Source organism: Chryseobacterium cucumeris (assembly GCF_001593385.1).
Classification (GTDB): domain Bacteria; phylum Bacteroidota; class Bacteroidia; order Flavobacteriales; family Weeksellaceae; genus Chryseobacterium; species Chryseobacterium cucumeris.
Genome location: NZ_LUVZ01000002.1, coordinates 115,343 through 166,054, shown reverse-complemented (window position 1 = coordinate 166,054; position 50,712 = coordinate 115,343). Strand labels below are relative to the sequence as shown.

Sequence of the window (50,712 nt, the reverse complement as noted above, 5' to 3'; positions counted from 1 at the left end):
CAAGTGCATATGAAAAATAACGTAAAATTAAAAACATACAAAAAACAAAATCAGAATAGGAAAATTCCTACTCTGATTTAAGTATATTTGAAATATTAAACTAGTCAACCTTTTTCAGGACTAGTCATATAATTGTTTTGTTGGAAAAACGCTAAGGCGCAAAATGACATTAAAAACTTTCTGTTGTAAGGCGCAAGGATTTTATCTCCGATAAAATTTCACACCACCACTGTCATTGCGAACCGCAGGTGAAGCAATCTCAATATTCTCCCGCAGATTAGGCGGATTAAGCAGATAAATATAAAAAAGATCTGTGAGATCTGTGGGAAAATAAAGAGTCTTAATTTGTTTTATATTTTTTTCTTTTTGTAGTAATTACGATTACCCCATCTTTGGCTTTTTCGCCATACTTTACTACAGCAGAAGTTCCTTTCAGAACATTCATTGTTTTTATCAGATTAGGATCCAGTGCATTTATTGCCTCAAAATTACTTATTTTCCCATCTACAATATACATAGGTTTATAGACTGCTCCGCTTGAAGGAGCTCCACCAATACGTATATTGCTATTATCTTTAGGTACCTTCCCAATAACTCCTGATAATTTTGATACAATTTCTTTATTTTCCTTTTCTTTGTCTTCTAATAAAGCACTGGCAGGCATTACTGCAACAGAACCAAGCAATTTTCTGTCTCTCTGAGTACTGAAAACAATTTCATGTTCATCTTCAGTCTTTAAGGTATCACAGGTCTTATTTTGCTGTGCGTTAGCACTTACAATCCCTCCTGTTGTCAGCATAAAGCCCACGGCAAACTTCACAAAAAGAGAATTAATATAAGAATAATGCAAATCCCTGTTGAGCTGTGATGGATTAAAAGCTCCACAGATTTCCTGCGAAGCATCAGCAAAAACATCTATAATCTCATCATCCGAGGCTCTTCTGAAATCTCGCACTGTTTTGGAACAGACCGCACAAAATCTTCCTTTTTCATCTGTTGTCATGGCATTCCAATTTTCATGACAAGGTTTGGGTATGGTTATTTTCATAGGATTCTTTTCTTATAAAGATGCATTAGTGAAAGAATAGGTTGGAATTGCTATTAATTTTTTAGAAAATAATACCGTACCACTTGCTGAAAATATCAGATTCTCTTTCATCTTACAAAACACATCAAGATAAAAACTTTATGCCCTTGCGGTTCTTCAACAAAAAAACCAAAACTTATTTCTGTGGAGTTTCACCACTCTCTTTCTTCTCTGATGTAGAGTTCTTTGCAGCTTTCACCAACTCATTGGTATCACTGTACAGCAATTCCCAGCCTGATACCTCTTTCATTACCGTAAGCAGATTAAGATAAGATTTCACTGTTTTCTCCAGATCTTTACGGATAGCACTCGCACTCGTCATTTGACGAAGATCGGCATTAGCTCCCGCCTGCTCTGCAAACACGATCTCAAAAGCATCCTGCTTAGCTTTCATCTCTGCAAAGGCTGCATCCAGAGAAAGAAGCGTGATCTTCTGTTTGTTTTCTGTCGTTTCTAATGCTTCTATAAGCTTCTTCATCTGAGCGGTTTGTGAAGAATAACTCAGCCTGTCCAGGTTCAGTCCAAAAGTTTTGAATACTCCGTAAAGATCCTCTGCCAGCTGATAGTTGGCAGCAGAAGGCAACTTACGATACCCGTTCAGGAAAGATTTCAGATTGGCATAGGCGGTATCTCTTTCGTGATCGGCAGTAGCTACGTCTTTCCCTTTTCCGCTGTAGACCTGCTTTGTATAGACCTTGTCGTATTCTGTATAGGAAGACGCCAAAGCGCCTACAAGAGGATGATTATTAATAACAGGGTATTTTCCGGATTGGACATTAGAAAGAATTCTCTGAGCTAAAGTCGCAAGATCTTTAGTGCTCAGCTGTGTGAGGGCAATTTTCATTTTTTTGTGTTTTTGGTTTTAAAAAATTAATAATCAAATATAGAAAAAAGTTGTTTTGTTACAAACATACTGGCAATAAACCTCCCAAGGTCTTGGGAGGTTTCCCCCAACTTGCAGGAGACTTCACAAGTTCTTGGGAAGTTTCAAACATGCTTGTTTTTGATAAACGGAGGATTTGGGAGGGGTGTTTTACTATTGTTTTAGAGTTCTGGAGCGGTTGGAAGATTGTAAACGAAGTGTTTTGAGGTTGGGTCTTTTGGGTTACGGAAAACCGTAAGGTTTTGAGAATGATGTCGTTTATATTTGGGGAAATTTCCGTAGAAATACGGAGATTAATGTAATGTTGGTTTTATATATTTAAAAATTAAAAGCTATAATCAAAATTCAAATTCACCATGCCACATGAACCTAAATTAACTGCTTACGTTTTACAACTTAAGCCTAAAACAGATCAAATTGAAAACTCAAATAGAAATTTGTTTAAAAATAAAATTAATGAAGCAGAAAATAATGATCTAGAAGACTCGTACATTTTCACAGAAATTTTTCGTCTATTAGTTAATAATTTGGACACTAATGAAATGTATGTTGATTCTCAAAGCAAGAAATGTATGACAGCTTATCAACATAATATTGAAAGCGAAAACGTAGATCCAAATCTTTTTGTGCATTCTGAAAGTTTTATAATAGAAGGTAAGATTGAAGGTGGAGCATATGGTAAAAAACGAAATAAAACAGAAACTAGCAATAGAAGTAATAAATCAGAAGTAAGTGAAAATGATGCCATTACTGACAATTTCTATTTCCTTTTACACTCTCCTCTCAATTCTAATAAATCTATTTTATTAATTCAATCTTATTCAGATGATAGTATTGATAGTGTTGTAAAAAAATTCTTTAATAGTTTTTTTAGCTATCCTTTATTATTCTCTAAAGCAACATCTAATAAATTTGTACCGAGAAGGATTATTAACGATTTTAGGGATGGAGCTACAATATCAAGCTTTACATACACAACTCATGTACCAAGTACAACTCTATTGGGATCAACAGTTAGAATGAACAATGAGTCTTTTAAAATTACTTTTAAAATTGAACCTATTGAAGAAAATATCTCCTATGATGAATTTGGATTGGCGGTAAGAACAATGGATAATGTAAATATTAGTAACATACCATTGCGAGAGTTCAACAACAGAAGAGGCAACTTAGCAGATTCATCAACAGGGAAAACAACCCCATTTGAGTTAAATTCATCATTTGACATTAAACCTCTTATTATTTTATCAAAATATATAATGATTGAGCATAATGAATCTGATTTTGAAAGAATAAGGGATTTTTGTTTGGACATATTGGAAGAAATGAAACAAGAAATATATCCACGCAATGCAGTTCGAGAACGTTAAACAACTACTTAAACCCCTAATTAAAAAAGGGCAAGAATGGCAATTTATTGATATTAATGGAAATGATAAAAAGCCTAAGTATTATTTTAGTGATGTACAATGGGTTATTATATTCACCTGCATTGGATCTCAATTTCAATTAACTAAAGGATTATCTGGCGATGTTGTAGGATATATTATGTCTGCATTTTCTATTTCTGTTTCTTTGTTTATGTCACTATTAGTAAGCATTTTTGATAAGTTTGAAAATACAGATTTATCTTTACGAAATACTACTGATGAAGATGAAATCAGATTAATTCATAAGAAAAATTTTTTCAAAAGATTTATATCAATTACAAGCTATCTTGTTATATTATCAATTTTCATAATTATTCTATGTAGTCTAACCTATTTTTTCAATACTAATAATGAAATTTCATACCATTATTTTACAGTTCAGTGGAACGAAATTGATGTGTTAACTACAGTAAGAAATATTTTAATATTATTATATAGATGCACCTTATATTATTTTTTATTGACTTATTTATTTTTAACATTATTTGTAGCAGGAAGTGCATATGAATACTATATATCAGAAATTGATAGAAGGAAAATTAAATAATTAACTCATAACAACTGCTTGTCTCAAAACATGTTTTGATTTTCAAAGGACACGAAATATAAAAGGCTTTAGCCAAAACTTAATTTTAAATTTCGGCTAAAGCCAATTCATATTATGCATAAAAGAAAACGGGCTTCCTTCGAACTATGCTCAGGATTATAGCCCGTTCCTATTGATATTGAGATTTCATTCCATTGCATTTCACTCAGAATGACAGTTTTCCTTATAAATATCAATTAAGATTCTACCACCATAGCTCCATCCTTCAAAATCAAATACTCCTGTCCCACTTCCTCAGAAATATTTTTCAAATCCTGCTCATCAAACACCTGAGGAATATAGCATTTCTCGTGGGCAAACAATCCGTAATGGATAGGCACCAGCTTTCTGGCGTGCAGAAGATGAGCCGCAGCAAAGGCTTCTTTCAGATTGAGGGAAGCGGGAACCGGGCTGTATTCTAATCCAATGATCTCGAAATTCACTACCACTCCGTTTACAGGTAAGAAAGCGTAATCTATATTGGGGTTTTCTTTTCCAAGCTTCCAGAATTGGTTGTGCCAGATAGTATCTCCTCCGTGAAAGATTTTAGTATCACCATCATCTACAATCCAGGAAGACTGTATTTCTCCTACGCCATCCATGGCAAATACAGGTTTGAAGGTGATGTTGTTTTCTGTGAAGGCTTCATCAATATCCAGAACGATCATTTCAACATCAGGTACAAGTTTTCTTACAATAGCTTCCAATCCTGCGTAGACGATCAGTTTTCCCTCTTTCTTTAAGCATTTTTGGATCACTCCTTTATCAAAATGGTCAAGGTGCATATGGGTAAACAGGATATAATCTGCCTGTACATGGTCTGAAAATTCTATGAGATTCTCTACAGCATCACCCAACACAGGTTTGTAATAAGAGAAATCTTCTACAGCATCTATTAAGATGGTTTTGTTATGTGAAGTGAGTTTTACACCTGCCCAGTTTAATTTTTGTATTTCCATATTCTTTTTTCAGCAAAGGAAGAAACTTACGGAAGGCCAGTCAATAAACAAAAGATAATTAATGAGGGTGTTTTGAGAATGGGAGCTGGGGGATGGAAGATGGAAGTTATTGAGGTGAAAGAACAACTATGTCACTTTTTTTATTTACAATAATTTTCCAATTAATTTTTAAAACCTACAGAAAATATGAAGACTGGAAATAACTTCCAGCTCCCTTCATCCAGCTTCCAGCTTCTTACAGAATACGCTTCCTGATCCGGCTTAAAGAAATAGGTGTAATGCCAATATAGGAGGCAAGGTATTTCAGAGGAATATTCTGAATATAATGAGGTTTGTTCTTCAGCAGGTATTCATAAAGGTCCTGCGGAGTGTTTTTCAGCAGAAGCATTTCCCTTTTCATTGCAGCGTTGAGCTTTCTGCTCAGATAATAGTTCTGTACGAAACGGCAGTGTGGATTGACAGCAAACAGGTTTTTCACCTCATCCAGGGTGATTTCCCAGGCCAGTCCTTTGTTGATGGACTCATAAACGGCATCAGAGCTTTTTTCTTCCACAGTAAAAATATCGCCGGGAAAGTAGAATTCTGCACAGATCTCGGTATCGATATCTGAGGTACTGTTGATGTAGTATTTACGGACAAGCCCATCTTCTACAAGATAGGCTTTGTTGTCAGTAAATATGTTTTTCTTTGAAAACTCAACTTCAGCAAACTTCTCCCATACAGGATCACTATCCTCTACGTTCAGGTGTGAAAACAGTTTTTTGTTGATGGTTGCCAATGTCGAATTTTTATATTACAATAAGTTTTCGTCTACAAGGTTCGGAAGGGTTACTTTTAAGTTTGGTTCTGCTTCCATCGCTCTTTTAATGGCAAAAACAGCGCCTTCATTTCTTGCCCAGCTTCTTCTTGAGATTCCGTTGTTTACATCCCAGAAAAGCATGGATTTTAATCTTCTGTCGGCATAATCACTTCCGTCAAGGAGCATTCCGAAACCTCCGTTGATTACTTCTCCCCAGCCTACTCCGCCACCATTGTGAATGGAAACCCAGGTAGCTCCACGGAAACTGTCCCCAATCACGTTGTGAATGGCCATATCTGCTGTAAATCTTGATCCGTCATAGATATTGGAAGTCTCTCTGTAAGGAGAATCTGTTCCTGAAACATCATGATGATCTCTACCCAATACAACGGGTCCTATTTCCCCATTTTTAATGGCTTTGTTGAAAGCTTCAGCAATTTTCATTCTTCCTTCTGCGTCTGCATAAAGGATTCTTGCCTGAGAACCTACTACCAGTTTATTTTCCTGCGCTCCCTTGATCCATTGGATATTGTCTTTCATCTGCTGCTGGATCTCTTCAGGAGAGTTCTTAACCATTTCCTCTAATACTGCACAGGCAATATCATCTGTCTTCTGAAGATCTTCCGGATTTCCACTGGAACATACCCAACGGAACGGCCCAAAACCATAATCAAAACACATAGGTCCCATGATATCCTGTACATAACTCGGATATTTGAATTCTTTTCCTAATGTCGGATTTTCTGCCATTACATCAGCTCCGGCTCTGGAAGCTTCCAGTAAGAAGGCATTTCCGTAATCGAAGAAATACGTTCCCTTTGCGGTATGTTTATTGATGGCCGCAGCGTGTCTTCTCAACGTTTCCTGAACTTTTTCTTTGAATAACTCAGGGTTTTCAGCCATCATGGTATTAGATTCTTCAAAACTTTGTCCTACAGGATAATAACCACCCGCCCATGGATTGTGAAGGGAAGTCTGATCTGATCCGATATCGATTCTTAAATCTTCCTGATCAAATTTCTCCCAAACCTCTACAATATTTCCAAGGTAAGCCAAAGACACTGTTTCTTTGTTCGCCTGTGCTTCTCTTACTCTTTTTACCAATGCATCAAGATCTTCATGAATCTCATTCACCCATTTCTGATCGTGACGGATTTTCGTGATCTTAGGATTCACTTCTGCACATACAGTAACGCAACCAGCAATGTTCCCTGCTTTGGGCTGAGCTCCACTCATTCCTCCTAATCCTGAAGTAACGAAAAGTCCTCCTTTCGGCTCTTTCTTGATTTTTCTGAAAGCATTTAACACAGTAATCGTCGTTCCGTGAACAATCCCCTGAGGGCCAATATACATATAACTTCCTGCCGTCATTTGCCCATACTGAGTAACACCTAATGCATTGAATTTCTCCCAATCATCCGGTTTGGAATAGTTCGGGATCATCATACCATTCGTTACAACCACTCTTGGTGCATCTTTGTGAGATGGGAATAATCCCATCGGATGTCCTGAATACATCACCAGAGTTTGTTCATTACTCATTTCAGACAGATATTTCATGGTCAGCAGGTACTGCGCCCAGTTGGAGAAAACCGCTCCGTTTCCACCATACGTAATCAGCTCGTGTGGATGCTGTGCTACTGCATAATCCAGGTTATTCTGAATCATCAGCATGATCGCTTTCGCCTGCTCAGATTTTCCGGGATAGTCTGTAATAGGTCTCGCCTTCATTTCATAATCCGGACGGAAACGGTACATATAAATCCTTCCGTAATCTTCAAGTTCCTGCTTGAATTCAGGAATCAGTTCTGCGTGAAACTTCGGATCGAAATAACGTAAAGCATTCTTCAATGCCAGTTTTTTCTCTTCTTCCCCTAAAATTTCTTTACGCTTCGGAGCATGGTTGATATTGGTCTCGTATGGTTTTGGTTGTGGCAGCTGATTCGGAATCCCCTGCTGTATCTGTTCTTGGAATGTCATATTGCTATTTAAAGGTCTATGTTTTTAAACAATGTTTGAAGTTTTAAAGATATTCAAAATAGGAAATATAGGCAAGAGGGGAAGGAAAGAATGGTTTAAGGTTTAAGCAAAGTTATGAAAGTTGTAAACCTGCCACCATTTGATATTAAATACTATATTTGAATAAATGCACCTCAATTCCCCTCCCTTGGAGGGGTGGATTTCAAAGTTAACAACTTTGAAAGACGGGGTGGTCAAAAACACAACAATGAAAGAAATTCTTACCGTCATCAACGGAATTCCTATCCGCAGGAATTTCGTTGAAAACCTGCCCTACAATCCCTATTTAAAAGCATTATCAAAAGAAAAACGTAAAGCCCGGATTTTGGGTGAAGTTATCTTCTGGAAGAAAGTCCGTGCAAAAAAATTCTATACCATTGATTTTGACAGACAAAGGATTATCGGAAATTATATCGTTGATTTTTATGTAAAAACGCTTGGCCTCATTATAGAAATAGACGGTTCAAGCCATGATGAAAAACAGATTTATGACGGGATAAGAGAAGAATATCTTGAATCTTTGGGGTTGTTGGTTTTCAGGATTAGTGATTTTGATGTGAGGAATAATCTGAGTCTGGTGATGAAGGAGTTGGAGGATTTTATTGTGCTGCATTATGGAACCACCCCGTCTTCAAAAATTTAAAGAATTTTCGAATCCACCCCTCCGAGGGAGGGGAATTACCCTTACCCATATTAGTCGTTATTCAGCATAAAAAAACCTTACTGAAATTCAATAAGGCTGGTTTTTGTATCGTTAAAATTTAAGTTAAAACATCATCGTTTTCTTCTTCATGGTCATCTTCATTATCACTGAGACTCCAGTAGTTGTTTTCTTCATCTTCCTCTCCTATTTCTTCCATTTCATCATCATCCTCAGCTCCAGGGATATCTAACCCTTTATCAATTTTATCTTCATCAAAGTCTTCATCCAGAATAGGATTTCCGTCGCCATCGAGCGAAATATGTTTTTCTCTCTTAAATATATCTTCATTAGGGCTATAATCCATCTGTTCTAACCTCTTGTTTTGCTCATTAATATTTTTCTCTGGTGCCATAGTATTTAAGATTTTAGGTTTATATCATCAGAACAAAAATAATTCCAAGTTATGATGATTGATGAGAATAAACGTCAGGATTTGCACAATTCGGCATTTTTTCATTTTTTGAAAAAGCGATAATATTTCCTGCAGCCAGTCTGGCCATTCCATTTCGGGCTTCTAAAGTCGCAGAACCGATATGCGGCAGAATACAGACACTTGAAAGTCCCAGAATAGGATCATCTGCAGACATTGGTTCCGGATTGGTAACATCCAGACCTGCTCCCCAGATTTTTTTGTCAACGAGTGCCTGATACAGATCTTTTTGATTGTGAAAACCTCCTCTGGCTGTATTGATGAAAATCGAGTCTGGCTTCATTTGTTCAAATATTGAATAATTAAACAATTCTTTCTGTTCAGGGGTAAAATTAGCGTGTACACTCAATACATCTGAGTTTCTGATCAATTCTTCAAAAGAAACATAAGCTGCCCTCAGCTCTTTTTCTGCTTCTTCATTCTGATGACGGTTGTGGTAAATGATGTTCATACCAAAAGCCTTTTTTGATTTGTCAGCCATTTCATACCCGATTCGGCCCAATCCAAAAATCCCCAGTGTTTTTCCATATAATTCCTGGCCCAGGGCGTGTAGAGGATCAAATGTTCCCCAGTTATCATCTTTTACTTTCTGAAAATTATAGCTTGCTCTTCTGGCAACAGACTGCATCAGTAAAAAAGCAACATCTGAAGTAGCCCTGCTCAAAACATCCGGAGTATTCCCTATCGGAATATTTCTTTGCGTAGCTTCTTTAATGTCAACGTGATCAAATCCTACAGAATATAAGGCAATGGCTTTGACATTCGGGCAGGCATCAAAAAAATTCTTATCATATTTGAAATCTCCGCCCACATTGAGTATGGTGTCAGTGTTTTTACAGTAATGAATCCATTCTTCGTAAGAAAGGGTTTCCTTTTCCGGAAATATAAGTTCCAGACCGGCCTCATTCAGCATTTCAATTCCTGTTTCGGGAATTCTTTTATTGATAAAAACTTTCATTGTACTGTTGTTTAATGATTTTAAATAAAAAAACCTCACTCTCAAAAAGTAAGGTTATTGAACTTTAATATTAAAAAAATTATTTCTTTTCATCTGAATGTTTGATTCAAAATCTATATATATTTCTGTGATCGTGATTGTATACTGAGGGTTTTAATTCCATCAATTTTCATTCCGAAACGGAGTTAAAAGATTTTAAATTTTGATTAAATCCAAATGATTTTTTTTGAAAAAACGAATAAAAGTGAGCTTCTACTGATAAGATGTTTCTCACAAAGAACTGGTGTTTGAGACCACTAAGTCTACCAAATCTATTCTACTGATTTGTATTTCCAAGCATCGGAACAAATTTATAAGCTCCGAATTCTTCTTTTTCAAATTCTGTAGGGCCTACTTTGGTAAATCTGTATAAAACCTGCTCATCCGTTGGACCTAATGGAATCACCATTATTCCTCCGACATTCAGTTGTTTTAAAAGTTCTGTAGGCAGTGTAGAAGCGCCACATGTAACGATAATTTTATCAAAAGGAGCAAAAGTAGGAAGTCCTGCAAAACCATCCCCAAAGCTTTGGAATTTTGGAAACAGATGAAGTTCTCTGAGTTTCTTTTTGGAAAAATCAAACAGGTCTTTCTGTCTTTCCACCGTATAGACATGAGCTTTCATCGCCATTAACACTGCGGTCTGGTATCCACATCCTGTTCCAATTTCCAACACTTTTTCACCCGGTTTTACCTTCAGTAATTCAGACTGTTCCGCTACCGTGGAAGGATGGGAAATGGTCTGATGAGCCAGAATAGGAAATGCTCTGTCTTCATAGGCAAAATCTTCAAAAATACTTTCGATAAAAAGGTGTCTCGGAACTTCACTCATCGCCGAAAGTACATTTTCATCCGAAATACCAATTCTGTTTCGAAGGTAATCTACTAAAATCTTTCTTTTTCCTTTATGTACAAACGAATCCTGCATTTGACAAAAGTAAGAAATTAGAAATTAGATTTCAGAAATTGAAGCAAAGAATTATCCACAAAAATAAAGCAATCATTTTTTGATTGCTTGGTTTTTATTTCTTAATTCCACTTTATCGGATAAGGTCCGTAAAAATCGCTAAAAGTATTGTCAGCACATTTTTTTCTCACAAAAAAGTTATAATTCAAGGTTTTACTTAATCCTACATAAATAGCTTTTTGACCTGCAAACACCAAATCTCCACTTGCAGGAGGAGCAGAACTTGTTGTCAAAACCGTTTCATATGCGGAAACCCCATCATTTTCCCAGGATACTGTAGCATCAAAACTAGAAGAATTCGCAGAAGAGGTTGTTTTTGAATAGGTTGCATACTCTGGCTTTACACAGGTAGTCGTAGTGCCAGCCAATACGGTAACAGGTCCTGCCCAATGGCTGCGCCCATTAGCTGTTCCACAATTTTTTCTCACATAAAGGTCATATTTATTATCTTTATAGAGAGGAAGGTTATAAAAATACTTGTTGGTGACCACTGTAGTTCCCTTTCCCAAAGTGAACCCCTGCTCCCCATACTGTATTTCAAAATATCCTTCTCCCTGGCTGATAAAGCTCCAGGAAAGCTTGTTATTTCCTTTTTCAAATATCAGATTTGTTGGTGTTCCGCATTGAGCCTGCGGATCATATGGGCTATCTCCTATACATCCTGCAGTACATAATCCAGAAAAGATTACAATCGAAATTATTCTCTTCATAGCTATTTTTCTGACCGTGAATTTAGTATAATTTCTTTAATGAATGAAGACGTTCATTCCTGACTATCACCAAGTGAAAAGTCATGTATTTTATAAATGTACATTCACTATCTTTACAAAAATTTAATACAGCTATGTTAAAAGCAGGTTTGGTAGGTGCCGGACACTTGGGAAAAATACATTTAAAACTTCTTAATCAGTCAGATAGATATGAATTTGTAGGTTTCCATGATAAAGATATTGAAAACGGAAAGAAATTAGAAGCCGAATTCGGATATAAATATTTTGAAAATTTTGATGAATTGCTTGAGCAGATTGACATGCTTGATATTGTCACTCCAACTGTTTATCATTATGATTATGCTTTAAAAGCTATTAAAAAAGGTCTTCATTTCTTTATTGAAAAGCCGGTAACCCAAACTCTTGAGCAGGCAGAAGAAATTCTTCGTTTGTGCCAGGAAAAAGGAATCAAAGCACAGGTAGGACACGTTGAGAGATACAACCCAGCGTTTATTGCTACCAAGGAATATATCAGTACTCCGATGTTTATTGAAATCCACAGGCTGGCAGAGTTTAATCCCCGTGGTACAGATGTTTCTGTGGTATTGGATCTTATGATTCACGATCTTGATATCTTATTAAGCATTGCGAAATCCAAAGTGAAAAATATCCACGCAAGTGGTGTTTGTGTAGTCAGCAAAACTCCGGATATTGCCAACGCAAGAATAGAGTTCGAGAACGGATGTGTGGCCAACCTTACGACTTCCAGAATTTCTATGAAGGCGATGAGAAAGAGCAGATTCTTCCAGAAAGATGCTTATATTTCCGTTGACTTCCTTGAGAAAAAGGCTGAAGTGATCAGAATGAAAGATGCTCCTGAAAACCCTACTCCATTTGATATGATCATTGAAAATGCAGAGGGAGAAAAGAACCAGATTCTGTTTGAATATCCGAATATCCAGCCTAACAATGCTATTCTGGACGAATTAAATTCTTTCGCTGATGCGATTACTGGCGACAAAAATGTAGAAGTTTCTCTTGAAGATGGAACTGAAGCATTGAAAGTAGCTTTAGAGATTATGAAACTGATCAGTTAACATGAAAATAAAGTCTGCACTATTTTTGGCAGCAATCACAATGCTATCTTGTCATCAAAAAAAAAATGGTTACGAGATAGATTGTGATGATCAAAAAAAGCAGGCACAAAATGATTTCAATTATAAAAATTATACCTGGACCAATTTCTCTGGCTTAGGCTATGATTATCTGGGTGAAAAGGAATTTATAGAGCTTCTGAATCAGAATCATATAAAAACAAAGCAAATTCCCATATCTTGTGTAAGATTTCCGAATGATCAGTATGAAAACTGCCGGGAAATCGAGATGAACAGACTTATTTTAAAAAGATTCGGAAAGAAATTTATAGACTCATTGCGCTTTACCGCAAAGCAACTGTTTATAAAAAATCGTCCCGATGAAATATTTTCATATGAAGAATGTGATGATATTTCGCGCTATCCTAACTCTACCGCAGACAATCAGTTTGAAAAACTACAAACTGATTATCTAAAAAAATTTCCTACTCCCCAAGGATATAAATCAAAAAAGGAAAAGTTTTATTCCTACACTTCAGCTTCTTTTATTATTACTAAAAACGGAAAAATTAAGGATTTATCAGTAAAAAGTGAATTTCAAAACAAAAAAAACAATATATTTGAAAAACAATTCAATAAACAATTGAAAGATTTTGTTTTACACACGCAATGGATTCCTGGCAGAATAAATGGTCTGAATGTAGATTCTTACTATGATGCCACCATTCATTATGACTAATTTCTAAAAAATTCCTATTATTTAAATCATTGAAACTACTATGAAAAGAGCCATTCTATTATCCGCACTTTTATTGTCTCAATTTGGGACATCACAATTACTGAAGACTTCAGGACAAAAAATCGTTAATGATAAAGGTGAAAATATTCAATTGAAAGGCCTTGGGCTCGGCGGTTGGATGCTACAGGAAGGATATATGCTGAAAACTGCTGATTTTGCAGGCCCTCAGTATAAGATTAAGGAGAAAATTGCAGAATTGATTGGTGAAGACGGAATGAATGAGTTCTACAAAGCTTACCTGAAAAATGGAATCACAAAGCAGGATATCGACTTTTTAGCCAAAGCAGGATTCAATTCTATAAGGTTGCCGATGCATTACAACCTTTACACCCTTCCTATTGAAAAAGAACCTGCAAAAGGAAAAGATACATGGCTGGATGAAGGTTTTAGAATGACTGACGACCTTCTTCAATGGTGCACCGATAATAAAATATACCTTATTCTGGATCTTCATGCTGCACCGGGAGGTCAGGGAAATGATGCGAACATCTCTGATAATGACAAATCCAAGCCTTCACTTTGGGCTAATGAAGAAAACCAGAGAAAAACGATTGCGCTTTGGAAAAAACTAGCTGAGCGGTATAAAGATAATCCATGGATTGGAGGGTATGACCTGATTAACGAACCCAACATCAATTTTACAGGTAAAAATCCGAATGGTACAGATGAAATGTCCAATGCTCCACTTTGGAAGCTTCAGAAAGACATCACTGCAGCTATTAGAGAAGTTGATAAAAAACATATTATTTTTATTGAAGGAAACGGATGGGGAAACAATTATAACGGGCTTCCTGCGATCTGGGATAATAATATGGCCTTCAGTTTTCATAAATACTGGAATTACAATGATGATCAAACCATTCAATTCGCGCTGGATCTCAGAGAGAAACACAATATGCCGATATGGCTTGGGGAAACTGGTGAGAATTCCAATGTATGGTTTACCGAGCTGATTCAGCTTTTGGGCAAGCATAATATAGGATACGCCTTCTGGCCGATGAAAAAGATTGATAATATCGCGGGAATTACCAATGTAAAAATCACGCCTGAATATGAAAAGCTGTTGGACTACTGGAAAAATGGAGGTGAAAAGCCTTCTAAAGAATATGCCAAAAAAGCTTTACTACAGATTGCCGACAATTATAAACTGAACAATACGGAAATTAAAAGAGATGTAATTGATGCGATGTTCAGACAGATTACAGATGCTTCTACAAAACCTTTCAGAAATCACCAGGCTCCGGGAAGAATATTTGCTTCAGAATATGATTTGGGAAGAATGGGGGCTGCGTATCTGGATAAGGATTTTATTAATCTCTGGGTAAGTGATCCGGCTAAAAGATCGGAATGGAACTCCGGACAGCAGATGAGAAATGACGGGGTAGATATATATAAATGTAATGATAAAGTTACCAATCAGTATTATGTAGGAAAAACAGAAACCGGAGAATGGCTTCAGTACACAGTTCAGTCCAAAGGAGACAAAAGTTATTCGATGGATATCAGATATTCTGCGGCCAACGATTCTAAAATAAGAATTGAAACGGCTTCAGGAAAAGTTTTAGCTACAGTATCATTGGCATCGACAGGTGGAAATGAAAACTGGAAAACGGTATCAGCAAAAAACATCAGCCTTCAGAAAGGGGAAAACAAGATCAGAATTGTCTTTGAAAATGATGGTGTTAATCTGAATTATTTTGAATTAAAATAGTAATAATTGTCTTAAATTGCAGCTCTCTTCCGGTCTTCAGAAGAGGGCTTTTTTAATGATCATATTATGAAAAAAACAGCATTCTTTTTTCTTCTGATTTCAGCATTTACCTTTGCCCAGACTTCTTTATTAGAACAGAAAATAAACTCAATCCTTAAGAACAAAAAAGCTACTGTGGGCGTTTCTGTCCTAGGTTTTGAAAATGGTTTTACATACAATAAAAACGCAGATAAAAAGCTGCCAATGCAAAGTGTATTCAAGTTTCACATTGCCGCAACGGTTCTGAATGCCATAGACCAGGGAAAGCTTTATCTGGATCAGAAAATTAAACTGGATCAGTCAAATTTACTCGAGAATACATGGTCGCCGCTTCGTGATCAATATGCCGGGAAGAATGCAGAAGTTCCGTTAAGTGAAGTGATTGAATATACGGTTGCCAAAAGTGATAACAACGGCTGTGATATTCTTCTCAGGTTATTGGGAGGAACCCGGACTGTTCAAAAATTCATAGATTCCAAGGGGGTACAAGGTTTTCAGATCAAATATAACGAAGAAGACATGCATAAAGACTGGAATGTTCAATATGAAAATTACAGTACTACAAAATCAGCAGTCGATATCCTTAAAAAATTCTATGACGGGAAAATACTTTCCAAAAAATCTACAGATTATCTGATGAAAGTACTATGGTCTACTTCCACAGGATTGAATAAAATGGTGGAACAACTTCCCAAAAACACTCCCGTGGCAAGAAAAACGGGAGCTTCCGGAAAAAATAAAGCAGGTTTGACAGGTGCGGAAAATGAAATAGGAATCATTACTTTACCGAATGGAAAACATTATGCATTAGCCGTATTTGTCAGTAATTCAACGGAAACGGATGCAGTCAACTGCAGGATGATTTCAGATATTTCCAGGGAGGTTTGGGAATATTTTAATAAGTAAAATTTTAAGCTTATTTTTAAAGCGATTTAACATGAAAAAAATAATAATAACAACGGCTCTGTTTGCTTTCACATTCTTTTACGCTCAGAAGAATCAGAATTATTTAGAGATCAGCTACGGAAGTGTATGCTGTGGCCCTGCCTCTGATAAACCTGTGATGAGCTTTCTGAAAGAATTTAAGAACAAAAGCCAGATCAAAAGCCTGGAAGTCCTGATCCAAAAAGGCATGGGAAGAGAAGGTGAATATACATTGTATGTTGGCACCGACTTTCTTACAAAGAATCAGAAAAAACGATTGATAAGAGGTTTAACGGCTACTGTTTCCAACCAGAATAACAGTAAAAAAAGCCAGAGTGTAGGGAATGTTACCTTTGACTCTACAGCTGTTGTCACACAATCGGATCTTACAGACGCAAAAAATTTAACTATCTATAAAAAATAAAGGAAAAATGATTAAAAACATTGTAGTTATCGGAGCGGGAACCATGGGGAATGGTATTGCACATACTTTCGCACAAAGCGGTTTTAAAGTAAATCTTGTAGATGTATCCCAGGAAGCTTTGGACAGAGGTTTAAAAACCATTACTACGAATCTTGACAGAATCATTGCAAAAGGAAACCTTACAGAGGAGCAAAAAGCTGAAACTTTAGGTAACATCACTACTTTTACAGCATTGAATGATGCTGCAGGTTCTGCAGATCTTATTGTAGAGGCAGCTACAGAAAACCTGGATCTTAAATTAAAGATCTTTGGTCAGATGGATGAACTGGCTCCTGCCAACTGTATCCTTGCAACTAATACTTCTTCTATTTCTATCACAAAAATTGCTGCGGCTACCAAAAGAGCTGATAAAGTAATCGGAATGCACTTTATGAATCCGGTTCCTATCATGAAACTGGTAGAAATTATCAAGGGATACTCTACTTCCAAAGAGACTTTTGATGCCATTTATGAAATGAGTAAAACTTTGGGTAAAGTTCCTGTAGAGGTAAATGATTATCCAGGTTTTGTGGCCAACAGAATTCTAATGCCAATGATCAATGAGTCTATCGAAACCCTTTATAACGGAGTGGCTGGTGTAGAAGAAATTGATACGGTAATGAAACTGGGAATGGCTCATCCGATGGGTCCGCTTCAGTTGGCAGACTTTATTGGTCTTGATGTATGCCTTGCCATTCTGAACGTAATGTATGACGGTTTCAAAAATCCTAAGTATGCTCCAAACCCATTGCTTGTGAATATGGTGACAGCCGGAAAACTTGGTGTAAAATCAGGAGAAGGGTTCTACGATTATTCTGAAAGCAAAAAAGCTGAAAAAGTTTCAAAAATGTTTTTGAAGTCATCTTAAATCAATAATTTTATTTATCTTTGAGAAAGTTAAAACATTAAAAAAATGAAATTACCAAAGTTTTTATTAGCAGATAATTCGGAATTTCCAGAGGATCTATTCGTAGTTCATACAGAATATCCAAGATTTATCCTAAACGTTGAGGAAGAAGAAGTTGAGTGGTTAGATGATCTTGAAGGTGATGATGAAGAAACGATGGCAGACGAGGCTACTAAAGTAGTAGAAGCAGCGTTCAAATGGTGCGACGAAGAGTTGGCTAAGTACGACGAAGAAGAGGAAGATTAATAACACTCTAAACATAAAAAAGGAACTCAATTGAGTTCCTTTTGTTTTTTATTCTGATTTTGTGAATTTCAATAGCAAAAGATTGTCTTTGTACAATTCTAAAGTATTTCCGGAAACCACATATTTGTTAGCTTTTCCCATCATATCCATAAAGTTCTGCTCTACTCCGATGTTGCTGCACATCATTTTCGTAGATCCCATCTGTCCCGCTGCAAAACTTCCTGTAGACGGATCTATTGTAGCTGTTCCGAAATAGTTGTTACATCCTGCATTTCCAGTGATCTTTTCTCCTTCAATATTCAATGTCGGAACTTTACCTTTTACCGTTTCAGCCAGTGTCCATTTTGTGCTGGCAAGAGCAGGCTGAGCTTTTCCTACTTTAGATGCAGACGGGCTTGTCATGGATCCACATGAAGCCAATACTGCCGCTGTACATATACTTAAAAAAAGATTTTTCATTTTTTTCTTTTTGAATTAACCCAAATTTACGGAAATTATATTATTTAAACGGGTTGCCGTGAATTTTATTATTCTTTAACATTTGATATTTTGAATATTTTTCAGAGCAAAAGATCTTATTATACAGTCATAAGTTGGAAAACGCAATGGCATAAATTTCTTAATATACAGTAGGTTTAAGACTCAAAGATTTTATCTCCGATAAAATTTTTCGGTGTCTTTGTCATTCCGAGCAAAGCAAGGAATCTATACTATAATTGGGTTATAAAATATATTGAGACTCCAAGAAATGATAAAGCCTGTGGATAATTTTTTTTATATACGATTTCTATTTTAACACTAATGACACTAATCTTTTCACTAATATCACTAATATGATTCAATAGGAACGGAATTTAGCTCAAGCCTAACAACAACGCAATAAAACAAAAAAACGGACTTAAACAAGTCCGTTTCTATTATGTTGAAATATGTATTTTCAATGATTAAGATCTCAACTCAGCGTTGAATTCTTTCTGGAAAGCTTTGACCAGAGAATCCATTACCTCTGTAATCTCTTTTTCTTCCAGTGTTTTTTCTTCGTTTAACAATTCGAAGCTCATTGCATAAGACTTCTTACCTTCAGGAAGATTTTTACCTTCATACACATCGAACAGATTAATGTTTTTAATGAATGGAGATTTGTTCTTCTTAGCCGTCTGATATAAATCCTGATAGTTTAACGTTTTATCAATCAATAAAGCTAAGTCTCTTCTGATTTTGTTGAACTTCGGAATATCTTTGAATTTCAATTCATTTTTAGAACGTAACTCCTGAGCAAATTCCAGTTCAATTTCTGCATAGAAACATTCCTGATCAATATCAAAGTCTTTCAATAAGGCAGGCGCTACTTTTCCGATTCTTACCAATGCTTTACCATCCGCTTCATATACCAATGCATCAGAGAATCTGTCATCAGTTAGAGCTACTTCTTTGTAATCTACAGCCAATCTTTCCAATAAAACTTTTACATACGCCTTAAGGTTATAGAAGCTTACCGCAGATTTTGGCTGAAGCCAGTTTTCTGCAACATCTCTTCCGGAAACCAGTAATGCCAGTTGTTTTCTTTCTTCGTATTTATCTTTTTTGTGATAAATTTTTCCTAATTCGAAGAACTTGATATCCTGATTTTTTCTGTTGATGTTATATACTGTATTCTGAAGAAGTCCTTCCAATAAAGACTTTCTCATGAATGCCAGATCACCGCTTAAAGGGTTCAATAGTTTTACAGCATCTGTTTCGTCTTTTACAGAAGTTAAAGAGTTGTTCATTACTTCATTGAAACCAAGGCCTTGTAAAGTTCTTGCCCAGCTGTTTTCCAGTTCGTCCTGATCGTTAGCGCTTAGCTTAACAGGAGTAAACGAAATCTTCTGTGGAGCATCAATTTTATTGTATCCATAGATTCTTAAAATCTCTTCAATCACGTCAATTTCTCTTGTTACATCTGCTCTGTACGCAGGAACGGAGATTTCGAAACCGTTTGGAATTTCATTTAAAACCTGAATTTCCAATGCTTTTAAGATTTCCTTTACTTTTTCTCTGTGGATTTTTGTTCCTAAAATCTGCTCAATTTTAGAGAATCTAAGGATCACGTAATTGTCCTCTATTTTCTTAGGATATTCTTCCAATAAGTCACCTACCAATTTACCTTCAGCAATTTCCTGAATCATTTTAATAGCGTGAGTGATGGCTGTTCTGGTAAGATTCGGGTCTACTCCTCTCTCAAATCTGAAAGAAGCATCTGTATTCAAGCTATGCGCTTTTGCTCCTTTTCTCACTGCAATCGGGTTGAAGTAAGCACTTTCAAGGAATATTGTTTTTGTAGTATCAGATACTCCTGAGTTTTCACCACCGAATACTCCGGCAATACACATCGGCTTATCTTTACCGTCTTTGATCATGATTTCAGAACCATTTAATGTTCTTTCAACACCATCTAAAGTCGTGAATTTCGTTCCCGGTTTTACTACACCTACTTTCACTTTTTTATCTGCAATTTTATCTGCATCAAACGCGTGAAGCGGCTGTCCGTATCCGTGAAGAATATAGTTGGTAATATCTACAACGTTATTGATCGGGCTTAATCCGATCGCTCTCAGTCTGTCTTTCAACCAGGACGGTGATTCTGCTACCTTTACGTCTTCAATCACAGCACCGATATATCTTGGACACAATTCTGCATCTTCAATTTCCAGTTTGAAATCATGAGTTCCTTCATTATTCAAAACTTCAGAAGCAACTTTATTAAATTGCGACTTCAATTGGTTCGTAGAAAGATAAGCGTGTAAATCTCTGGCAACACCATAGTGAGACATAGCATCTGTTCTGTTCGGTGTCAATCCGATTTCAAAAACCTCATCGTTGGTCAACTCAAAATAGTCTGCAAAGTTTTTCCCTACTTCATATTTTGTTTCATCCAGCACCATAATTCCTCCGTGATCTTCGCTAAGGCCTAGTTCGTCTTCTGCACAGATCATTCCCTGAGAAACCTCTCCTCTGATTTTTGCTTCTTTAATTTCAAAAAAGTTTCCTGTTTTATCATAGATTTTTGTTCCAACAACGGCTACAGGAACAGTCTGTCCTGCTTCAACATTCGGAGCTCCGCAAACAATGTTCAACACTTTTCCGTTTCCTACCTCTACTGTTGTCTTCTTCAGTTTGTCAGCATTAGGATGTTTTTCGCAGGTAAGTACTTTACCTACAACAATTCCTTCCAGGCTGCCTCTTACACTTTCAAATTTATCTATCCCTTCAACCTCAAGACCTATATCTGTAAGGAATTCACCGATTCTTTCAGTTTTTGATTCCGTTTTTACAAAGTCCTTCAGCCAGTTGTTTGATATTTTCATTTGTTAATCTATCTACTTATTTAATTCGTCAGATGTGTCCTATGGTTTCATCTGCTCTATTTTGAAACTTTTATTTGAAATCCCACCATTTTCATGGATGATTTTTCGAGCTACAAATGTCGTGTTTTTTTGAGAAATAGAGAAATTTAGAAGCGATTTTAAGATAATAAATTTTCGTTAATCTTTGTGCTGCTGATTCATGAAACTATTGGTCCAATGGTCTCACCAGCTTCTTCAGGCTATCAGAAAATAATACCAACCCTCCGGCCATCATGATAATATCCTTCAATACGAGACGTCCTGCTCCTGACAGATAGGGAAAACCATACTGGGGAGTTGCATAATCTCCCCCCAGATTCGGTACATATACTTCAGGAGTGGTGACCAGAAATGACAGGGTAACCAATGACATTAAAAATGTTAAAGCACCTCCAATTGTTCCAATTTTAGGAAACCAAATCCCCAGTAATACCATAACTCCTATTACAACGATCATTGTCCCTAAACCGTAGGAAAAGGCATATGTTCCGTTTTCCTGATGCCAGTCAATATTTTTCTGAACCACTTTTCCTTCAGGATTTTTATACAAAGTGTATTCTGCAACCCGTTTTTTATCTTCCTTAATAACTTTATGGTCTGCATTTTTGTAGAAAAAACTCATCAAAGGGCTGTTGGCAACGAAAGGAACAATTCCATCAGCTTCATAATGAAAGGCTTTCAAGCCTCCAATCCAAGCCATAACGATGAAAATTGAGATTCTAAGAAAATTGAAAAAGTACGTATCCCATTGTAATAATTGGTGATAAAGTCTGCTGTTTTTCATGTGATTTATTTTTCACCAAAGGTATTCACATGCACAGAGCGCCAACATAGACATTTCGGGACATTACATGGACATTTTTGCCACCACAGAAATTCCTACTTTTTCTCTGTAATTTTTAGGTGAGCAGCCAACGGATTTTTTAAAGTACCTGCTGAAATAAAATTCATCGGCAAATCCTAACTCTGAAGCAATTTCCTTGACAGACCGATAGGTTAAATGAAGCAGTTTCTTAGATTCAAGAATGATTCTCTCATTGATAAGCTGTGTGGGTGTTTTGGCAAATTCTTTTTTTACCGCTTTGCTTAATGTACTATTGGTAATGTTCAGTTTATCGCTGTAAAATGACAGTTCTTTTTCTGTTTTAAAATATGTTTCCAGCAGTTTCTGAAATTCTGCAGCATTTTTATTGGGAAGCTTTTCATTAGAAATTATGCTGTTTTCAATACTGCTTTTCTGTTTGCTTCCGATAGCAAGAATGAGCTGAATATAGGTCTTGATAATGGATTCAGAAAACGGATGCTTTTCACTTTCTTCTTTTTTGATATGATTAAAAAGCTCAAGAATATAATGATAACTCTCTTCCGAAAGCTCAACACTCGGATTCAGATAAATATTATTGAAAAGAAGTCCGTTACAAGCCACTTCTTTTTTATGATATTCTATACAGTAATAATCTCCGTGAAAGAAAAGCACGTGGATATTTTCATCAGATTCCGAAACCAGTTTCACCTTTTGATAAGGAGAAAGAAAGAGAATATTGTATCCGCTGTAAGAATAATTAATACCATCTACTGAGAAAACACCGGAACCTTTCCATAGAAACACGCTGTAATTTTCAGTTGTGAACTCTGCGGAAAAATCTGAGGTTTGGGAAGACTGTATTTTTATTTCCATGATGAGTTGATTTAAACACTAATGACGCTAATGATTCACAAATAACACTATTGATTTAATATTCTTTTGAATACGCCTTTCTCTTATTATACTTTTGCCTTGAAGCAAAAGTATACAAAAGTTCAAGACGGGAATCATCCGCTAAAAATTTGAATGTACTCCTAAAATTTCCAAACTCGCATGGATCATCTGGTTCTTCTTCGGTTCAATAGTATATCCCATGCTCAGACAATGGAAATTTTTTGGCAGATTACATTTAAATTTTCTTAACGCTCCTGATTCCTAAGTCGATTAGACCCTACAAAAAAAGCCGGAAAATTCCGGCTTTTTATTTGTATACTAAATCAATATTACAATCCGATTACCGGCATTGATAACATTAAGATATTTTCATTTTCTTCAAGACCATCAAGAGGTTCAATGATTCCTGGCCTGTTAGGCTGAGACATTTTCATGGTAATATCATCAGATCCTAAAATCGTAAGCATTTCTGTTAAGAATTTTGAGCTGAATCCGATATTGATATCTTCTCCGTTGTAGTCGCAAGGAATCTGCATGTCAGCTTTATTTGCATATTCAGTATCTTCTGCATGAAGGTGAAGAATATTTCCGGAAAGCTTGAATCTCACCTGGTTGGTAGATTTGTTAGACATGATAGACGCTCTTTTGATTGCTCCCAGCAACAGGTTTCTGTTGATGGTCAATACATTTGGATTTTCTTTTGGAATTACCGCTGTATAGTTTGGATATTTACCATCAATCAGTCTACAGATCCAGATATGCTTACCAAAAGTAAATTTAGCCATATTCTCATTGAAGTCGATGGTTACGTCTTCATTGGAACTTGCCAGGATATTTTTGAAAATGTTAAGAGGCTTTTTAGGCATGATAAACTCCATCGGTTCGGCATTCATCAGGTCTGCTCTTTTGTACACCACCAATCTGTGGGAGTCTGTAGAAACGAAATTGGTTTCATTTTCTCCAAACTGGAAAAGCACTCCTGTCATTACCGGACGAAGAGAGTCGTTACTTGTAGCAAATAGTGTGTTTGTCAAAGCTTCAGACAAAACTCCTGCCGGCATCGTTACACTTTGGGAAGCGTCGAATTCCGGTAATTCAGGATAGTCATCAGCATTGTCTAATGCTACTGCGAAATTATCTTTTTCATCTAAAATCTCAAGCTGGCTTCCGGTACCTTCGGCATTGTCTTTTACAACAAATGTCAGAGGCTGTTCACCATATGTCTTGATAAAATCCTGAAAAATTTTAGCAGGAACAGCAAATTTACCTGTATCATCAGACTTTACTTCCAGGGAAGTAACAAGAGTTGTCTCGCCGTCAGATGCTGTAATGGTAACATTATTTCCGTCTAATTCAAAAAGATAGTTTTCTAAAATCGGTCTCGATTGAGAGCTTGATATTACGCCACTTACAGTTTGCAAAGCCTTCTGCAGTTCACCACTTGAAATAATAAATTTCATAGATTTATAAAATAAGTTTCTACAAATATAATAAATACATACAACAAAGAAAAGAATAATATGGAGGAGTTTTTAACAAAGATCCTTAATTTGTTTTGAGCCTTGACATTATGCATATATTTCTTCGAAGAATCATTTTTTATCAAAATACAAAGGCTATCTTTGTCTGAAAAGTTCAGAATTATGGAAAAACCTCCTATTCATAAAAGTTTTCTCAATGCTTTCAGGGGTGTTTTGATGATGATAAAAACGGAAAGGAATTTCCAGATTGAGCTCATCGCATTTTTTGTCAATCTCTTCCTTATTTTTTATTTCAACCTGAGCAGCACAGACACCGCTTTGGTTCTTATTGCCTCATTCGCTGTTTTAAGTGCTGAAATTTTTAATACCGCTATTGAAAAGATCTGTGATATCATTCAACCTGATTTCGACAAAAGAATTGGCTTTATTAAGGACATTGCTGCCGGAGCTGTATTGCTGACAGCCATTGCATCTGTGATTGTCGGAGTCTTGGTGTATGGGAAATATGTTTTTAGTTAAAATTGGGGAATTGTTGACAAATATTGTTTGACCACCCCGTCAAAAATTCTTTGAATTTTTGACACCCCTCCGAAGGAGGGGAATATCACGTCTTCAGTTCAAAGGTTGTGAAGGCAAGTTTTTTCACTTTTTGTTATTTTACAGCGATGAAAATATCTACTTCGGCATCTGAAGGATTTTGTGCTTTTTCTCCATACACTTCAAAATCGGCGGTAAATGTTCTGTTCAAACCCATTTCCCAGATTTTTAACCATTCGTTGATAACCAACCCTTTTGAAAGGTCTCCTTTTGGGACAAATTTCAGATATTCTCCACCATCAAAAGAATAGCCAACCATTCCTTCCGGGATGTTATCAAGGTTTTCGACTTTACATCCGAGAACCGTTGTATAAGGTTTTGTATGGTCTTTTTCGTAATCTGTATAGATGGAATAAATGGTATTGTCTATTTTATTTGGAATTGAATTGACAATATTCTCGCTGATCATTTTCTCCCATAATACCGGAATATCTTTTCCTGCCTGTCCATTTTCATTGGTTGTTCTTACAGAGATCCCGATCACCTTAAAAGGTTCTATTTTTACGTTATTCATTTATTGATTTTTTGTTAGCACAAAGATAAAAACAGGTTGTGACAAGGGTATGTCAGGAGTTTTTTTAAGTTTGGGCTGAAGCCAATTTAATATTAGCGAAATCTGCGAGAGAACACTCAAGCTTAGATTCCTTGCTTTGCCCGGAATGACAAAGAGACTGTTGGAATTTCATAGGAGATAGTGAGATTACTTCACGTTGCTTGCAATGACTATTTCCCGACATAGATAAACCCTTCTTTTCCAGATTTAAAAACGGTTTCGATTCTTTTGTAATCATCCACTTCGTATTCATCTGCCTGAAGAATTTCTTCTTCTGTCACCTTAAAAAGTACTCCTTCTACCTGGTCATTATCATTCCCCGAAAATTCAAGTACAGGATGGTATTTCTGACCGCTTTTCCGAAGTACTTCAGGATCTGTAATTTCAAGCATACTTAATTTATAGCCTGATAAGATATCTTTTTCACCTTGTAAAATTCTTCCAAAAGTTTCAAGCTGTACCTGCTCTTTCTGCAGGGTTCCATAAGAAAATAAATTAGGCATTACAGATACTTTTCAATGATTGGAATTGCGATTTCGGCCATCATTCCATAGCCTTTTTCATTAGGATGCACACCGTCTGCAGAAAGCAGAATTTCTTTATCATCCAGGAAAGCAGAATAAAAATCTATATATCCCAATGAGTCTTCTGCTGCAATATTTTTCAAAATTTGATTGTAAACAACCACATCTTCATTGATTCTTTTCTTCCCGGAGCTGACTACTACTCCATCTATTTTTTGAGAGAAAGGAAGAATGCTTACAAGATAAATGGTATTGGAAAACTGCCTGGCATGTGCGACAGCTTCTTTGATATTGGTTTTAAATTTTTCAGGATCTACAATCTGTACTCCATCTTTTACCGCAAGATCATTGGCTCCATAGCTTAGAAAAACGATATTTCCATCAGCAGAATTTCTTGCAGCCAATTCATGAGGAATTCTTTTGAGCAATCCTTCTGTGGTTTCTCCTCCTATTCCGAGATTGAACAGGATCAGTTCATCTCCATTTCCTTCATGAAATTTCTGCAGGGCATATCTTTTCAGAATATCTACCCAGCCGCCAAAAACTCCGTCATATTCTCCGTAGGTAATGCTGTCACCGAAGAACAGCCCGTACATAATTTTCTTCATTGAACTTTATTGTTTCCTGTTTTGTTGAAGTAAAAGTATTAAGAAAAAATCGTTTAAGGGAAATAATTCTCCTCAATTTTGTGTGATTTTTAACGCAAAAGACGCTCATGGTTTAACTTTTTATGTTTTCGTTCGCAAGGGCGTTTCACTTAGCTATAGACCAATTTGTACCCTGGTTGAATAAACTTATTTGAACCATTAAGATTTTTGAAGGAATAAAGAATTATTAAGGCAACAGCTAAAGCTATTATGAAGCAGAATTTTCTATTCATCGGCGATGAATCTTAACTTTTCTTACAATCTTTATTCTTAATAGTTAAATTTTTGACGCAAAGGTTTTATTGTGAGTATGTTTATCCAAGGAAGCAAAGAATGAATCAACAAGTTGATTGGATGAAGCTGATATAACAAAATTACTTATTACTCATTACATCATTCTAATGTCAGCGTAATATTCGTATGTGATTCTATAATTTCCACCAGTATTTCAAAAAGCGTCTGCCCTTTCCCTTCAGTCAATTCATTTAATTTCTGCTGAATGAGCTCTGTGTTGAAGGGTTTTCCCTGCCTGATCTTGTTTTCATAGAATTCACGGGTAGCCTTAAAGCCTAAGTCTTCTTTTGACTTTTCTGCTTCTTTCCAGATGATTTCAATTTTTTCTTTGCCTTCAATCACTCCGAAACCTCCGTAGAGAATATCATCAAAGCCATCTAGTGTTCCTACTTTCCAATCTGTATCCTTCATGAGAACGTTGGAAGCTTCTTCGTAGAAACCTCCTAAAGACGAAAAATGACCGCCATGGATGACGATCATTTTTCTTGTATTATTATTTGAAGTATTCAACACCGTTTTTGAATATGTTGTGATAATTCGCGGTTGGTATATTCTTCATGAGACCGTCTGCAAAACGCTCCGGATGGCCCATTCTTCCATAGATCTTTCCACATGGGCTGGTAATTCCTTCAATTCCGAATAATGAATTATTAGGGTTGAATGGCATTCCGTGGGCAATGTTTCCATCAAGATCAATGTACTGAGTTGCAATCTGCCCGTTTTCATACAATTTCTTAATCTCTTCTTCTGAAGCCATGAAACGTCCTTCTCCGTGGGAAATCGGAATAGTGAAAGTTTGTCCTTTCATTCCTTTTAACCAAGGGCTTTCGTCATTCACTACTTTTACAGTAACCATCTGAGAGATATGTCTTCTGATAGCATTATGAGCTAATGTTGGAGAGTTTTCATCCAGATCTTTGATTCTTCCGTAAGGTAACAATCCTGATTTCACCAATGCCTGGAATCCGTTACAGATCCCGATAATCATTCCATCTCTGTCTAATAATTCGTGTACTGCATTTTTCATTTTTTCGTTTTTCAGAACGTTAACGATAAATTTTGCAGAACCATCCGGTTCATCACCCGCAGAGAAACCTCCTGAGAATGCCAGAATCTGAGATGTTCTGATCTCTTCTACCCATGCATCAATGCTTTCATCCAATAACTGGTGATTGATATTGATTAAAGGTAAACTGCTTACTACAGCGCCTTCTTTCTGGAATGCATTCAGCGTGTCATACTCACAGTTGGTTCCCGGGAATACCGGAGCAAAAACTTTAGGCTGTGCGATTCCGTGTTTTTTGATGATGATATTTCTTGGATGGATTGAGTTTGATTTTTCATCAATTTCAACCGTAATCTTTTCTTTTTCTACTGTCGGGAAAAGGTTCTCGAAAGTATTGGTATTAGCAGCTACAAGATCTGTGATGTTTGATTCAATACCATTGATTTTTACAGCACCTGAGTCTTTTACTTCTCCGATCAATTGAAGAGCTGCTGAGCTTAATTCTTCTTTAGCTTCAATGATTAAGCTACCGATATTTTTAGCTAATAAAACAGCTTCATCAGCATTGATTTCAGCTCCTAATCTGTTACCGAAGCTCATTTTTGCTAAAGCTACTGCCAAACCTCCTTCTTTTACTGTTTTCACAGAAACAATTTTTCCTGCTTTGATGTTTTCAAAAATGAATTCAAAAACTTCTTTTAAAGCATTATAGTTTGGAAGTCCGTTTTCCTGAGCAATATGATTGAAGAAATATAATTTGTTTCCTGCGTTTTTCAATTCAGGAGAAATGATATTTTCTTTGTCTCCGTTAGCACATGCAAAAGAAATCAGGGTTGGCGGAACATTCAGATCCTGATACGTTCCGCTCATGGAATCTTTTCCTCCGATCGCCGCAAGACCTAAATTGATTTGTGCATCGTAAGCTCCTAAAAGTGAAGCCAAAGGTTTACCCCATTTTTCAGGGTTCTGTCCCAATTTTTCAAAATATTCCTGGAAGCTTAGTCGGATGTTTTTATAATCGCCTCCCATCGCTACAATCTTCGCTACACTCTCTACTACGGCGTAAGATGATCCTAACAGGGAGTTTTGTTTTGAGATTTCAGCATCGAATCCCCAGCTTGCCAGAGAAACGGTTTTTATATCTTTTGCTCCTAAGATCGGCAGTGTCTGCACACTTCCTTCCATCAGGGTCTGCTGGTATTTTCCACCTAAAGGCATTGCTACTGTAGTGGCTCCAATTGAAGAGTCGAACATTTCCAATAGTCCTTTTTGGGAAGCTACGTTTTTATCTTTTAAGATGTTCAGGAAGTTTTCTGCTGTGAAAGCTTTTGTTTCTTCTTTTACTTCTTCAAGATGAGTGATCTTCACTTCCTGAGATTTTGAACATCCGTTGGTATCTAAGAAAGCTCTTGAAAGATCTACAATTTTATCTCCTTTCCAGAACATCTGCATTCTTCCGGAATCTGTTACTTTTGCTACTTCTACCGCAACAATGTTTTCTGCTTCACAGAATTTAATGAATTTTTCTTTATCCTGAGGATCAACTACCACTGCCATTCTTTCCTGAGATTCGGAAATAGCCAGCTCGGTTCCGTTTAATCCTTCATATTTTAATGGTAATACATCAAGGTTTACTTCTAAAGAGTCTGCAATTTCACCAATTGCCACAGAAACTCCTCCTGCTCCGAAGTCGTTTGATTTTTTGATCAGCTTTGTTACCTCAGGATTTCTGAATAATCTCTGAATTTTACGCTCTTCTACAGCATTTCCTTTCTGAACTTCAGAACTCATCGTGTGGATAGAAGTCTCGTCCTGCTCTTTCGAACTTCCGCTTGCTCCTCCTACTCCGTCACGGCCTGTTGCTCCTCCTAAGATAATGATTGAATCACCGTTTTCAGGCTTCTCACGTCTTACCCAATCTACAGGAACGGCTCCGGTTACGAAACCAACTTCCATTCTTTTAGCTTTATAGCCTTCGTCATAGATTTCAGAAACCATAGTAGTGGCAAGACCGATCTGGTTACCATAAGATGAATATCCGTTGGCAGCCTGTTTGGTAATGGTTTTCTGAGGGAGTTTCCCTGGTAAAGTTTTGTCAACAGATTCCAAAACGTCTGCAGCTCCCGTTAATCTCATCGCCTGGAAAACGAAAGATCTTCCGGATAATGGATCTCTGATTGCCCCTCCTAAACAAGTAGATGCTCCACCGAAAGGTTCAATTTCCGTAGGGTGATTGTGCGTTTCGTTTTTGAATAATAAATACCAAGGTTCTTTTTTACCGTCATATTCTGCTTCGATCTGAATGGTACATGCATTGATCTCATCAGAAATAACAAGGTTATCAAGATTCCCTGTTTTATGGAAATATTTACCGCATACTGTTGCCAGGTCCATTAAGGAAATTGGCTTCAGCTCACGGCCTAAGAATTTTCTTTTCTCGATATAATCATTGAAAATAGTTTCCAATGTGTGTTTGAACTGACCTTCAAACTGAATATCTGACAATTCTGTTTCGAATGTCGTGTGACGACAGTGGTCACTCCAATAGGTGTCTAATACTTTTAATTCTGTTTCCGTAGGATTTCTTTCTTCAGTTTTGAAGTATTCCTGAATGAATTTCAGGTCATCCAATCCTAATGCAAAACCGTGGCTGTTATAGAAGTTCTCAAGTTCTGCATCATTGAAATTGATGAAGTTTTCGTGGATGATTACTTTTGATGGGGTTTCCTCTGCAGGAATATCCAGAATAGATAAGTCCTTTTCCTGAGATTCCACTTTGTTGATCAAAAGGTCTTTGATTTTAACCAAATCCGCTTCAGAAACTCCTTCAAATTCGATCAGCTTACCACTTCTTACTTTTGATTTTTCATTTTCAGTCAGCAAAGCGATACACTGCTGTGCAGAATCTGCTCTCTGATCATACTGTCCCGGCAAAAATTCCATCCCGAAATGAATAGCCTTTGCAGGGTTTTCTGTATGTAAAATATCAGTAACAGGGTCTACGAAAGTGTTGTTTACCACTTTTTCAAATTCTCCGTCGTTCAGATTGAAAATATCATATACATTGTATACTTTCACACTTTGAACTGCCGGGACAACCGCTTTTACTTCATCAAAAATTTTTGGACTTTCAACATCGAAAATTCCTCTTTTTTCTACGAAAATTCTTTTGTTATTAGACATTAGATGTCAGATTTTTAATATTAGATTTATTTTTTATTTTCAAATTTATTTCTTGCTATCTCTATTGAACGATGCAATTTTTCAAGCAAAACTTTTTCTGAAGGTAAGATAAGTAAATATTCTGCTACTTTTATATTATCCCCTTCCAGATTCATGAGTTCTATATGTTCGGAATTTTTCCCGGAACAAAGGATTAAACCAATGGGAGGGTTTTCACCTTCTACTTTTTCATATTTATTAAGGTATGAGAGATAAAGCTCCATCTGCCCTTTATGGCTGGCTTCAAATTCACCTAATTTCAGTTCGATAACGACTAAAGATTTTAGTTTCCTATGATAGAAAAGCAAATCTAGGTAGTAGTCTCTATTATCTATTGTGATTCTTTTTTGTCTTGAAAGAAATGCAAAATCACTTCCCAACTCAGAAATGAATTTTTGAAGTTCCACGATAATGGCTTCTTCTAAATCTTTTTCAGAAAATGTATCTTTCAATTCCAAAAAATCAAGAAAATAGGGATCTTTAAAAACCAAATCAGGGTTTAAAATATTATTTTCAGACCATTTTTTCAGTTCTTTATCTATTATTTCCTCAGGCTTTTTGCTTATTGCTGTTCGTTCAAAAAGCAGAGAATTGATTTTCTCTCTTAAGACTCTGACACTCCAATTTTCAATTTTACAAACTTCAAGATAAAAGTTTCTTTTAGTATCTTGTGAAATAGGAATGAGAAGCAGAAAGTGAGTCCATGATAATTGTCGCATCGCTGATGCGACAATATTAAAATCACTAAAAACAGACGCAAACTGCATCATTTTTCGGATATTTTTTTCAGAAAATGAATTTCCAAATTCTAACGTAAGTTGTTGAGAGATTTGTACAATAACTTCTTTACCATACTCTGCTCTCTTATTATCTAAAACATCTTCATTTATTCTTTTTCCTATTTCCCAGTACAAAACCACCATTGCCGAGTTTACCTGAGCAGCGACCTGACTTCTTGTCTTGTCTACCAGCTCCTTAAGATCGGCCATTAATTGTTGATGATTTTGATTCTGTAACATTATTAAAAATTAGATGTCAGATTTTTAATATTAGATTTATTTTTCTTTTTTACTTTTTCTGAGTTAAAGTTTTTTTCTTTAAACCCATCTATATTGGAAATTTTTGAAAGAGATTTTCTCCCCAATCATTATTCTGTACAAATTTAAAGGAATAAGTCATATGTTCTTCAAATTTGAACTGCCGAATTTCCAATTTTATATTATTTATTGATAAATTTATTCGGATTATCCTTATGTTCTTTCTGAAAGTCTTCTGCATTTTTTATTTCTTCTTTCAGCCAGTTTTCAAAAGGAACTTTCTTTTCATTAAAATCCTCAATGGCATAAAATGTTTTACCATCTTCTGAAACCAGGAATTTGAAACGGTAAAGCATATCCAAATCTTTCTTCTTGTGATTATAGGTATTCACCTGATAATACGGAAAGTTTTCTTTTGGTCTTTCCACAATTTCAAAAAACAGATTCTTTTCTTTTTCAGACAGTTTATTATAAAAGTTCACATAATAAAGATCTGAAAGCTTTTTCTTCTGTTTTTCAAAGAACTGAAGGATATTCTTCTCCTTTTCATTGTACTGAAACGGATTTGGGTAGTATTTTCCGTCTATTTCAACATCATTTCCAGACTGTTTTGCAACTGGCTGAACAGTTTCTCCTTTGACATTCATCACACCCCATTTTCCGCCTACAATGGATCTGTGCTCGTCATTTGTTTTTTCCCAGTCGCAACCATCACAAAATGCAGCATATCCATAATTAAAGGGGGATGCAAAATCATGCTCAGCTTCAATAATGATCTTTCCGTTTCGGTCTGCAAATCCTACTTTACCATTTTTAACCAATCTTCTCAGTCCTTCAGAGAAATAATCTGCTCCATTGTCATAAAGGAAAGGCTGATACAGGAATTTCCCATTTCTGTCATACACATAGCCCCATGCATTTTTCTCCGGTTTTTCGCCTTCTTTGCTTCCATCAAAAAGAATGGTTTCTCCTTCTACAGGATCTCCATCTTTTAGGAATGAAAAGACTTTGAACTGTGCAGGAACAATTATTTTTCCTGCTTTATCTTTTACTCCTACTAATGAATCTTTGGATTTAAAATAATGTAAATCTTCTTTAGTCTGAGAAAAAGAAAGGATTGGTGTTAAAAGAATGGTTAATAGTAGTTTTTTCATATTACCTGGAGTGGGAAATAAAATATGCAGCCCAAAAGACTGCATATTGTTTTATACTTTAAGATCAGCTTCCAATCCTATTAAGTCTTTGTTTTGGTCTATAATCGGCTGTACCTCGTTCTTGACGAATTCTTCCGTCTGGATCGGCGCGAACCCGATAAAGTTTTTAGGATCTAAAACTTCTTTCAGTTTTGATTTGTCTAGTTTTAAAGAGTTATCATTCAGGATTCTTTCGATAAGGTCGTTTTCTTTTCCTTCCTCTTTCACTTTCTTGGAAGCTTCCATAGAGTGAACTCTGATCACCTCGTGGATTTCCTGACGGTCACCACCTGCTTTTACTTCTTCCATGATGATATATTCTGTCGCCATGAAAGGAAGCTCTTCCATAATGTGCTTGTTGATTCTGTTTGGATAAACAACGATTCCGTTCAGAATATTGTTCCAGATCAAAAGAATAGCATCCACGGCTAAAAACGCCTGAGGAATGGTTAATCTCTTATTCGCAGAGTCATCCAATGTTCTTTCAAACCATTGTGTAGAAGCTACCATTGCAGAACTTGTTGTCAGAGACATTACATATTTTGCCAATGCTCCGATTCTTTCGCTTCTCATTGGGTTACGCTTGTACGCCATTGCCGATGAACCGATCTGGTTTTTCTCGAATGGTTCTTCAATTTCCTTAAGGTTTTGAAGTAAACGTAAATCGTTTGTGAATTTATGTGCAGATTGTGCAATATTGCCTAATAAAGCAACCACTTTAGCATCAATTTTTCTATCGTAAGTCTGTCCGGAAACTCCGAAAACTTTATCGAAGCCGAATCTTTTTGAAAGTTCTTTATCTAGGTGTTTTACTTTGGAATAGTCTCCGTTGAACAATTCAAGGAAACTTGCAGCAGTTCCTGTAGTTCCTTTTACTCCTCTGAAACGAAGGGTTTCAAGGAAGAAATCCAGTTCTTCGATGTCAAGAACCAAACTCTGTAACCAAAGTGTAGCTCTTTTTCCAACTGTTGTCAGCTGAGCCGGCTGGAAGTGTGTAAACCCTAAAGTTGGAAGATCTTTATACTGAATAGCAAAGTCTGCTAAGTTCTTCATTACGTTAACCAACTTTTTCTTTAAGATTAAAAGTCCGTCACGGATTTGGATTAAGTCTGTATTGTCTCCTACAAAAGCCGAAGTAGCTCCCAGGTGGATAATTCCTTTTGCTGAAGGCGCCACATCCCCATAAGCGTGAACGTGAGCCATTACATCATGACGGAATTTTTTTTCATACTCTGCTGCTTTCTCATAATCGATGTTTTCAGCATTAGCTTTTAACTCAGCGATCTGCTCGTCTGTAATTTCAAGTCCAAGGTCTTTTTCGATTTCAGCAAGAGCTATCCAAAGCTTTCTCCAATTCTGGAATTTGTTATTGTGTGAGAAGTTAAATAACATTTCTTCACTGGAGTAGCGCTCTTCCAATGGATTTTTGTAGGAATTCATTCGTTCTTTTACTTTTTAGATGTACAAAAATACGGTTTTTCAGTGAGAGTTGAAAATCCAGTTTGGATGATTTTCATTCATTATTTTTACTTATACTTTTGCCTTGAAATCGAAGATTCGAAGTAGTCAAACAAAAGTATACAAAAGTTCAAGACGGGAATCATCCGCTAAAAATTGGAATGTACTCCTAAAATTTCCAAACTCGCATGGATCATCCGGTTCCGCTTCGGTTCCGAGCAAGTCCCATGCTCAGACAGTGGAAATTTTTTAACGGATTACATTGAAATTTTCTTAACGCTCCTGATTCCTAAGTCATACATTAGTACATACTACTTTTTAAATGACTGGCGGTTAATACCATGAATAAATAAGTGACATATACAAAAAAGAAGTAAAACAATAACTTGGGAAATATTTAATATGATTTTCATCTATACTTTTGTCTTGAAACAAAAGTATGCAAAAGTTCAAGACGGGAATCATCCGCTAAAAATTGGAATGTACTCCTAAAATTTCCAAACTCGCATGGATCATTCGGTTCTGCTTCGGTTCTGAACAAGTCCCATGCTCAGACAGTGGAAATTTTTTAACGGATTACATTCAAATTTTCTTAACGCTCCTGATTCCTAAGTCGGACATTAATGAGTAATATACTACTTTTTAAATGACTGCTGGCTAATACCATCAAATACACAGATTAAAAAAGAACTAAAACAAATACCCTGTGAAATATTTATTATGATTTTCATTCATAATTTATACTTATACTTTTGTCTTGAAACAAAAGTATGCAAAAGTTCAAGACGGGAATCATCCGCTAAAAATTGGAATGTACTCCTAAAATTTCCAAACTCGCATGGATCATTCGATTCTGCTTCGGTTCTGAACAAGTCCCATGCTCAGACAGTGAAAATTTTTTAACGGATTACATTGAAATTTTCTTTACGCTCCTGATTCCTAAGTCGATTGGTGAGAGCACATAAAAAAAGCTATCCCATTTCCGGGACAGCCTGTTTTACTATTTTTAATTAATTAATCGATAATAAGTCCGCATGGTGACCCAACAGGGATACATTTTCTTTCCAGTGAGCACCAGAAGTATCCTGCAAGACACATTGGGATACCTCCCTGAACAGTTTTCAATTCTCTTTTTGAAAGTTTTCTTAAGTTTTTCATAGTAATATTTTTTGATTTTCTCCTACTCTATATGCTTTTCGGATTACGCTTTAATTTGGTAGATCCAATATACATGTTTTTCAGATATGAAAACATAACATATTATTTTATTCAAATTACAACAAAAGATTATTTATTGACATTAAATTAATGCCATTATATATGCAATATAAGTTCTTTAAACGATGAAGATAAAAAGAGACTTTCTCAAAAATGAGATAGCCTCTTCTTTGTTATCTGCCACACGATACAATCGTGCGGTAATGGGGTAATCTAAATAGGCAGCTTTTAATATTATTCACTAAAATACTTTTCAAGATATTCAATGTCTTCTTGATTGTTAATATTGCATTCTACAATAATTATATTCTTATTTGCAAGACCATTTAAATTATTGAAGATTTTTGTAAAATTATTTATTAAAAATTCGAATGATATAATATGGAAACCGATAGTACTAATAACAATATTATCTTGCTTTCCATTTAATAATAGCTGAAGTAAAATTATGTGCAATTTGCCCAAAGTATCATCTACTCTAATTTCAACACCTGTTAATTGATTAAAAAGCTTAATTAATTTATGTCTTTCACTTTTTTTTATTTCATCATAAAAGTAACCTATTTTCAAAGAATGTGGATAAGCAAAATTAACAAAAATATAATCATTTTTATTTTCTAGAGTTTGTATTTCTTTTAGAGTTATTAAGGATATTTTATGCATTATTTTGATGGTTTTACAGGAAATTTATATACTCTTTGATGATATTGTAAGGGATTTGCTTCATCAAATTTAGAATATTTCATAAGTAAATCCATATATTTATAATCACCTGTTTTTATTTTATACTGAATAGCTGCATTCATTTTATGATTTCCTTCGTTAAAATACAGAATCCCTTCGTGTTTATATCCTGCCACTCCTCGAAATTCAGTAAAAGAATTAGTTTCCATCTGTTGTAAATATTTAGCTACAATTTCAGGATTAATTCCCTTATTAATACTTTTAAATCCTTGTTCACTTGCTTCTGCTGCAATTTTTGAAGACAAGGCAAATTTAGCAGCTCTAGCCTCATTAGCAAATGTGAGACCTTCTGCCATATCTAATTTAGCTTCCCTAAAAGCAAATCCCATTGTTCTAAATGTTCTACTCCAAAAATCCTCTCCAACATAATAATTAGGGTTTGATTGCCATGCTAGATAAGCTTCATTTCGTGTATCATATTCATTTCCATGACGATAATTCCAATTTGTGAAATTATTTTCACTGTAAGCAACATCGCTGGCTGAATATCCTAAATATACAGCTGCAAAGGGACCTCCATTAATACTTCCGCTCTCAATTGTTGAACCGTCTGAAGCAAAATTTGTATAGCCTCCATTTTTGTACGTATCATCTCCTTTTTGCATTCCTTCTACAAAATGCCATACCCCATTTTTCAATCCCCAGCCTAAACCTTCTCTTCCATCTGGGTCAATAAAATTAATAGGATTACTAAAAGCATAATTATAAGGGCTATGTTTTGTCATTTTTTCAGCCAACGGGTCAACAACTCCCCATCTCCCAATATCCGGCATATAGAATCTAGCTCCATAATCATACATACCACTTTCCTGTAGTTCCTCTCCGTTATACTTGTAATTATAAGGAACTCCTCCAAAAGGAGCAGGCACAATAAGCCCCTCCTGGTGTTTTAATCCAAAAGGATAATAGTTGTTGGCATCAATAACCTCAAGTGCAGTACCATTATTCTTATAGCTCACTCTTACATTTCCTAAATGATCCGTGTAATTGTAAATATACTTATTTTCCGTAAAATCATAATACCCTTCGGAAGTCGGTACAAATTTTAATACCGGAATGGTGTAAAGAGAGGCTGAAGTATCATAGGCATGTCTGTTATCATACTGGAAACCGTCTAGATAATTGGTTTCTATGGAACCATTCATACTGTATGATTTAGATACTTTCATGCCATCTGCCCTGTAGGTGTAGCTGGTGTTGGAAATACCTATCAACCCTTCGTTAACTGAAATATAACTAGGCAAATTCAGGTAATTATAACTGATCTTCATTTTTTTATCAGGATGATCTGTCATATTTCCATTAAGATTATAGGCCATGGTTCCCTGCAAAGCATTGTATCCTGAACGGTTGTTAATAACCCCTGAAGGAAGAGTAATTTTATCCAGTGTATTACTTTTGTCCCCATTCTGATAATTATAGACAAGATCATCAATCTTCTCCGCGATAGTTCCCCCGGAAACAGGCAATGAAAATCTTTTTAAGGTTTTAATATTTCCATTGAGATCATAACTCAGCTCTTCGTTAAAATAATTATTCTGGGCTACAGAAGAATTAGGTTCGGAATACACTCCTTTCAGCATCCTGTTTAAAGAATCATACTGATAATTGTATCTTTTCAGCCCTTCATTACTGGAAATATTCCAATCAATCTCAGCAATATTTCCATTAAACCTTCCTGTTGACGTATTGGTATACACAGGATTGTTATACTTCATTTCATATCCAAATAATTTTCCATTGAGGTTTGCCGGATCATTAACCTTAGTCATCCAGCCCCGGATATTGTATTGATAAGCAATGGTCTGTAATGGAGATGCAGCTGTTCCTCCTACTTTCTTGGATTCCAGCTGGGAAATTTCATTATACTTATTCTGGGCAAGGTATTCAACGGGATTGCTGTCTACCTGATGAGTGTGGGTCAGAAGCCTGTTCTGGGGATCATAGGTGAATTTTTCTACAATGGTCTTTTCAGGATCTGCAGCAAGTCTTTTATGATAGGTATTGGTCTGAAGGATAACCCCGGTATAATCAAACTTATTGTTTACCACAGTATAGCCTCCTAAATGGTTGTTGCTTCTTGAACCGATGTTTCTTCCTTTGGTATCATACCAGATAAAGTTCCTGGTCCATTTATCATCTTCTATATTTTTGATATAGGAAGCGGTAAGGAGTCCTTTAGTCGTTTGTGCATTAGCCGGATTGTCCGTAAGAAGAGGCTGGGCAAATACATTGGTAACTGCAGAAGAACCTGGAGGATAGGTGTCATAATAATTAACACTTAACACCTGGCTAACATTCGAAGGAGTGGAAAGCTTCGTATAGTATACCACCATACCGTTTAAGGTAAATCCCGCCGCAGCAGTTCTGGTTTCATATAAAACGGTATTGACGTTGGCACTGTTTTGCATTGATACCCTGCTGGCAGTATTATTGGTAATTCCGGTGTAAATGGTTCTTCCAAACTGGTCATATTTGGTAAAGAGCCATTGTCCTTTTCCTTTAAGCTCGGTATCCTGAGTCAGTATAAGCTGATCAGCTGCGTTATACACCATATATTCCCAGCCTTTACCAGGCAGTTTCTTTTCTACCAGACGATTTCTCCCGTCATATTTATATTGATAACATAAATCATTCAATACGGTATTCGGATCTGCTTCTACGGAGGCTTTGGGAGGAATTACATATGCCAGCTGATTATAATCATTATAAACATAATAGGTATTGGCACTTTCTGTAGCACTGATTACTTTTCTGACCAATACCACCTGACCCTGTCCGTTTTTGAACTCAATACTTTGGTTGCCATCTTCATCGGTAACTGTATTTTTATATAACTGTCCTACTCCGTAGGAACCGGATAAAGTGAGTTGGGAAGTAAAAGTGGTATAGTTAAAAGTGGCGGTATATTTTTTAACCTCACCATCGGCATTTGCATCATATCCAAATTGTACAGGCTTATTATCCCAAGCGTTTCCAACTTGTTTCTGGCTTAAAATACGGTCTAAAGGTGAGTTTTCAAGAATCTTCTCTGAATAGATCTTTTCATTGCCATAGGTTGTTGGATAAACCCCCAAAGGACCTGAATAGTAACTTCCGTTGGCTGTAGAAAGCTGGGGAACAGGAAGATAATCTTTCACCTGTCTTCCAAACGGATCATATTCGATATGGGTCACAACATCATGACCTAAAGGTGAGGCTTTTACATTAACGATTTGCTTGGGTCTTCCGAGTCCGTCAAAATACTGAACCGTTTCAGAGGTTTTAACATTAGCAAGTGCAGGATCTGACAAATACGTCTTGGAGTAGACATAATTTTCCGTATTGGTAAGCTGCCCCTGGGCAGTTCCCATCATAAGAACCCCTACAGGAATTATAAGTTTTTTCATGATTGTGTTTAGTTTTTTGAAAAATGAAACTTAAAGTTTATATATCCATATCTTGAACTCGTAATTGTGCCAGATACTAATTTTGCAGACACATTCCCAACAGCATCAATTCTTACCTCCCATCTACGATTAGCTGGAGTATCGCCAAACATTCCTCCTGAAGGTTCATCAAAGGTAATCACTTGAGTCCTTGAAGGCCTACAAGTTCCCGTTATAAGCCCAAGTGTACGTCCAGCTCCCGAACTAAAAGATGTAGGATCTATACCATTAGTATTAATAAGAGCGCTAAAATGAACCAAATATGAATTTTCATTATAAATTACTGATGGCTTAGTCAAAGATAATCCTCCCATAGGAGTAAATGGACACTCGGAAGCAAAACATTGCAAGTTTTGATTTGCTTCTGCTTGACCATTTGAATTAATATCATCTAATGCTTTTTGTTCAGCATCAGATAGGCTTATCGTGGATGAATATATTTCTGCAGGGACTGTATAGTCATATGTATCGCTGTCATAACCTTGACCACAATTATTTCTGGTAAAAGGTTTACTGTGTTCTGAGTTGTAAAAGATAATAGGGGGAATTGACAGAGGAGCATAATTATACTTGTATTCTTTTAATATTTTATCATTATTATCAAATATTCTTTCTAGTCTATTTTGAGAATCATACTTATAGTTTTCTTTAATCCCTGAAGAATTAAAAATAGTTTTAACCCCTATTAACGGATCATAAGCATATAATGTAACTTTAAAGGGCATAGGTTCCAATTTCTTTTTAAATATATTTAGATTGGAAATTAATTCATTTTCGGTTACATCATCAATATCCAAATTGGATTTTTTAACGATTTCCAGCTCTTTATAAGAATTAGGATCATTGGGATTTAAATTGAAAATTTGCATAAGTTGTGAATAGGAAGCTCCTTCAATTATAGCTATAGGTTTAGTTTGATGATAGCCCCAAATTGTAGTTATAGGTATTCCTGATTTACGGGTTGTTTGGATTAAATTCTCTTTATTGTCATATAGATCAAATTTTTCTGTTTCAAAAACTTCAGCATTTTCAAAATTTGATTCATCAAAATGAGAATTTAATTGATTCACCTGTTGTGTTACTAATCTATATCTATTAGAGTTTTCAAACCTATTATAAATACTTTCTGAAAGAGTATATTTATTAGAATTATTTTTTTCAATAACTAAAATAGGTAAGTTAATATTGTCATCAACCATCTGTTTATAGGTAAGCAACTTCTTACCTGGTTTATCAATATTAATAAAGTTACAATTGGAACTATAACAGTTAGACGCTTTTAATAAATCACCTGGATAAAATATATTTTTAACATTAATTTGATTATCTGTTCTATATAGTTTACCTCTCTCAGCACTCTTGCTAATATATTTCTTTCTAAGACTCACATAACTGGCAGGAGTGCTGGACGAAAAAGTTTTTAGATCTAAAGAGTCAGGATTTGTAGCAAGATCTGTAAAGTAAAATTCGCTTTTTTCTTTACCTTCTATTTTTTCTATTACCTTACTGTAACTAATATCGGCGTCATATAATGATTCATAATAACCTCCACTGCTCGAATATAGAGCTAAAGGATCAGAACTGCTTCCTATAGGGGCTGATGTTCGTTCTTGTGATGTTATTCCTGTTGATCTTCCATTTTCATAATTATAAAAAAACCTTTTTTTGATGAAATTATTCCCATTTGTATCATATGTTGTAATTTCTTTTAGTCTTTGACCAGGTACACTCTTATTTTGGATATCATTTAAAAAATAGTTATTATTTCCATCATAGCCGTATACTTTTGAAGCAGTATTTTGTTCATAGACAAAAAAATCGAAGCCATTGGTAGGATGTATTAATTTACGAATTAAGCCACCTTGACTATTAATTTTATCCTGGCTACTCTTATAGGTATAATATTCAAAAAAATATTGCTCTTGGTTGATTATGGCCTTTTCTAAAAAACTCTGTCTTCTTTTACATTATAACTGAAATCAATATTATTAATTAGCTTATTATTTGTAGCTTTTACTTGAATTTTTTTAAGAAAAGGTTTGGTCAATTGATTATTTATATCCTGATATGAAAAACTGACACTGCCATAGTCAGAAATTTTTATTGAATCTAAAATCGCAATCTTATAATATGTATCCGTTTTATTTTCACTAAAACCGAAACTTGTTGAAGTACTCCAGCTGTTGTAAGTATTATAATTATTAATTATATCCTTACCAAGAAACAAACTATTATCAGCTAATGTAGCTTTAGAAGGAAATACAAAAGAGTAGTCACTGCCATAATAATACCCTCCATTTGTAAAAGGATCTAAAAGATTCCTATTTCCACTTCTATAAAAGGCATTGATAGTTCTACCATTACTTAATTCAACTTTTTTTAAATAAAATGCATTCAAATAATTTATATTCCTATAAACAGTATATGCAGTCGAATTACCCGATAGATTGTCATATTGATATTTATTCTTAACATAGTTAATATCAACAGAGTTATAATCTCCACCAAAATAAAATTTATTGCCCTTGGTATCTTCCATAATTATTTCTGGAAGAGTATTATTAATCGGGGCATACATGTTATAACATTTTTGTCCGTTAAAAGTGACTTTGAATTCGTCATTTTCGGATTGCACTAAAATATTACCTACATTATCAGATAAAAAAGTTCCTTTATAACCCAAAAATTCAAAATAAAATTCATTTGGATAATACTGCTCAATACTCGTATTAGGATTGTCAAGCATTTGCTTTTTTGTAATAGTGGTATTTTTTTCATTAAGAAAACATCTATTTGAATTTACTGCATAAAAACCATTACCTTGTTTGCTGACTATAGGATCTAAGTAAGCACGTGATTCTTTTACAATAATTTTTCCAAATAAATTGATATTCCAATTAGTTCCGACGATAGAAGGTTCTCCAATCATCAAATTATTAGAATAATTTAGAGAGGATGCTACTGCAATACCTCCTGTTTCTACTTTGTATAATGGAACTCCTATATTCGGCTCTCCTGTATTATAATTGTTAGATACATTTATATTTTTTGCAATTTTGTAATCATCCATGGGGCGATCTTGGGATGAAACTAATTGAATTACTATTACAGAAAATAATATTAAAACATTTTTCATAATTCTTATTGGAGTCATTTTTTAATAAGTTTCGCGTTTGCAGTTTTATTGGTATCAGTTTTTATAGTGATCAAGTAAGCTCCCTGAATCAAAGCCTGGGTATTAATCTTAGTCACTTTGTTTTTGGTTTTTATACTTTGAAGCTGTCTTCCGCTCATATCATACAAAAGAATATCTGCATCCTTAAAATCAAAACCTATTTCTACGTAAGCATAATCTGAAACAGGGTTAGGATAAATTTTAATGTCGTATTTTTCTATTAGCTGATCAACCTGTTTGTCGCCCAGCTTCACGATTTTCCAGTTTTCTTTACCCAGCTCTTCTGCGCTGGTTCCGGCAAGAATAATGGAGCCGTCTCTGTTCAGCTTTAAATCAGAAAGTCTTTCTTCTTTTTGTCTGGATTCACCATTCACATGCTTTCTCCACTGTTCATTGCCATTCTGATCCAGATACAGTATCCAAAAAGTTTCATCATCAGCTTGGATTCTTCCTTCTGCCTGAGTGTAACCTCCCAATAAAATTCCTTTGGAAGATTTGTCATCTGCTGAATGAAGAACGCTCATTCCCATCAGGATATCACGGTTCTTGAAATTGTAGGATTTTTGCCACTGCTCATCGCCTCTTTCATTTAAAGAAATCAGCCAAAGGTCTGTTCCTTCTTCCAGACCTACCGTTTTATTACCTGATCTTTCTGATCTGGATTCTCCGCCAATAATAAAACCATTTGAAGTTAATGCCAGCGTTCTGATATGATCATCTCCTTTACCTCCAAAGTTCTTTTCCCATTCTACTTTTCCGTTTTTGTCCAGCTTGACAATCCAGTAGTCGCCTTCACCGAAATTGTCGCTCTGCTTTGAGGTTGCAGATAACAGGTTATAGGTTGCAGGTTTATCAGTCGAAGTATTAGTGTTGATCTTTGATTGCTGATTATTCGTTTTAACAGATGAACTTCTCGAATAAATTCCTAATAAAGCTCCTCCATCTCTCGTTGGAATCATCTTTTCTACTTCGTCTAAACCTTTTCCACCTAAAATCAATTGTGATAATTCTTTTCCGTCTTTGTCTAATCGGGTAATTAAAACATCTTTGGAACCATAGCCTTTTGATGAGTTTTGGACATTTCCGGCAACAAAAAATCCTAAATCTGTCGTTTGAATCACAGCTCTGGCTTCTTCATCGGAAGAACTTCCTAACGTTTTCTGCCATAGTTCATCTCCAAATTCATTGATTCTGATCAGCCAGATATCTGAACCTCCTTTGGAATCCTCTTTTTTATCCAATCCCTTTCCTGAATAAGAAGTTCCTGCCAAAAGAAATCCGCCATCCTGAGTGGTAACAGTGGCTGACAGATAATCATGGTTTTGTCCTGAGAAATATTTCTCCCAGACTTCTTGACCCTGCTGATTGAGTTTTACCAAATGAAAATCGTAACCATAGTTTTGCTTTTGGCTGCTGGCTGCTTGCGGTTGGCTTTTAGACTGTATAGAGCTTCCTGTAATTAGATACTGCTGATCAATGGTTGTAGTGACCTGGCTTAGAAAATCCTGGGTAGAGGACTGGATATCTTTCTGCCATATCACTTCCTGAGCAGATACACCCAGGGCTGTGCATAAAGTAAATGCACCGAAATAGAATTTTTTCATCCTATGTTTTTTTGAGTTAGTAATTAGTTTCTTAAAACTTCGCGAATTTAACACTTTTTAAGATAGAAAGTCACTTTTATGTGGTACCGTTAATCATGCTATTTATCATTTTATTCTGATATATTTTTCATTCTATTATGTTGCAAAAGTATCTATCCACAACGACAAAACTTGTCGCATTAAAATCCAATTGAATTCATTGATTTCAAGCCACAAAAAAGCCACTCTTCCGAGTGGCTTTATATTTTTAAAGTTTTATTTTACTGATAAATGACTTCATCATTCTTCTTGATCTGGTAACTCTTTTTATAGGGAGTTAAAACATAGCTGTCTTTCACATGAGCTCCGCTTTTCCAGATTTTTGCTTTTCCCTGCTTATCCAAAATAATGCTTTTTGCAGCTCCATCCGGAATGAATACTTCGGCTTTAGTCATGCTTTTATTAAAAATAACTGCCGTCATTGAAGTATAACTTTTGTCTGAGTTTACTTCTTTGAGTTTTATTTTCTGATTGAAAGTCTGTATACAATTATTTCGTAATTGGGAATAGGTATATCCCGCAGAGCCAATACAACCGTGAACATCTCTGTCACCTCCGAGAACAGGAGTACTTTTTTGCGCAAAAACGAATGATCCAAGGAACATGGTACTGAGTAAAATTATTTTTTTCATAGGTAAAATATTTGTTTTTTTGACTGGTTACAATATCCCAGAAATGTGATATTAATTAATTTCTCTAAGGTACAAAAAAACCACTCTTTCGAGCGGTTTTTTTTAACCGGATCTTACTGATAGATCACGACATTATCCTTTTTAAGCTGATATCCGTGCTTTTTGTGAGGAACCAATACATAACCATCCTTTTTCCATGCTTTGGCTTTACCTCCTGCTCTGGTAAGGATAATGCTTCTTTCACCGGCATCTTTTACAAAAACCTCAGCTTGTTTCATGTCTTTACTGAAAATAACTGCAGCTATTGAAGTATAGCTGTCTTTCGGAGCTACTTCTGTTAACTTGATTTTCTGCTCAAACGTTCTTATACAGTCTTTCTTAATTTGAGAATAAGTATATCCTGCAGAACCAATACATCCGTGTGCATCTTTGTCTCCACCTTTTATTGTTCCTTTTTGTGCAAACAGTAAAGAACCCAGGAACATTGTGCTTAATAAAATTGTTTTTTTCATGTCGATTTGTATACTAATAATTACCCGAGGTATTATTAAAAATCGTGCCAAAAAAAACATCATAACACAATCCGGTGAATTACTTTTCCGGATATTACTTAGTCCAGTTAATCTTTGAATGCTGAACATTGTCAGAACTGGTTCCGATCATAATATCAAATTCTCCTGATTCCCAGTCATATTTCAGATCTCCGTTATAGAATTTCAAACTTTCTGGAGTGATATCAAAAGTTACTTTTTTAGATTCTCCTTTTTTCAAAAATATTTTCTGGAAACCTTTCAGTTCTTTTACCGGTCTTGTAATACTTCCCACCATATCTCTGATATACAATTGAACAACCTCAGCTCCGTCATAATTTCCCGTATTCGTTACAGTAACGGATGCCTGAACGGTCTGATTGCCTTTTGCAGTAGTAGTGGAAACTGCCATATCAGAATAATTGAATTTCGTATAGCTCAATCCATATCCGAAAGCATATAAAGGCGTATTACATTCGTCCATATAGTTTGAACGGAATCTTTCATAAGTACATTTGTCTACTTTATCCTGACTCAGCGGGCGACCTGTATTTTTAGCATTATAATAGATTGGCACTTGTCCAAGGCTTCTTGGGAAAGTCATTGGAAGTTTTCCCGACGGGTTTACTTTTCCGAACAGAACATCCGCAATCGCGTTACCTGCTTCAGATCCTGCAAACCATGCATTCAATATAGAATCCGGAGTATCTTTTACATTGGTTAAAGCTAAAGGACGTCCTGTGAAAAGAACCATTGCAATTGGTTTTCCCGTCTTCTTTAACTCGTTTAGCAGATCAACCTGAGACTGAGGAATGGTAATTTCTGTTCTTGAAGAAGATTCTCCACTCATTTCAGCAGATTCTCCGATAGCCAGAACAATCACATCTGCTTTGTTGGCAACCTCTACCGCTTCTTTTAGCAACTCTTCTTTGGAACGGTTGTCTCTGTCTGTTTTTTTACCGTGAGCTGCATAGATTTCTTCTAATTTGGCATCATAGTCTATATTAGCTCCTTTTGCTGATAAAAACTTAACTTCTTTTCCGTAGTTCGACTGTAATCCCTGCATCAAAGAAACTGAAGAAGCGTGTTTTGTAGCAACACTCCATGTTCCGGCCATATTCATTGAGTTATTCACCAATGGTCCGATTACAGCCACTGTTCCTGATTTCTTTAAAGGCAATACCTGATTGTCATTTTTCAATAACACCATGGATTGAGCAGCTGTATTTCTTGCTATATTACGGTTTTCCATATTATAGACTTCTTTTGCCGCTAACTTCGCATCTCCATGTTTGTACGGATTATCAAATAAACCAAGATCATATTTTGCTTCAAGAATTCTCCTTGCTGCCATATCAATTTCAGCTTGCGTAACTTTTCCTTCCTGAAGGGATTTTTTTAATGTTGTTAAAAAACCTTCTCCCACCATATCCATATCAACCCCAGCTTTTAAAGCCAAAGCAGATACCTGCTGAAGATCTCCCATACCGTGGTCTACCATTTCATTGATACCAGTATAGTCTGTTACTACGAAGCCTTTGAACTTCCATAGATTTCTTAATACTTCAGTCTGAAGCCATCTGTTACCTGTCGCAGGTACTCCGTCCACTTCATTGAAAGAGGCCATTACAGAAGCCACACCAGCATCCACTGCTGCTTTATAAGGAGGAAAATACTCATTAAACATTCTTACATGGCTCATGTCAACCGTATTGTAATCTCTTCCGGATTCACCTGCCCCATATAAAGCAAAATGTTTTACGCATGCTAAAATATTGGTTCCATTCGCAAGGTCTTTCCCCTGATAGCCATACACCATATTTTTAGAAATTTCACTTCCCAAATATGGGTCTTCACCAGAACCTTCTGATACTCTACCCCATCTTGGTTCACGGGAAATATCTACCATGGGAGAGAATGTCCAGTTGATCCCGTCGGAAGCAGCTTCTCTCGCAGCTACTTTTGCAGACTGCTGGATAAGGTTCATATCCCATGAAGCAGCCAACCCTAAAGGAATCGGGAAAGTAGTTTCATAGCCATGAATAACATCCATTCCGAAAATCATAGGAATCTTCAGACGGCTTTTTTCTACTGCCACTTTCTGAACTGCCTTGATCTTATCTGCTCCTTTTATATTGAATAATCCGCCGACTAATCCCTGCTCTACTTTTTTTCCGATATCAGAGCTCTGTGCCTGTCCTGTAGTGAAATCTCCGGAAGTCGGAAGGTTCATCTGCCCAATTTTTTCATCCAATGTCATTTTAGATAAAAGATTGTCTACAAAAGCTTTCTTCTTAGCCTGATACTGAGCTGTCTGGTAAGACTGAACGGGCTTCGTTACCATTTCCTGTGCGGAAAATACAGGTGCCAATGCTAAAGTGGCGATTACAATTAACTTTTTCATAAATCTATCTTCTTAAATTATTGTTTTATATTTTTTGCTTTAATTTGATGGGGTTATTTTTCAATCATTGGTGTCCTGGATTACTTTTCTTTCTTTTTGGACAGCATCCATTCATACAAAGCGGGATTTGAGTATGCCGAATCCCATGAGTTATGATTATCATTCGGGAAGATAACCAATTCTGCTGAAGGGTTTACAGGATGCAGCTTCTGATAAAAATTAAAAGCATTCGCAGGTAGTACAATATCGTCCATTCCGCCATGGAAAATTTTCATGTTCAGATCTTTAAACCGATGAATATTAGCGGTCATGACCTGATCTGTAGGGGCACACACTGAAGCCACTGCAGCAAACATTTCCGGATGCTCCATGGCCAGCTTTAAGGTTCCCCATCCTCCCATAGAAAGTCCTGTAAGATAAATACGGGAAGCATCAATTTTATATTTCTTCTGAATTTCCTTGATCAGATGATATACGGTAACCGTATCCCACCAAGTTCCTTCCGGGCATTGAGGCGCCAGAACCGCTACAGGTTCTTTGATCAGATTTTTATAGGTAAATGGACTGTGAGCCTTTACCAGGTCAAGATTAGTTCCCCGTTCTCCTGAACCATGAAGGAAAACTATTAATGGTACAGTTCCTTTAACATTTTGTGGGTAATCCAGAATGTAAGACATTTTCTCCTGTCTTTTAATTTCTTTATTGAGTTCCGCTTTTATCTCCTGTGCACTCATTGGTAATGAAAACGGCAGTAATAAAAGAGGAATATGTTTCAGTTTTAGTTTCATATTGTTATTTAGGTTTTGGTTAAAGCCAGCGGATTTGATTTTTTTTATTTAAGGAACCCTGCAACTAAGCTCGGGACAATGGCCGTTCCTTTTGAATTATTTTATTCCATATTTAGCTGACCGAAAGCTTAGTTTTTTTAATCCCTGCTGAATTTCCGGGGCATTCATAAATAACTTCCACAGGAATCCTGATCTGTAATTTTCGATCATGGGTGCTATCGTTCCCTGATCTATCGCCAGATATCTTGGGGTAAACCAATTATTATAATTAATGGAGGTCGCATCATAAGGTCCTGCAGATCCTATGAATTCAGGTTTTTGGGTATACATGAATCTCAGGAAAGCCATTGATTCTTTTGGTGTATAGGGAAAACTACTCAAGGCAGCTGTAGGAGTAATCACTCCATTATCATTGCCAGGCATGTGAGCGGTGTATCCAGTGCTTCCATCTTCATTTCTTGTATATCCGGCTGTAAGCCCCCAATAGTTGGGACCATACCCTTTCCATTGTTTTGGATTTTCGACACAATATTGATAGTCGATAAGGGTTTGATTTTTATTGACGTCAAAGTAATTTTTGACAAGTTTATCGGATAATCCAGTCGGATCAAGCCCGATATATGAATATTGTGCCCAGAAAAGCGGGCCGCCGTATTCTTCGGCATAGTTGTGTTTTACATACAGAGGTAGTCCGTACTTTGTTTTATCTGTAAGGTAAGTTCCGTTTCTGGTCCAGCCTTTATAATAGGTTTCTGCATCAATGGAATAAGTAGGTGAAGAGGCTGCTAAAATATAAGTGATCAGGCATTCATTATATCCTTCAAGAGGAAAATTCATTTCCCATTGGTAATCCGGTGACCAGTGCCAGTATAAAACTTTCTCACCTCCTTTGGTATACCAGTTCCATTGGATTCCTTTCCACAGTTCATCACATTTTGCTGCCAGTTTTTTTTCTTCTGCATTTCCGTTTTTAAAGTATTCACGGACCATCAGTATTCCTGAGGTAAGGAAAGCGGTTTCCACAAGGTCACCACCATTATCTTTTTTCCCGAAAGGCACTGTTTTTCCGGTTTCCCCATTGATCCAATGTGACCATGCTCCTTTATGGCGGTCTGCTTTAGCCAAGAAATCCATAATATGACTAAGCCTTTTCACCGCTTCTTTTCTTGGAACAAATCCTCTTTCTACTCCTACCAGAATAGTTGCCAACCCAAATCCTGAGCCTCCTGTTGTGATCACGTGCTTATCATTATCCGGATAGATATCATCTTCATGGTAACGTTCTCTTCCCAGCATTGAG

44 protein-coding genes (1 of these 44 running past the window's edge) are annotated in these 50,712 nt (G+C 36.0%); 11 read left to right on the top strand and 33 right to left on the bottom strand.

The genetic code is table 11. The features are described from left to right. Nucleotides 1-340: 340 nt before the first annotated feature. Both A1704_RS07000 and A1704_RS06995 read right to left on the bottom strand, forming a co-directional pair. On the bottom strand, nt 341-1,048 hold the full coding sequence (locus A1704_RS07000; protein ID WP_062671894.1) for a TonB-dependent receptor plug domain-containing protein: 708 nt from the start codon (nt 1,046-1,048) through the stop codon (nt 341-343). A 175-nt stretch (nt 1,049-1,223) separates the two neighbouring features. Further along, complete coding sequence (locus tag A1704_RS06995) at nt 1,224-1,931, bottom strand: DUF6261 family protein (RefSeq protein ID WP_062671893.1); 708 nt, start codon at nt 1,929-1,931, stop codon at nt 1,224-1,226. 395 nt (nt 1,932-2,326) lie between these two features. Between A1704_RS06995 and A1704_RS06985 the strand changes: the two genes are divergently transcribed. Continuing rightward, nucleotides 2,327-3,340, top strand: a complete 1,014-nt coding sequence (locus tag A1704_RS06985; protein WP_062671890.1) for a hypothetical protein — start codon at nt 2,327-2,329, stop codon at nt 3,338-3,340. Next, nucleotides 3,321-3,947, top strand: a complete 627-nt coding sequence (locus A1704_RS06980; protein ID WP_062671888.1) for a hypothetical protein — start codon at nt 3,321-3,323, stop codon at nt 3,945-3,947. Before A1704_RS06985 ends, A1704_RS06980 begins: the two co-directional genes overlap by 20 nt. 236 nt (nt 3,948-4,183) lie before the next feature. On the opposite strand, the gene A1704_RS06975 is transcribed toward A1704_RS06980, so the two are convergent. The 3 genes from A1704_RS06975 to A1704_RS06965 all read right to left on the bottom strand — a co-directional run bounded on the left by A1704_RS06975 (nt 4,184) and on the right by A1704_RS06965 (nt 7,724). Further along, nucleotides 4,184-4,945, bottom strand: a complete 762-nt coding sequence (locus A1704_RS06975) for an MBL fold metallo-hydrolase (RefSeq protein ID WP_062671886.1) — start codon at nt 4,943-4,945, stop codon at nt 4,184-4,186. Between the two features lie 235 nt (nt 4,946-5,180). After that, a complete protein-coding gene (locus A1704_RS06970; RefSeq protein ID WP_062671884.1) occupies nt 5,181-5,723 on the bottom strand; it encodes a Crp/Fnr family transcriptional regulator in 543 nt (180 codons plus the stop codon). 15 nt (nt 5,724-5,738) lie between these two features. Continuing rightward, a complete protein-coding gene (locus A1704_RS06965) occupies nt 5,739-7,724 on the bottom strand; it encodes a urocanate hydratase (protein WP_062671879.1) in 1,986 nt (661 codons plus the stop codon). Between the two features lie 247 nt (nt 7,725-7,971). Here A1704_RS06965 and A1704_RS06960 point away from each other — a divergent pair, with 247 nt between their 5' ends. Continuing rightward, nucleotides 7,972-8,406 carry an endonuclease domain-containing protein gene (locus A1704_RS06960; RefSeq protein WP_062671907.1) on the top strand — a complete coding sequence of 145 codons (435 nt, stop codon included), beginning with the start codon at nt 7,972-7,974 and terminating at the stop codon, nt 8,404-8,406. Between the two features lie 118 nt (nt 8,407-8,524). Here the strand turns inward: A1704_RS06960 and A1704_RS06955 are convergent, their stop codons facing one another. The 4 genes from A1704_RS06955 to A1704_RS06940 all read right to left on the bottom strand — a co-directional run bounded on the left by A1704_RS06955 (nt 8,525) and on the right by A1704_RS06940 (nt 11,570). Then, nucleotides 8,525-8,818, bottom strand: a complete 294-nt coding sequence (locus A1704_RS06955; protein WP_062671877.1) for a hypothetical protein — start codon at nt 8,816-8,818, stop codon at nt 8,525-8,527. A gap of 49 nt (nt 8,819-8,867) precedes the next feature. After that, nucleotides 8,868-9,854 (bottom strand): 2-hydroxyacid dehydrogenase, encoded by a 987-nt coding sequence (locus A1704_RS06950; RefSeq protein ID WP_062671875.1) that lies wholly within the window; start codon nt 9,852-9,854, stop codon nt 8,868-8,870. A gap of 316 nt (nt 9,855-10,170) precedes the next feature. Beyond that, on the bottom strand, nt 10,171-10,821 hold the full coding sequence (locus A1704_RS06945; protein WP_062671873.1) for a protein-L-isoaspartate(D-aspartate) O-methyltransferase: 651 nt from the start codon (nt 10,819-10,821) through the stop codon (nt 10,171-10,173). A gap of 101 nt (nt 10,822-10,922) precedes the next feature. Next, nucleotides 10,923-11,570 (bottom strand): hypothetical protein, encoded by a 648-nt coding sequence (locus tag A1704_RS06940; protein ID WP_062671871.1) that lies wholly within the window; start codon nt 11,568-11,570, stop codon nt 10,923-10,925. 134 nt (nt 11,571-11,704) lie between these two features. Here A1704_RS06940 and A1704_RS06935 point away from each other — a divergent pair, with 134 nt between their 5' ends. The 7 genes from A1704_RS06935 (at nt 11,705) to A1704_RS06905 (ending at nt 17,753) form a co-directional block, all read left to right on the top strand. Further along, nucleotides 11,705-12,667: a Gfo/Idh/MocA family protein gene (locus tag A1704_RS06935; protein ID WP_062671869.1), complete on the top strand. Its 963-nt coding sequence runs from the start codon at nt 11,705-11,707 to the stop codon at nt 12,665-12,667. 1 nt (nt 12,668) lies between these two features. Continuing rightward, nucleotides 12,669-13,403 (top strand): hypothetical protein, encoded by a 735-nt coding sequence (locus tag A1704_RS06930; protein WP_062671867.1) that lies wholly within the window; start codon nt 12,669-12,671, stop codon nt 13,401-13,403. Nucleotides 13,404-13,443: 40 nt separating this feature from the next. Next, nucleotides 13,444-15,174 (top strand): cellulase family glycosylhydrolase, encoded by a 1,731-nt coding sequence (locus A1704_RS06925; protein WP_062671865.1) that lies wholly within the window; start codon nt 13,444-13,446, stop codon nt 15,172-15,174. Nucleotides 15,175-15,240: 66 nt separating this feature from the next. Beyond that, complete coding sequence (gene bla-A, locus A1704_RS06920) at nt 15,241-16,119, top strand: CGA/CIA family class A beta-lactamase (RefSeq protein WP_062671862.1); 879 nt, start codon at nt 15,241-15,243, stop codon at nt 16,117-16,119. 31 nt (nt 16,120-16,150) lie between these two features. After that, entirely contained in the window at nt 16,151-16,561 is a 411-nt protein-coding gene (locus A1704_RS06915) for a hypothetical protein (RefSeq protein ID WP_062671860.1), read from the top strand. Between the two features lie 10 nt (nt 16,562-16,571). Further along, nucleotides 16,572-17,468 (top strand): 3-hydroxybutyryl-CoA dehydrogenase, encoded by an 897-nt coding sequence (locus A1704_RS06910; RefSeq protein WP_170872097.1) that lies wholly within the window; start codon nt 16,572-16,574, stop codon nt 17,466-17,468. A gap of 45 nt (nt 17,469-17,513) precedes the next feature. Beyond that, complete coding sequence (locus A1704_RS06905; protein WP_002977986.1) at nt 17,514-17,753, top strand: hypothetical protein; 240 nt, start codon at nt 17,514-17,516, stop codon at nt 17,751-17,753. Nucleotides 17,754-17,801: 48 nt separating this feature from the next. Here the strand turns inward: A1704_RS06905 and A1704_RS06900 are convergent, their stop codons facing one another. The 5 genes from A1704_RS06900 to dnaN form a co-directional block, all read right to left on the bottom strand. After that, entirely contained in the window at nt 17,802-18,212 is a 411-nt protein-coding gene (locus tag A1704_RS06900; protein WP_062671854.1) for an META domain-containing protein, read from the bottom strand. Nucleotides 18,213-18,697: 485 nt separating this feature from the next. Beyond that, nucleotides 18,698-21,100: a phenylalanine--tRNA ligase subunit beta gene (gene pheT, locus A1704_RS06895; protein ID WP_062671853.1), complete on the bottom strand. Its 2,403-nt coding sequence runs from the start codon at nt 21,098-21,100 to the stop codon at nt 18,698-18,700. 205 nt (nt 21,101-21,305) lie between these two features. Continuing rightward, nucleotides 21,306-21,923, bottom strand: coding sequence for a DUF417 family protein (locus A1704_RS06890; protein WP_062671851.1), 618 nt, complete (start codon nt 21,921-21,923; stop codon nt 21,306-21,308). A gap of 63 nt (nt 21,924-21,986) precedes the next feature. After that, nucleotides 21,987-22,817, bottom strand: coding sequence for an AraC family transcriptional regulator (locus tag A1704_RS06885; RefSeq protein ID WP_062671849.1), 831 nt, complete (start codon nt 22,815-22,817; stop codon nt 21,987-21,989). A gap of 350 nt (nt 22,818-23,167) precedes the next feature. After that, nucleotides 23,168-24,298, bottom strand: coding sequence for a DNA polymerase III subunit beta (dnaN, locus tag A1704_RS06880; protein ID WP_034699704.1), 1,131 nt, complete (start codon nt 24,296-24,298; stop codon nt 23,168-23,170). 183 nt (nt 24,299-24,481) lie between these two features. Between dnaN and A1704_RS06875 the strand changes: the two genes are divergently transcribed. Continuing rightward, entirely contained in the window at nt 24,482-24,838 is a 357-nt protein-coding gene (locus A1704_RS06875; protein WP_062671842.1) for a diacylglycerol kinase family protein, read from the top strand. 133 nt (nt 24,839-24,971) lie between these two features. Here the strand turns inward: A1704_RS06875 and A1704_RS06870 are convergent, their stop codons facing one another. The 19 genes from A1704_RS06870 to A1704_RS06785 form a co-directional block, all read right to left on the bottom strand. Further along, nucleotides 24,972-25,430, bottom strand: coding sequence for a GyrI-like domain-containing protein (locus A1704_RS06870; RefSeq protein WP_062671841.1), 459 nt, complete (start codon nt 25,428-25,430; stop codon nt 24,972-24,974). Between the two features lie 209 nt (nt 25,431-25,639). Beyond that, nucleotides 25,640-25,972, bottom strand: a complete 333-nt coding sequence (locus A1704_RS06865; RefSeq protein WP_062671840.1) for a gamma-glutamylcyclotransferase family protein — start codon at nt 25,970-25,972, stop codon at nt 25,640-25,642. Next, complete coding sequence (locus A1704_RS06860; protein WP_082798730.1) at nt 25,972-26,601, bottom strand: SGNH/GDSL hydrolase family protein; 630 nt, start codon at nt 26,599-26,601, stop codon at nt 25,972-25,974. The genes A1704_RS06865 and A1704_RS06860 overlap by 1 nt, the downstream gene beginning before the upstream one ends. 432 nt (nt 26,602-27,033) lie before the next feature. Then, nucleotides 27,034-27,447 carry a hypothetical protein gene (locus tag A1704_RS06855; protein ID WP_062671903.1) on the bottom strand — a complete coding sequence of 138 codons (414 nt, stop codon included), beginning with the start codon at nt 27,445-27,447 and terminating at the stop codon, nt 27,034-27,036. Continuing rightward, on the bottom strand, nt 27,428-31,123 hold the full coding sequence (locus A1704_RS06850) for a phosphoribosylformylglycinamidine synthase (RefSeq protein WP_062671839.1): 3,696 nt from the start codon (nt 31,121-31,123) through the stop codon (nt 27,428-27,430). Before A1704_RS06850 ends, A1704_RS06855 begins: the two co-directional genes overlap by 20 nt. A 26-nt stretch (nt 31,124-31,149) precedes the next feature. After that, the gene (locus A1704_RS06845; RefSeq protein ID WP_062671838.1) at nt 31,150-32,181 is read right to left on the bottom strand and encodes a PDDEXK nuclease domain-containing protein; all 1,032 of its coding nucleotides are present in this window, start codon (nt 32,179-32,181) and stop codon (nt 31,150-31,152) included. Nucleotides 32,182-32,381: 200 nt separating this feature from the next. Then, nucleotides 32,382-33,353 carry a WG repeat-containing protein gene (locus A1704_RS06840; protein ID WP_238590586.1) on the bottom strand — a complete coding sequence of 324 codons (972 nt, stop codon included), beginning with the start codon at nt 33,351-33,353 and terminating at the stop codon, nt 32,382-32,384. Nucleotides 33,354-33,404: 51 nt separating this feature from the next. Further along, complete coding sequence (gene purB, locus A1704_RS06835) at nt 33,405-34,832, bottom strand: adenylosuccinate lyase (protein WP_062671834.1); 1,428 nt, start codon at nt 34,830-34,832, stop codon at nt 33,405-33,407. A gap of 1,032 nt (nt 34,833-35,864) precedes the next feature. Next, nucleotides 35,865-36,008 carry a bacteriocin-like protein gene (locus A1704_RS24405; protein WP_156121528.1) on the bottom strand — a complete coding sequence of 48 codons (144 nt, stop codon included), beginning with the start codon at nt 36,006-36,008 and terminating at the stop codon, nt 35,865-35,867. Between the two features lie 294 nt (nt 36,009-36,302). Beyond that, a complete protein-coding gene (locus A1704_RS06830; protein ID WP_062671828.1) occupies nt 36,303-36,731 on the bottom strand; it encodes a hypothetical protein in 429 nt (142 codons plus the stop codon). Next, nucleotides 36,731-40,201, bottom strand: coding sequence for a DUF6443 domain-containing protein (locus A1704_RS06825; protein ID WP_062671826.1), 3,471 nt, complete (start codon nt 40,199-40,201; stop codon nt 36,731-36,733). Before A1704_RS06825 ends, A1704_RS06830 begins: the two co-directional genes overlap by 1 nt. Before the next feature lie 8 nt (nt 40,202-40,209). Beyond that, on the bottom strand, nt 40,210-41,628 hold the full coding sequence (locus A1704_RS06820) for a DUF5977 domain-containing protein (RefSeq protein ID WP_062671824.1): 1,419 nt from the start codon (nt 41,626-41,628) through the stop codon (nt 40,210-40,212). Between the two features lie 554 nt (nt 41,629-42,182). After that, nucleotides 42,183-43,394: a hypothetical protein gene (locus tag A1704_RS06815; RefSeq protein WP_131797480.1), complete on the bottom strand. Its 1,212-nt coding sequence runs from the start codon at nt 43,392-43,394 to the stop codon at nt 42,183-42,185. After that, nucleotides 43,391-45,019, bottom strand: coding sequence for a T9SS type A sorting domain-containing protein (locus tag A1704_RS06810; RefSeq protein WP_062671819.1), 1,629 nt, complete (start codon nt 45,017-45,019; stop codon nt 43,391-43,393). Before A1704_RS06810 ends, A1704_RS06815 begins: the two co-directional genes overlap by 4 nt. Before the next feature lie 260 nt (nt 45,020-45,279). Further along, nucleotides 45,280-45,690: a hypothetical protein gene (locus A1704_RS06805; protein ID WP_062671818.1), complete on the bottom strand. Its 411-nt coding sequence runs from the start codon at nt 45,688-45,690 to the stop codon at nt 45,280-45,282. 113 nt (nt 45,691-45,803) lie between these two features. After that, entirely contained in the window at nt 45,804-46,202 is a 399-nt protein-coding gene (locus A1704_RS06800; protein ID WP_062671817.1) for a hypothetical protein, read from the bottom strand. A 94-nt stretch (nt 46,203-46,296) separates the two neighbouring features. Further along, nucleotides 46,297-48,624, bottom strand: a complete 2,328-nt coding sequence (gene bglX / locus A1704_RS06795) for a beta-glucosidase BglX (RefSeq protein ID WP_062671816.1) — start codon at nt 48,622-48,624, stop codon at nt 46,297-46,299. Between the two features lie 80 nt (nt 48,625-48,704). Beyond that, nucleotides 48,705-49,412 carry a carboxylesterase family protein gene (locus tag A1704_RS06790; protein ID WP_062671815.1) on the bottom strand — a complete coding sequence of 236 codons (708 nt, stop codon included), beginning with the start codon at nt 49,410-49,412 and terminating at the stop codon, nt 48,705-48,707. A 96-nt stretch (nt 49,413-49,508) separates the two neighbouring features. After that, nucleotides 49,509-50,712, bottom strand: the 3' portion of a protein-coding gene (locus tag A1704_RS06785; protein ID WP_062671813.1) for a glucoamylase family protein. The gene runs 188 nt beyond the window's last position; the window shows 1,204 of its 1,392 coding nt (coding positions 189-1,392); its start codon lies beyond the right edge, outside the window; its stop codon occupies nt 49,509-49,511.

Bases quoted from the DNA above. Each gene is read 5' to 3' on its own strand.
- dnaN (WP_034699704.1), bottom strand. From the start codon at position 24,298: ATGAAATTTATTATTTCAAGTGGTGAACTGCAGAAGGCTTTGCAAACT.
- A1704_RS06915 (WP_062671860.1), top strand. From the start codon at position 16,151: ATGAAAAAAATAATAATAACAACGGCTCTGTTTGCTTTCACATTCTTT.
- A1704_RS06955 (WP_062671877.1), bottom strand. From the start codon at position 8,818: ATGGCACCAGAGAAAAATATTAATGAGCAAAACAAGAGGTTAGAACAG.
- pheT (WP_062671853.1), bottom strand. From the start codon at position 21,100: ATGAAAATATCAAACAACTGGCTGAAGGACTTTGTAAAAACGGAATCA.
- bglX (WP_062671816.1), bottom strand. From the start codon at position 48,624: ATGAAAAAGTTAATTGTAATCGCCACTTTAGCATTGGCACCTGTATTT.
- A1704_RS06865 (WP_062671840.1), bottom strand. From the start codon at position 25,972: ATGCCTAATTTATTTTCTTATGGAACCCTGCAGAAAGAGCAGGTACAG.
- A1704_RS06810 (WP_062671819.1), bottom strand. From the start codon at position 45,019: ATGAAAAAATTCTATTTCGGTGCATTTACTTTATGCACAGCCCTGGGT.
- A1704_RS06825 (WP_062671826.1), bottom strand. From the start codon at position 40,201: ATGAAAAAACTTATAATTCCTGTAGGGGTTCTTATGATGGGAACTGCC.
- A1704_RS06815 (WP_131797480.1), bottom strand. From the start codon at position 43,394: ATGACTCCAATAAGAATTATGAAAAATGTTTTAATATTATTTTCTGTA.
- A1704_RS06935 (WP_062671869.1), top strand. From the start codon at position 11,705: ATGTTAAAAGCAGGTTTGGTAGGTGCCGGACACTTGGGAAAAATACAT.
- A1704_RS06945 (WP_062671873.1), bottom strand. From the start codon at position 10,821: ATGCAGGATTCGTTTGTACATAAAGGAAAAAGAAAGATTTTAGTAGAT.
- A1704_RS06845 (WP_062671838.1), bottom strand. From the start codon at position 32,181: ATGTTACAGAATCAAAATCATCAACAATTAATGGCCGATCTTAAGGAG.
- A1704_RS06995 (WP_062671893.1), bottom strand. From the start codon at position 1,931: ATGAAAATTGCCCTCACACAGCTGAGCACTAAAGATCTTGCGACTTTA.
- A1704_RS06830 (WP_062671828.1), bottom strand. From the start codon at position 36,731: ATGCATAAAATATCCTTAATAACTCTAAAAGAAATACAAACTCTAGAA.
- A1704_RS06890 (WP_062671851.1), bottom strand. From the start codon at position 21,923: ATGAAAAACAGCAGACTTTATCACCAATTATTACAATGGGATACGTAC.
- A1704_RS06800 (WP_062671817.1), bottom strand. From the start codon at position 46,202: ATGAAAAAAACAATTTTATTAAGCACAATGTTCCTGGGTTCTTTACTG.
- A1704_RS06870 (WP_062671841.1), bottom strand. From the start codon at position 25,430: ATGAATAACGTAAAAATAGAACCTTTTAAGGTGATCGGGATCTCTGTA.
- A1704_RS06940 (WP_062671871.1), bottom strand. From the start codon at position 11,570: ATGAAGAGAATAATTTCGATTGTAATCTTTTCTGGATTATGTACTGCA.
- A1704_RS06925 (WP_062671865.1), top strand. From the start codon at position 13,444: ATGAAAAGAGCCATTCTATTATCCGCACTTTTATTGTCTCAATTTGGG.
- A1704_RS06930 (WP_062671867.1), top strand. From the start codon at position 12,669: ATGAAAATAAAGTCTGCACTATTTTTGGCAGCAATCACAATGCTATCT.
- A1704_RS06900 (WP_062671854.1), bottom strand. From the start codon at position 18,212: ATGAAAAATCTTTTTTTAAGTATATGTACAGCGGCAGTATTGGCTTCA.
- A1704_RS06840 (WP_238590586.1), bottom strand. From the start codon at position 33,353: ATGAAAAAACTACTATTAACCATTCTTTTAACACCAATCCTTTCTTTT.
- A1704_RS06850 (WP_062671839.1), bottom strand. From the start codon at position 31,123: ATGTCTAATAACAAAAGAATTTTCGTAGAAAAAAGAGGAATTTTCGAT.
- A1704_RS06985 (WP_062671890.1), top strand. From the start codon at position 2,327: ATGCCACATGAACCTAAATTAACTGCTTACGTTTTACAACTTAAGCCT.
- A1704_RS06950 (WP_062671875.1), bottom strand. From the start codon at position 9,854: ATGAAAGTTTTTATCAATAAAAGAATTCCCGAAACAGGAATTGAAATG.
- A1704_RS06805 (WP_062671818.1), bottom strand. From the start codon at position 45,690: ATGAAAAAAATAATTTTACTCAGTACCATGTTCCTTGGATCATTCGTT.
- A1704_RS06905 (WP_002977986.1), top strand. From the start codon at position 17,514: ATGAAATTACCAAAGTTTTTATTAGCAGATAATTCGGAATTTCCAGAG.
- A1704_RS06860 (WP_082798730.1), bottom strand. From the start codon at position 26,601: ATGAAGAAAATTATGTACGGGCTGTTCTTCGGTGACAGCATTACCTAC.
- A1704_RS07000 (WP_062671894.1), bottom strand. From the start codon at position 1,048: ATGAAAATAACCATACCCAAACCTTGTCATGAAAATTGGAATGCCATG.
- A1704_RS24405 (WP_156121528.1), bottom strand. From the start codon at position 36,008: ATGAAAAACTTAAGAAAACTTTCAAAAAGAGAATTGAAAACTGTTCAG.
- A1704_RS06885 (WP_062671849.1), bottom strand. From the start codon at position 22,817: ATGGAAATAAAAATACAGTCTTCCCAAACCTCAGATTTTTCCGCAGAG.
- A1704_RS06960 (WP_062671907.1), top strand. From the start codon at position 7,972: ATGAAAGAAATTCTTACCGTCATCAACGGAATTCCTATCCGCAGGAAT.
- A1704_RS06965 (WP_062671879.1), bottom strand. From the start codon at position 7,724: ATGACATTCCAAGAACAGATACAGCAGGGGATTCCGAATCAGCTGCCA.
- A1704_RS06975 (WP_062671886.1), bottom strand. From the start codon at position 4,945: ATGGAAATACAAAAATTAAACTGGGCAGGTGTAAAACTCACTTCACAT.
- purB (WP_062671834.1), bottom strand. From the start codon at position 34,832: ATGAATTCCTACAAAAATCCATTGGAAGAGCGCTACTCCAGTGAAGAA.
- A1704_RS06790 (WP_062671815.1), bottom strand. From the start codon at position 49,412: ATGAAACTAAAACTGAAACATATTCCTCTTTTATTACTGCCGTTTTCA.
- A1704_RS06875 (WP_062671842.1), top strand. From the start codon at position 24,482: ATGGAAAAACCTCCTATTCATAAAAGTTTTCTCAATGCTTTCAGGGGT.
- bla-A (WP_062671862.1), top strand. From the start codon at position 15,241: ATGAAAAAAACAGCATTCTTTTTTCTTCTGATTTCAGCATTTACCTTT.
- A1704_RS06980 (WP_062671888.1), top strand. From the start codon at position 3,321: ATGCAGTTCGAGAACGTTAAACAACTACTTAAACCCCTAATTAAAAAA.